This window comes from Candidatus Hydrogenedentota bacterium, from assembly GCA_035450225.1.
GTDB lineage: Bacteria > Hydrogenedentota > Hydrogenedentia > Hydrogenedentales > SLHB01 > DSVR01.
Map to the genome: position 1 here is coordinate 1,392 of DAOTMJ010000028.1, position 57,671 is coordinate 59,062.

The window sequence follows — 57,671 nt, forward strand, 5'->3', positions numbered from 1 at the left end:
TAGTTGGATCCCCATGGATCCCGTCCAATATCCATGTAACTGGTGCCCAATTTTCGCGCCACATCGCCGTCGAATACATAGCCCGCGGGAACGAGATCGGTCAATGTGGCGTCTTTTCCACGGCGCAGGAGTTCATAGAACATGTCCGTGTAGACATCGTAGATCGTGCGCCCCGCCGGCAACGTGTTCGCCATGGCCAGCATGGCGAGTCCGAAAGACACGGGGGCAGTTGTGTCCGCTCGTTTGAAGAAAGTGCCAAAATCCTTCCGGTCGGCGTCGGCAAGCATTTTGACGAGCGCGAGGTCGGCGTTTCGGATTTCGGAGGTAGCACGCGCCATGCGGCCCCGCGAGATCCAGTTGGACACCCGCGGCGCGACGGTGGCCGCGAGGATGGTGATGATGGCGATCACCACCAGTAGTTCAATCAGGGTGAAACCTCTTTTGTTCGACATATTCGCTCCTCCCCTCGTTCGTACCTCTCTACGATTGAGTGTTGTTGCAAGTCCAATGTGCATCATGTCATTGCCTTTCCAAGCGGCATCAGCCGCTGTTGCTGACCACGTCGCCGAGCGAGAAGATCGGCAGGTAAAGCGACACCACGATGAAGCCGATGATGCCGCCGAGAACGATGATGATGGCCGGTTCGAGCAGGGCCAGCATCGCCTCGACCGCCGCCTCGACTTCGGCGTCGTAGATATCGGCCACTTTCATGAGCATCGCGTCGAGGTTGCCGGTTTCCTCGCCGACGTCAATCATGTTCACCACCATCGCGGGGAAGACCTTGGATTCGTCGAGGGGCGCCGCGATAGTGTCGCCTTCCTTGATGCTGTCGTGGACCTTCTGGACGGCATTCTGGATGACCTCGTTGCCGATGGTTTCCTTGGTGATCTTGAGGGCCTGAAGGATGGGCACGCCGGAGGTGATGAGCGTGCCTAGGGTGCGGGCGAAACGCGCCACGGACACCTTCGTGATAAGGTCGCCCACCAAGGGAACCTTGAGCACCACCCGGTCGCGAATGCTGTTGACCTTCGCGCTTTTGCTCGAAATTTTGATCACGTCAACGATCGACGTGATAATCACCAGCAGTAGCCACCACCGGTACACCATGAAGTCGCCGGCGGACATGAGAAACCGCGTCGGCGCCGGCAACGTGCCGCCGAAGTCCGAAAACACATCCGCGAACACGGGCACGACCTTGACCAGCAGGAAACTCACGATGCCCGTGGCAATCACGATGACGGCGATCGGGTAAATGAGCGCGCCGCGCACCTTGCGTTTCAGCGCCTGGCGGCGTTCCATGAAGACCGCGAGGCGGTTCAAGACGGTTTCGAGCATACCGCCGACCTCGCCCGCGCGCACCATGTTCACATAGAGCCGGTCGAAACCCTTCGGGTGTTTGGCGAGGGCTTCGGCGAAGGTCGAACCGCTTTGGATGTCGCTGGCGATTTCGCGGAGCACGTCCTTGAGCTTGCAGGGTTTCTGCTGATGGATCAGCACGTTGAGACTGCGCAGCAGCGGAAGGCCGGCATCAATCAGCGTGGCCAGTTGGCGCGTCATGAGCATGATCTGCTTGCTCTTGAGCCCGCCGATGTAGAACTCGCTGATCCCGCCCTTTTCCTTGCGCGCGCGCTTTTCGTCGCTCTTCGTCGCGGGCCGGACCATGGTCGGGTAAAGGCCGAGCGTGCGCACGTCGTTGATGGCGAGCGCCTGTGTTTCGGCTTCCATCACGCCGAAGATTTCTTTGCCGTCCTTGTTCAGCGCCTTATAGGCATACTTGGCCATGTTCGGCTCCTTTCACGGCCGCCGGAGCATCCATCCGGCGCGGCGTCCTGTCATTCATCGTCATAGGCGTCCGTATGGGCGATGACTTCCTCGACACTGGTGATGCCCTGCACGCACTTGATGATTCCTTCCTCGCGCAGGGTGCGCATGCCTTGGTATTTCCGCGCATATTTGCGGATTTCGTAGGACATGGCGCGGTCCAGGATCATTTCGCAAATGCGCTCGTCCACGACGAGCATTTCAAAAAGGCCCGTCCGGCCCATGTAGCCCTTGAAATCGCAGCCGGGGCAGCCTTTGGGCCGGTAAAAACGCAATTTGGGGTTTTTCCGCCATGCTTCCGGCAAGCCGAGTCGATCCATTTCCTCCTGATCCGGCGCGTACTTTTCGCGGCAGTGACGGCAAAGGGTACGCAGGAGCCGCTGCGCGAGCACGGCTTCGAGCGACGCCGTTATCAGGAACGGCTCGACGTCCATGTCGAGCAGGCGCGTGATGGTTTCCGGCGCGCTGTTGGTGTGGAGCGTGCTCAGCACCAAATGGCCGGTGAGCGATGCCTCGACCGCGATCTCGGCGGTTTCAAGGTCGCGGATTTCGCCGACCATGATGATGTCCGGGTCCTGGCGCAGGATGGCGCGCAGGCAGGACGCGAACGTCAGCCCGATTTCCTCCTTGATTTGCACCTGGACCAGCCGTTCGATCTGAAGTTCGACCGGATCCTCGGTGGTGATGATCTTGACCTCGGGCGAATTGATCTCGTTGAGGCACGCGTAAAGCGTGGTGGTCTTGCCGGAACCCGTCGGACCGGTGACGAGGAAAATGCCGTTCGGTTTCGCGATGACGCGTTCGACGCTCTTTTTGACCTCCGGCGAAAAGCCGAGCACCTTGAGGTCTATCTTGACCGCGGTGCGATCGAGGATACGCATCACGAGGCATTCGCCGAACAGGGTCGGCAGGGTGGCCACGCGAATGTCAATCTCGCTGTCGCCGACCTTGAGTTCGATGCGCGCGTCCTGTGGCAGGCGGCGTTCGCCGATGTCCATGTTGCACATGACCTTCACGCGCGACACCAGCGCAAGGGACATGTTTTTCGGCGGACTGACAATTTCCTCGAGCGCCCCGTCAATCCGAAGGCGAATCCGGAAATAATCCTCGTAGATTTCGAAATGGATGTCAGACGCATGCTTCTGGACGGCTTCGAGCAGCACGAGGTTGACGATCTTGATAACTTCCGGTTCCTGCGCCAGTTCGACGAGGTTTTCCGTGTCGCCGATAATCTTCTGCTGGCCCAGTTCCTCTTCGGTCAGTTCGGAATCGCCGACCTTCGCGACGATTTCCTTCAGCGTTTCATGGATGGATTGCGATTCATACGTGTAGTTGGCCTTGATGCTGGCGGCGACGTCCGCGTGGTTGCTGATGGCGCCCTTGACGTCACAGCCGAGCAGTTGGCGGAGATCGTCCAACACCCGAAGGTTGAGCGGATCGGCCATGGCGACGACCAACGTGCCGTTGACTTCCCGTATCGGCACGATGTTGTAGAACCGGGCCACGTCCGGCGGAATGCGGCGCAGGACTTCGTCGCGGATTTTCAACTTGGGCAGGTCCACACGCTCCATGCCCATCTGAATGCCCAGCGCCTCGACAATGTCCTGTTCCTCGCACAGGCCCATCGAAACCAGCACACGGCCCATCATCTCGCCGGTGAGGCGTTGGCGCTGGGTGGCTTCGTCCAGTTCGAGCGGAGATATCACGCCCTGCTCGATCAGGATGTCGCCCAGTCTTTTTTCGCGAACCGCCATTGTCTAAACGCCCTGTGTCTGTTCCATCTTCGTTTCGTCCGCTACCGGCCGCCGGCGCCGGGTTTGGGCTTCGTGGGCTCCTCGCCGCCCACCGCGCCGCGGGCCTGCATCTCGAATTCCTCGGCCAACTGCGCCTTGGCCAACGCATCTTCGTATTTGATAATGCCGCGCCGGTACAGCGACAACAAATGCTCGTCAAGCAAACACATGCCGAATTTATGGCCGGTCTGGATGGCCGACGTGATTCGGTACGACTTGTTTTCGCGGATCAGGTTTTGAATGGCCGGCGTGGAAATCATGATCTCGAAGGCCGCCACGCGCCCGAAGCCGCTCTTTTTCGGAATGAGCGTCTGCGATATCACGGATTTCAGATTGCCGGCCAACTGCGTGCGGATCTGCTCCTGCTGGTTGGTCGGGAAGGCATCCACCAGACGGTCGATCGTGCGCACCGCGCCGGTCGTGTGCAGCGTTCCGAAGACCAAGTGGCCGGTTTCGGCGGCCGTTACCGCCGCCTCGATGGTTTCAAGGTCGCGCATTTCTCCAACGAGAATCACGTCGGGGTCCTGGCGCAGCACGCGGCGCAAGGCTTCGGCGAACGTCGGAACATCCACGCCGACCTCGCGCTGCATGATGATGCTCTTCTTGTGGGTGTGGTAATACTCGATCGGGTCTTCGATCGTCACGATATGATGGTCATAATTCGTGTTGATCCAGTCAATCATCGTGGCGAGGCTCGTGGTCTTTCCGGACCCCGTCGGCCCCGTCACCAGAATCAGCCCGCGCGGCTGGGTAATCACTTCCTTGAGCGTCGGCGGCAGGCCGATCTCCTCGAAGGTCAGGATCTGGCGGGGTATCAGGCGCAGCACAAGGCCCACGTAGCCCTTCTGCTTGAAAATCGAAACACGAAAACGGGCCACGTCCTCGAACGCGAAGCCGAAGTCCGATCCCCCCACTTCCTGGAGTTCCTGCTGATTGTCCACCGACGCGATGCTTTTCATGAGCCGCTCGGTGTCTTCCGCCGTCAGGGCATGCTCGCCGAAATACTGCAAATGGCCGTGGACCCGGCCCACCGGCGGGTTGTCCACCGTCAGGTGCAAGTCGGACCCTTCGCGGTCAATGAGCATTCGCAGCAGGTTCACCATGTCATACGCCATTGGTCATTCTCCTCACATGCCGGTGTCCGCCACGACCGGCTGGATCCGGTGCAGCGGTTCGTCAATCTTGGTCCGTTTGTTGACTTCTTCAATCGTCGTAATGCCCTGAAGCGCCTTGCGCCAGGCGTCCTCACGCATGGTGGCCATGCCCGCAAGACGCGCCGCGCGGCGCAACTCGATGGCCGAACAATGCGCCAGAATCATTTTGCGCAACTCGTCGGTATTTTCCAGCAGTTCGTAGCAGCCCAGCCGCCCCGCATACCCGGTGTGGTTGCAACTGTCGCACCCCGCGCCCTTGAACAATTCCACCTTGTTGGGATCCACGCCCGGAATCCCCAGACGATCCACCTCTTCCTGGGTCGGTTTGTACGGCTCCTTGCAATTCGAACAAATTGTCCGAACCAGCCGCTGGCCCAAAATGGCCCGGATGCCCGAGGCCACGAGGAAAGGCTTCAGGCCGATATCTATCATTCGGATGAACGCGCTGGCCGCGTCGTTGGTGTGAAGTGTTGAAAAGACCAAGTGGCCGGTCAGCGCCGCCTTGATGGCAATTTCGGCCGTTTCAAGGTCGCGGATTTCGCCCACCATTACGATGTCGGGGTCCTGGCGGAAGATCGCGCGCAAGGCCCGCGCGAAATTCCAGCCGATTTCGTGCTGAATCTGTACTTGGTTGATGCCGGACAACTGGTATTCGACCGGGTCCTCGACGGTGATCAACTTGACGTCGGGCTTGTTGAGCGTGTGCAGCGAGGCGTACAGCGTCGTCGTTTTGCCGGACCCCGTCGGCCCCGTCACCAGCACGACGCCCGTCGAATGGCTCAGCAGGCGTTCCCACGTGCGCTGATCCTCGGGCACGAATCCGAGTTGGCCAAGCCCCAGCATCAGGCCGCTTTTGTCGAGGATACGCATGACGATGCTTTCGCCGTAACACGATGGCAACGCGCTGACGCGCAGGTCCACCATTTTGCCGGCCAGATTGATCTTGATGCGTCCATCCTGCGGCACGCGCTTTTCGGAGATGTCCATGTTCGCGAGGATTTTCAGGCGCGAAATGATCGCGGCCTGCGCGCGTTTCGGAGGCAACGGCATCTCCTGCATCACGCCGTCAATCCGGTAACGCAGTTTCACATCCCGTTTGCCCGGTTCGAAATGGATATCGCTCGCCCGTAACCGGAACGCGTCCATGATGACATTGAACACGTAACGGACGACCGGACTGTCGTCGTCGTCTTCGTCCAATCCCGGGATGCCCGAAGACGCGCCCGCCTCGACGTCCATCTGGCCGATGCTCATGCTGTCCAGGCTGATGTCGTCCATGCTCAGGCTGCCCGCCGCGCTGCTCAGCGAACCGACCGCCGAACTCCCCCCCATGTTCGACATGGTGCTCAGCGTGCTCAGCGAACTTGAACTGCTCACGGACGACAGCATGGTCTCCACCGTCGCTTCCTGCAGTACGTAATATTTGGACAACGCATGACTGATTTCTTCGGGCGTGGCAAGTTCCGGGCGCACCGGCCGGTCCAGCAGGCGCTGCAAATCGTCGAGCCGGTTGATGTTCGTCGGATCCGCGGTGGCTATCACCAGCGTTTGCCCTTCCTCGCGCAAGGGAATCACGCGGTAGATCGTCGCAATATTCGAATCAATCATTCCACGGATGCGCTCGGGAATGTCCAGATTCGATATCTGCACGACTGGAATGTTAAGTTGATCCGCTAGCCCCTCGGTGATGTGACTCTTGGCGATGTACCCCAACCGCACCAGGATTTCTCCCAGTTTCCGGTTGCTCATCGTCGTCTGCTGGCGGTGAATCGCCTCGTTGAGTTGTTCTTGGGTAATAATCCCGCGCTCAACAAGACGTTGACCGAACAGTGAATACCCTTGTCCAGCCATCGCTTTCGCGTCCTCTGTTGCCTGTCTCTATCCTACCAGATCCAAGCCGATTTTGTCAATGTAAAAAGTGATATTCAATATTGATATTCCTGTACTTACAATCAATTTTGTCAACAATTTACTTGGCATATTTAGCAGTATAACAGGGCTTTTCATGCCCCTCGACACCAACCGGTAATGGCAACACTTTCCCATTCCGCCGGGGTCGTTTCAAAAAAACCACCGACCACCGGCGACCACATGTCTCTACAAACGCCATAGAACCCCTCCCCATCGAGTTGTTCCAGCGTCATTCTTCACGATACGCCGGCAAATGTCAAGAAAAAACGAGGGCGCGCACCGAGGAAATCGGGAGCGTTTTCCTTGGCGCTAGGCGTTGGATGCCGCCGGCGCCTTGGGCGTCATAAAGGTCAGGTCGCAATCGAGCCCTTTGTTGTCGCCCGCGGATCGCAGATGATCCATGCGATAGAGGACGATGAGTTTGTTGCTGGAGTAAATTTTGTGGAGGAGATCCGTCAGTTCGGCAAGCGAAACACCGGTCAGGCGCAACTGAACCATGGCGACGTCCGCCAGCGCTTCCCGTCGTTCCCCGCGCGGCTTGGCGTTTTCGAGATTGGCCCTGTTCTTGAGGTTGGTTTCGGTGAGCAAGGCATTCATAAAAGACCAGAGATCGAAATCCGGTTTTCGTTCGCGCAACAGGGCCATGACTTGCTCTTGCCCCCGCAGACGGGCCGATTCGCTTTTTTTGGCCTCGCTCAACTGGGTTACGCGCTGGCGGAGTTCATCGAGTTGGTCCTCGGCTTGCCGGTATTTTTTCCATGGCCCGGTATAGATGAACAAGGCCATGAACACCACAAAAATAACGGCTATCAGGCACGCCAGCGATTCCCATCGTGTCTGTTGTATCGTATTCTTTGTTTCTTTCGATGCCATGACATCCTTTTCCCGGCTGGGCGGCCCGCCGCCACGATTGTTTCATTCTTCTCTAGGAAGTCTTTCGTTTCGCCACAATCCTGAACGTGGATCGTCCCTCGCCAAGTTTCAATTCCGGTTCTTCGATGGAAAAGAGCGACGACTGCCGCAACGCCGCCACGGCCGCGCTAAACCCCGCATCGTCCCTGACCTCCCCCTTGATGTCAATCCACGGCAAATTGGGGGCATCGGGCCGTTCGATGCGGATTTCCGTGACGGCGGCCTTGTCGTTGGGCAATTTCGCGGCGATTTCCTGCAAGATATCAAGTAATATCGGGGCTTGGAAATATTCCGTCGGCACATTGACACCCTGTCCCTGCAAGGCGAGTACTTCGCTCTCCAAAGTCTGTATTTCGGCTTGCAGGCGACTGGCCTCTTCCACGCTTTTGAATCGCCCGTGGTAGAAATGCCACGCGATACCGGCGAGGACCAGCAGCACCATGCAACACAACGCCATCACATGCGGCGCCAGATCCTTCGTCCTGTTGGCATAGGCCAGCCCATTCTGCCGGAAATTGAGCGAACATCCGCCGCCGGCCGCTCCCTGAGCCACGCCGATCAATCCGGCCCACCGATGCATGCCCCCGCCCGACGTCTGTTGCGCCGCGCGAAACGTCTTCACCGAATCCATCCAATTCACGTGGGAAACGGGTATCGGAAACGAGTCGGCGAAGGCCTTTTGCAGTTCTTCCCCAACATGGCCCGTAATCGTCAACGAAGCCACCTCGCCGCCGCCGCGCCATCCGGCCAGAAACGCCCGGATCGAATTCTGCGTCTCCCGCGGCAGCCGGTCCGGCGTCGTCACCAGATGGCGAAAATAGGCCAAGGCGCGGTTGTTCAAAATGGACAGCACCGCTCCGTCTTCCCCCACGTGCAACAGGGCGTGCAGTCCCTTTTTGGGCGCATGCGCGGCTCTCCACAACCCCGCAAGCCCGATGGCATCCAAATCCACGCCTTCGGGATCGATACCCGCCGATTGCAACAGGGCCAGTTGTTCCTCGATGACCGCGCGCCGTACACCCACGGCCAACACGTCCGTCTGGTGATCCACTTCGATCACGGGCAAAAAGTCCACGCTCAACTCTTCGATCGGAAACGCCAGATACGGTTCCAATTCAAAGCGAACCGCCGCCGCCACTTTTCGGGCGCGGCGAAACGGAATCGTCAGCGTCCGGACAATCGCATGGAAACTCGACAAACACAACACCCATGCCGCCGGACGCCCCTTCACTTGCCGAACCGCTTCGGCAACCGCCCGTTGAAGCGCCTCCGGCCGTTCCTCGGGCGTGGTGTATTCGGCGCGGACCTCGTGCAGCGCAAGCACCTTGGGCAGCCGGCGCCCCGAACGGACCACAGCCACCCGCACCACGTCGCCGGCAATTTCGACCGCCGCTATTTTCGCTTTTAGGGCCATCTGTTGCTCCTATGTTCGACAATCCTACCGCATTGCGGTTTACCGAATCACGCGCCAATCCAGAATGTGAAAAGCCTCCAGCGCATTCGAGGACGTCGTCTGGCTCCCCGGATTGAACGCCTTCAATCCGGCCACTTTTCGGGCATTGAAACTTCGCCCCGCCGTCTGCGGGCTTGTCTGCATGCTTCGCGCTTCCATCGGCGTCCGGAAGACAAAGGCCTCGATGCGCGCCATCGCGCCGTTGCAGACGCCGTCGCCGCAAATCTTGAACATGGTGCTCGACACCGAGAGGGCATCGGCGCCCGTTTCCAGCGGCGCCTGTTGTTGCGATTGCCGCGATTGTTTTGGTTCTTTGCCGGAGGGGGAACCGGCGGTAACCGAAGCGCCGGTCGCAAGGGCAGCCTGCATGTCCGGAGTCATCAACGGAATCGGCGGACACCCTGTCTCCTGCTGCATCATCTGAAGCGATTCGAACGGTTCCGTCGTGCGGCGTCGAACGATTTCCTCGACGGGCGCCGCATTGCCGCCGTTTGCGGAAGTAATCAGGGCTTCCAGCACCTCGGGCCGCGCCGTGTTCACGTTCACAATGCCTTGCGGGTCGCCGTGTACTGTCAGGAGATCCGACAGCCCCGGATTCGTCTGATCGGGCCGCATGGGATCCATAATCGGCGCCGCGCCCGTTTCCGTCCGATTGCAGTTGAAATAGAGGTCCGGGGTAATCCCCTGGATCAGCAGCAATTCCTCAACGGAATTCATCGGGCCGTTCTTGCAGGAATACGGCGATTCCAGCGATTGATACTCGTCGGATTCCGCGCCGTTGCTTCGGGTGTCGTTGTCGGTGTCGAGCCAGTCCAGGATGGCGTCCGTTGGATCATCCTCGACACCCATGGCAAGAAACAGCGCCCGCAGCGCATTGACCATCACCGGGTTTTCCTGCTGATTCCCGTTCGCATCGGTTATCAACATCGCGTTCAGATTCAGTTTGCCCATTTCGTCGTCAATGGAACATTGCATGCGCGCCCTATTGATGGGCTGCATGGGAAGACCCTGTCCCCATGGATCGTGAATGCTGTCGGAGGGGGGCGTTTGCCCCGCAGCGGCCTGCGGTACATTTTGCCCCGCCTGGCGCTGCTGATACTGTCGCAATGCCTGTCGCATCGGATCGGAACCGCCGCCCGTGTTGGACGGCGGCAGGATCAGATCCGATTCAAGCAGGGCAAGCCCCTGCGCCACGGCGGATTTTGCCGCGACATACGCCTCGAATTCATCCCGCCGGTTGCCCGTCAGCGAAGCCTGCACCTGCGTTTCGTAGGAAAACTCCACCACGATGGCGCTGAGCAGCAGAATGAACATCAGAACAACAAGCAGGGCCACGCCGCCGTCGCTCCGGGCAAGATGATTTTTGTGGTTCGCCGGCGGCATGTCAGCGGTTCTCCCGGGCGTTGTTCGCGGTATTCGCGTTTTGGGAAGCCGTTGTGGACGGCAAAACGCCCGTGCCCGTGGCCGGCAACAGTCCCGGTCCCGCACCCCAAACACCGCCCGCGGATGTGCCTTGCAGGATCTGGAGCCACGTGGCGGCATCGGTATGCACGCCGCTGGCCATGGGAATGGGCACATACATCTGAAAATCGCCCTCGTCTTCAACGGTCAAGGCCCGTGGGCCGCCGTCCGCCTCTTCATCCGGCGACCGCGCAAAATTCACTTGGATTCGGATGCACCAAGGCAATCGCATCATGCCCATCGAATCCCATTCCTCCAGCCAGTCCTTGCCATCGAAATACAAAAAACTCACAGCCTCGACCGGAAGGGTCCATGTGGGCGTGACGCCGCCGGACGGTTCAATCAAATCGTCTGAACTCATAACGGAACGCAACTGCCGCTCCAGCGCACCGCTGGATGCAAACACCACCCTTTCGGACGGTTCGCGGATCAAACGTTCGCGGGCCTCGAACAACAGAGAGGATCGATCGTCGGTCTCTGCCGCGAACGCGCCCTGGCCTTCCGCGGGCTTGTCTTCCGCCTCGCCATAGGTAACCCGCTTCAGCAATCCCGGTTCCGAGGCGCCGCCCATCAATGGCGCCGAGGAGCAAAATTCAAGCGAATCAATGCCGCCGGTCCCTTTTTTCCCGACAAGCTGGCATTGGGGGTTCTGAAATCCCGGATCGACATATAAGGAGGAAAGGCTCGAACTAAAATTGCGAAGCAGGAAATCGCGGGCGCGCAGTTCGGTTTCCTGCAGGCGCGCGGTTTCCGTGGCGTTGGTAACGGCCTCGAGGCATTCGTAAACGATTCCCACCACAATGACCAACACGCTGATGGCAATGAGGATTTCGAGCAGCGTGAAGCCGGCGCGCGATCCGGAACATTGCGAACCGCGAACGGACAGGCGCGACAAAAAACCAAACCGCACGCCTCTCGGTTCTCCGACAAGAGGGAAACGGCCATGCGTATAGGATGCGAAACAAGACGTTTTAAGAAAAGTGGATCCGACTGATCCGTCTGAGCCGTCCGATCCGCCCAATCCTCTTGTCTGCCCAATCCGCATTGGCATGGTCATTGTCCCAAGTGGTAGATATACATCGTCATTTGGGTCTCGCCCGATGACGGGGTGTCCGTGCCGGAGGAAGGCCCTTTTACCGAAACGACCACCTCATACAACGGTAATCCTTGCTGGGTGCCGGCGGGCTGCGCGGCAAACGAATAGGAATAATCCGGATACCGGTTTCCAAAGTTGCCCGATCCGCTGAGCGAACCCGCCATGACCTGCAATTCGGCCTGTCCCATCGCTTCTTCGATAAATTGCTGTGTAAGGACTTGATCGCGCGTATCGGCGTGCAGGCGCAAGGCGTTGAAATGGGCATCCAATAAAACCAACGCCGACAGACCCAAAATGGCCAGAGCCACCATCACTTCGATCAACGTGAAACCGTCCGCCTTGAGAAGAACGGCGGACGGCGGACAGCGGAAGGAAGAGTTTCGAACATGAGCATCAACACGAGCAAGCCAAGCCCAACCGCCCGCCGCCCGACGACAACCACCAATACCCTGCTCGAATTGCGGATGGGTTCTCATTGCACGGCGCCCTCGCCGAGCACCTCTTCCATGCTTCGCTTGCCTTCCGTCACGCGGGTATTCCCCGTAATCGGATCGAGCACCACGGTCAACGAATCCCCGTCTTCCCCCGTAAGATGGATCAATACGGGGCGCAAGAGGCCCGTCGGTTCGATTTCGATATCGGCTTCGCCCTTGCTGTATTCATCCGCGCCGGCCTGTACCTTTTCGATATATACGCCCTCCGCGACATTCGTCCGTTCGAGCATCGGATCATAGATGGCCGTATCCTCCTCGCCGGAATCGTCCAGACGAAACGGTTTATCGAAAAGCGGACCGATTTCGTCGAGAATGCCTTCTCGCTTGATTTGTTTGGCGCGGCCCATCAGGCGCGCCCGGGCAAACCCGTCGAACCGTTGCCGGAATTCAAGCGCCTGCTGGATCATGTCCTCCCGTTTCAGACCCTCCCCGTCCTGAAGATTGTCGAACATTTCCGCCAGATTGCCGTCCACAGCCAATCCGCCCATGCTTGCGCCCCGCCCCCCGCTCATGCTGCCATGCAGGGGATCATCGGACGATGGCGTTGACGTTTTCTTGTCTTTTCGATCGGGATAATTCGCCTCGGATTCGGCCGCCGCCATTTCATCGTAAGAGGGTCCGTTCTTGAAGGCCCAATACGCCTGCTTGTCCAGGTCGAAACGGATGACGATGGGGGTCCGCGCCATGGCGGCATAGGCGACGGCATAGCGGGTAAACGCGGCAAGGTGGCGTGCCGCCCCGTCGAGACGGCTCACGGCGATCGCCGGCAACAACTGCGGAAGCGAAACCGCCGCGATAAAACCGATCAGCGCGATCACCACGCAAAGTTCGATCAATGTAAAGCCACGCGCCATTGCCTCTTTCCAAACATAAACCCGCTGCCGGCGTTCCGGCAACGGGTCGAAAAAACCTGCGATCGGCCGCCAAGTTCACGAACCGGGACGCCAGCCGTCATGAACGCTATTTGGCCTCTTCCCCGCTGCTGTCAATGTCGGCGTCGTATCCCGACCCCCCGGGGCGTCCGTCCGCCCCGTAGCTGATCACGCGAAATTCGCGCGCACTGTCGGAGGAGTATTGATACTCATTGCCCCAGGGATCCTTGGGGATCGAAGCGGCATCCAGGAATTTGATGCCTTTTTCATTGTCAATCAATGCGCCCAACCCCTCGGCCGTTGTCGGAAACCGGTTGAATTTCAACCGGTACGCCAGCAGGGCGGTCTTGAAACTCCGAATTTGCGACTTGGCCTGGGCCACCGAGGCGTCGTCCATCGCGCCGATAACATTGTAGCCCACGATCGTGGCCAGAATGGCGATGATCGAAATGACCACCATCAGTTCAATCAGCGTGAAGCCCGCCCGGTTTCGGCGGCGTCTGTTTTCACTCTCCGCATTCATCGCACCCGTTCCTTTCGGATTGCCTTCACCCATCCATACTTGAAAAACGAAACCCGCACCCCGTTTGGGGGACAGGATCGCGTCACTATTGTATCATGCCCTATAACTGCCGGCTCATGTTGAGAATCGGCAACAAAATCGAAAACACCAAAAATCCGACGAAAAGCCCCATAATCACGATAATGACGGGTTCCATCAGCGATACCATGGCGTCCATGGCCAGCCGCACATCCTCATCGTAGGTGTCCGCCACCTTGAGGAGCATGCCTTCCATTTCGCCGCTGCGCTGGCCGAGGTCCACCATGTGGATCAGCATCGGCGGGAACAGTCCGGACTCGCGCAGCGGTTGGGCCAAATCCTTGCCGCGCCGCACGCCCGCCTTCACTTCGGCCAGCGCCTCTTCGATGACCCGGTTGTCCACGACGGTCCGGACCACGTCCATGGCCTGCATCATCGGCAGCCCGCTTTCGAGCATCGTGCCGAGGGTTCGGGCAAAGCGCGCCGTAATCAGTTTGATTTGGAGCCCGCCGTAGACCGGCGCCTTGAGTTTGATCCGGTCCCACCGCATGCGCCCCGCTTGCGTGACCACCCAAATCCGCCACAGGAAGAAAAGCCCCGCCGCCGCAAGCAACAGGATCCACCAATAGTCGCCGATAAACCGGCTCACGCCTATCAGGACCTTGGTGACGCCGGGAAGTTCCTGTTTTTGTTTCTCGAAAATGAGTGTAATCCGGGGTACTATCACGAGCATCATGAAGATGATGACGCCGACGGCAAACAACGCCATGAACATCGGATACATGAGCGTCGAAATGATGCGCGACTTCAGTTTTGCCTGGTGTTCAAGAATGTCGGCCAGCCGGAAAAGCACCTGTTCGAGCGCGCCGCCGGCCTCGCCCGCGCCCACCATGTTGCTGTACAGGCTGGAGAAGACCTTGGGGTGGCGGGCCAGCGCGTCGGCCAGTGAACTGCCGCCCTTGACCTTGTCGCGGATGTCGTAGAGGGCCTTTTTGAGCCGGGGCTTGGAAGTCTGGGCAAGGGTGGCGCCCAAGGCTTCGACCAGCGGCATGCCGGCATGCAGCAGCACCGCAAATTGACGCGTCATCATCGCGATGTCGCGAACGGAAACGCGCCCAAAGGACAACTGGCGGCGGCGCGATTCGCCGGGGGAAGCCTCGACGGCCGCCACGGCGGAAACCTTGTCGCCCTTCGCCTCGACGATTTCCGTGGGGAAAAGTCCCTGCTCGCGAAGTTTGCGGCGGGCCGTGGCAGGGGAATCGGCGTCAATCACGCCGCGCGTGCTGCGCCCTGATTTCATGATGGCCTTGTATTCGTAGATTGCCATGATGTGTGACCGGTTTCCGCCGGATGCGCGGCTTTATTCCATGACCTCATCCATGAGGTCGTCGCGTGTGACGCGCAGGATCTCTTCGACCGTCGTCATGCCGAGCGCCACTTTCGCGGCGCCATCTTCACGAAGCGTCCGCATGCCGTGTTTCATCGCCTCGCGTTTGATGATGTTCGAGTCCACGCCCTTCAGGGTCAATTCCTGAACGCGCGGGGTCATCACAAGCAACTCGAAGATGCCCGTGCGACCGAAATACCCGCGTCCCTGACACCGTTCGCAGCCTTTGCCGCGATAAACCGTATGGCCCAGCATGTCCGCCGAAACGCCCAAATCGCGCAGGCTTTCCGGATCGGGCGTGTAGGCTTCCTTGCATTCGGGGCAGATGCGGCGGACCAAGCGCTGGGCCATGATGGCGATGGTGGAAGAGGTCACGAGGAATGGTTCGATGCCCATGTTGATCAGGCGCGTGATCGCCCCGGCGCTGTCGTTGGTGTGCAGCGTCGCAAAAACCAAATGGCCGGTCAGCGACGCCTGAATGGCCATTTCGGCCGTTTCGTGATCGCGGATTTCGCCGACCAGAATGACGTCCGGGTCCTGGCGGAGGATATGGCGAAGCCCCGCCGCGAACGTCAGTCCGATTTTCGGGCGGACCTGTATTTGACCGATGCCCGGCATCAGGTACTCGATGGGATCCTCGACCGTGATGATGTTTTTGTCCGGCGAGTTCACGCGCTGGAGCGCGGCATACAGGGTGGTGGATTTTCCAGAGCCGGTCGGGCCGGTTACCAGGATGATCCCGTGCGATTGCGTGATCAGTTTGTCCACCAGGCTGTAATCCAGTTTCGACATGCCGAGCTGCTCAAGGCTGAAAAGGAAATTGCCCTTTTCCAAGATGCGCATGACCACCCGTTCCCCGTGCGCCACGGGAATTACCGACACGCGAATGTCTATTTCCTTGCCGCTGAGCCGGATCTTGATGCGGCCGTCCTGCGGCAGGCGGTGTTCGGCAATGTTCAGGCTCGCCATGATCTTGATGCGCGACGTGACGGCCGCCTGCTGCGATTTCGGCACGACGAATTTCTCGTACAACACGCCGTCAATGCGGTACCGGACGCGGACGTCGCGCTCGAAAGGTTCGACGTGGATATCGGAGGCGCGTTCGCGGACGGCGCCGGAAATCAGCAGGTTGATAAGGCGGATGATCGGCGCCTCGTTGGCCAGATCCAGCAGATCGCGCTCCGATTCGAGGGCGTCGAGCGTCTGATAGGCCGTCTCGCCTTCCTCCTCGCTCATGGCGATCGTGCCGATCATGTCCGCGGCGCTCTCCCCCTGCTGCTCGAAGTAGTTGTCTATAATCGCCTGGATGTCTGCCTTGCGGCACAGGACCGGCTGGACGGGTCCGTTCAGGAGCAGGCGCAGGTCGTCGAGCGGCAAAAGATTGGCCGGATCGTGCAGCGCCACGTAGTAACCGGCGCCGTTGCGTTGGTACGGCACCATCTGGTATTCGCGGATAAAGTTGATGGGCACCTTCGTCGTCAGCGACGTGTCCACCTGTTTTTGGATGTTGGGCTCGAACGGCATGCCGTACTGCCGGCCAAGGGCCTCGAGAAGATGGTCTTCCTGCACGTACCCCAAATCCGACAGCAGGGCGTCGAGGCGCTTGGGGCGGATCTTTTGCAATTCGAGCGCCTCGTTGATCTGTTCCTGGTGGACATAGCCCAATTCGAGCAGGATGCCGGCCAGTTCCTGTTCTTGCGTGCTGGCCATCGTTTACCTTTCGATATCCCCGCGGCCGAATGTTTCCTTATTTTCCATCATTTTCTCGGTGCGCTCGACGCTGGGTCGGTGCGTGTTGCGCATGTGGCTGCCTTTTCTGACCTTTTTGATAATCCCCTTTTGGAACAGGATATCCACGTTCTCGTCGTGGAATTCTTTCATTTTGTACTGGGAAATCCGGTCGAGATCGGCCCCTTCCTTGATGATGTGAGGCGTCACCAACACGACCATGTTCTGCTTGTTCCGGCTGTTGTTCTTGCTCCCGAACGCCCATCCGATCAACGGCAGGCTGCCCAGGATCGGCGTCTGGTTTTTCGTGTGGCTGGTGGATTCGGTGATCAACCCGCCGATGACGCCCGTGCAGCCGTCCTTGACGACCACGTTGTTCGTCACCTTCGATTTGTTCAGGGTGGGCCCAAGGTTGTTGGCGTCTATCGAACTGTTGGTCGCCTGCGACGAGACCTCGATTTCCGTTTCGAGCGAGATGTAGTCGCCTTCGTTGATATGCGGCTTGACTTTCATCTTCACGCCGACGTCCTGCCGCGTCACGGAACTCGCCCCGTATCCGTAATAGGGATTGTAGTACTGGTTGGCTCCGCCGCCGATTGTGCTTGAGCCGGGGTTCGTGTAGGTGGGCCGCGACGTGACGATCGGCAATTCCTGGCCCACGACGATATTGGCTTCCTGGTTGTCCTGGGTGGTCAGGCTCGGCTGCGAGAGGATGTCCGTGTCGGTCAGCGTTTGAAGCGATTTGATCAAGAGCGGAACAAAGGGAAGGTGGATGCGCCGCTTGCCCAGTCCGGGGACATCTATGATCGCCGTGATATCCCGATAGACGCCGGCGGTGAACTGGCCGCCGGAAGCCAGCGTCAGCAGGGAAGCGGCCGTCGCGATCTGGCCGGTCGCCAATTGGTTGGCAAGGCCCGTGGCGGTCGTCGCCGAGGCCAGACCCGCCGCCGCGGTCGTAAGACCGGTCGCCTGAGTCGCCATCATGTCGGTTCCGGTGGTGACGAATCCGTCACTACCCGTCAGGCTCGCTGCGTTGACGTTGAGTTCAAACTTGTCGTTGAGCGTGACGTTCATGATGATGGATTCGACCAGCACCTGCCGTTGGGGAATGTCCAATTGCGCGATGATTTCCTTGATCAACTTGTAGTCCTGTGGCGACGCCAGGATGATCAGCGAATTGTTTTCCTCGTAGCGGGTTACAATGACTTTCTTTTCAAAGGGCTGGATCTCGCCCGATTGGGCGGGCGCTTTTTCGGTGCCCTGCCGGGGGCCGGTGCCGAGAATGGCGTTTAGGGCCTTCTCGACCTTCTCGGAATCGGCGTTGAGCAGCTTGTAGATGTTCATGTTGTTCGCTTCATAGGGCGTGGGAGTGTCGAGTTTGGCGACGAGGTCGCGCACGCGCTTCATCAACTCCGCACTGGCGACGACGATAAGCGAATTGAGACGATCATCGGGTACGATGCGAAGCGTTTCGTCGCGGCTGCCCGTAACAGTCGAGACACTCTGTCCGGGCACGGTCGGCCGCGTCGAGGGACGCACCACCGGCTGGGGCGGCCGGGCAACGGCCGGCTGACCGGGACGCGGCGCACCGCCCGCGCTGCCCAACAGGACTTCCTGAATCTGCTGCGCCAGGACCTCGGCCCGAGAATATTCAAGCGTGAAAATTTCCATCTCGCTGTCGAAACCGGGAACGTCCACCTCCTCGATAAAGGTAAAAATACGGCGGAGTCCGTCGGTTGTATCGGTGATAATCAGCGTGTTCGTCTTTTGGTAGGCATGCACCTGCACGACCTTGGATCCGAGATTCTGGCAGATCGGCATGATCTCCGCGCTGTCGGCGTGCTGAAGCTGGACGACATGCGTCTGAAGTTGATCGTACATGTCCGCGGGCAGATCGCCCACGCCCTTCTTGATGGGAATCTTTTCGAGGAGATCGTTTGCCGGGACAATCTTGACCAGCTTGCCGCCAAGGGTTTCAACCATCGAGAAATTGCGGGATTGCAGGATGGACTGGAGAACCTGGTAGGCCATTTCGGGCGGTATTTTGCTGTGGGTGATAATCGTGACCTTGGCGGCGGCAATCGAGGGATCCACATCGAAATTCTTGCCGGTCATGCGCGCGATGGCGGCGACTACCTCGCTCAAGTCCTGATTGTTGAAATCGAAGGAAATGGGTTCTGTGGGCGTGGCGCCATCCTTGGGCAAGGGATCTTCGGTGGCCGGCCCGTCGGAGGACGGTTCCGCCTTGGTCTGGCCCGAACCGCGGATGGCCGGGATCGCATTGCGCATCTCGCTCGGCCTCATCGCCGGTCGCACGGGCTTGGGCCGCACGGGTAACGCGCGCGGCGGCGGAGCGGGCGGCGGCGGAGCAGGCGGTTCCTGGGGCTGGACAATCTCGGTGTCCTCCTCGACGGGCGCTTCGACGGGCGGCACATGAACTTCCGGCGGCAGGGGCATGGTCTCTTCGACAGGCGCCGCATCGTGCAGAGGCGGCGCGGCATCCACATTCTCCGCCGGATCCTGCGCATGGGTCCAACCCATCCAAAGACATGCCGCAAACGCGACAGCCGCCCATCGTATGCAGCGGCGCATGGCCACGTTTGCCCCGTGATAATGCGAGGTCCTGTTCATAGCGTTCCCTCAGTCCAGCTTGTAAGTGATGACCATCGGTTTCCCATCGCGCAGAATGCCAATACGGAACGTGTTCGAGTTCCGGTATTTATTGATAATCTCCATGATTTTTTCCTGGCTGTCGATCGGTTCGTTGTTCACGGTCTGGAGAATGTCGCCGTTACGCACGTCCAGCGTCTTCGCCAGGGGAACCGATTCGATGTTGTTCGCGGTGATGCCGGCGATATTGCCCGACTCGTCGCGATACAACTCCGGCCGGACCTGGGTCACCAAGTCCGCGTAATTGGTCACCACCTCCTGGATCAATTCCGTCTTGTTCAGGTTGATGCGATTGCCCGGCCCCGGCGGAGGCGGAGGCGGCGCCGAAGGCTTCGGCGCGCGCGACGCCATCTGCGTTTGGCCGGTTTCCGCGGTTTCGGCGCGAAGCACTTCGCGGCGGTTCGCGTTTTTGTTGAACAGAATGACCTTTTTCGGATGGATCTCCTCGAGCGTCACGTTTTCAACAACCTGCTGGCCCACGAAGAACGCGCCGACCTTGCCGCTATCCTGGTTGAGAATGAGCGCCGTCGCGAACAAGTCCTTCGGCGACGTGGCCGCCGTGCCGCATAACTGCAAACGCAGTTCGGTGTCTTTCTCGTCCGGTTCCGGGGGCGGCGGAGGCGCCTCCTGAACCGCCGCCGCCGCGGGGCCGAACAGGCCGCTGGCCACGAGGCCATCGTATTCCGTGCGCGCCTTCGGCAACGCCAGCGAACCCGCGGCGCTGTCCGGCTCGACCGGTATGGCCGCGGCCACGGACGGCTTGCCGCGCGGCAGATAACGGAGAAGATCCCCGTACCACGCCGCCACGCCCAGAATGACGCCCAGCGCCAGCAGCCGTTCCCCGGCCACAAACGCCCGGCGTATCGCTAACCCTCGCAGCATCTATACCTCTGAACCAAAGACACACGACCACACCGCGGCCGCGGTGTGTCCAAGCGGATGCGCACTATCCCGTTTCTCCTGTAAAACGCCCGCCAGGCAAAACGCGTTGACGCCGCCGCGCAATAAACCCTTGCCAAAAGGCGACATGCCCTGTTGTATTCCCGCCAGCATAAACGAATTTGTTCCCCTACGCAAATTGGCCGTTGACGGGAAAACGGGGAAAAAACAGGCTTCCCCCCCGCAGCCCCATTGAAATTCGGCATCGGCCATCGAAAACGCATCAAAGGGAAAAGGATAGGATATATTATTTCCCGCTTTTCTGACTTTTAACGATATCCCCAAGGTAGTCGAGATATGCGTCGAGGGGAATGCGCGGATCGTTTTCACGGAAGAGTTTTTGATTATTCCCATCGGCCTGCTTGCGGAGGGTATCGGTCATGGCAGCCCGGGCTTCCGGGGTCGAGGCAGTCACGTATTTGTTGCCCGTTGCCGTCACAAGGACGTCGAATTTGCCGCGGCTGCCCGCGACAACGACATATCCCTCGCCGGGTTTTTCCTGAAGATACAGTACGACTTCCTGATCCTTGGCGAATTCGGGCAACTCGGACACCTTGGTGACGACCGAACCGACGCGTCCGCCCGCAAGGCGCAAATAGAGGTCGCCGTTTTTGTTCACGGGCCCCTTGACCACATTCTCAATCAAAATAATGACATCGGTCACGATGCCGTTTCCGATCCACTTGCTTTCGACCGAGGTAACCTTCCCGGTCACGATGGCATCGGACAGGCCGACCATTTCCTCGTCCGTCAAATAGGCTACCGTGGCATGGGCGGGCATGGCAAGGCATGCGGCCAAGAACAGGATCGCGGTGACGGCGGCCGCTTTCCGGCGACGGCGCCATCCCCAAGCCAAAAGAACCAGCGCGGTCAGACCGCCCGCGGCCCATGCGGCATGGCCCAACAACCATTCCACGCCCTGCAGGACGGCGCGCCATGCGCCCAGCGCCGCGGCATGGCCCAGAAGGTACCGGGCCATGGCCGGCGCAACCTGGTAGTAAACATCCACGAGCATGCTTCCCGCGGCGGTTTTCATCAAAAATCCATCACGCAATGCGCGTAATGTGGTATTCGTGGTCGTGGTGGCGGTCACGGTCGGAATCAGATTCAACGGACACACGTCGTTGCGGTCGCCGAACATCGGCTTTTGGCCCGGCAGCATCGTGGCGAGTATTTTTCCGGTATCGCTGCTGACCACCTGGTTGCGCACGCGGTCGAAATGGAGCGGCGTTCCGAGATCGTGCTTGGCGATGTCAAAAATGTTTTCGCCGTCGTGGAAGACCTCGGACTGGAACTGATCCCACGGGGCCGTCATGGGTATCTGAGCAATGGCGCCGATGATGGATGCGAACAGCGTGGAAGATCCGCCGGGAATTGATTGCCGTTCGAGAGTCCCCGCGTTGAGCGGCGACATGGTCAGCGTGTAAGTCGGCACGAAGGCCTTGCCTCCGATGGTTTCGAGGGTTTTGCTCATGCCGTAAAGGTCGAAGCGGCCGCCCAGCATCGGCTGGATTTCATAGAGCCCCGTCATGGTGCTGAACAGGGGGACGCGGCTGGTATTCGGATCGTTGTCCACGTCGCACCATGCGACGATATGGGCCCCACGCAGGGGCACCGAGGGATAATTGGCGCGGGTCTGGGTCCGCGCCTCATGCGAAATGGTAAAAAATGCGTCTTGATTGCCGCGCGGATACAGAAAGGAAACGCCCGCGATATCGTCCGGGGCAAGATCGCCGTTGCCGTTGATGTACTGGCCTTGCCCCAGTTCCACATAGAAAGGCAGCGGAAACATGGTCGGCGTCGCCCCCGCGAGGCGAAGGGTGTTGGTGGCGTCGCGCAGGGCCACGACGGGGCTTTCCAGCAAGACGGTCTGCCCCGCGAGGGAGGTGGCCTCGAGGTTGTTCAAGGGGGTGGCCATCAAACCGAGCATGACACCGACCTCGTGCGCCACACAGGCCTGCAAATCGAAGAGGGGTTTCACGCCGGGCGTGACAACGCGCACCTGGGTGCTGTCCACCACAATGTCGGCCTCGACGATTTCGCCGCTATACCAATACCCGTAGGTTCCCAGCGCCGGAGGGACCACGCCGTCGTCCACCACGTAGGTGATGGCCGTGGCGGAGGGCAGGCCGATGCCCGCGCCCACAAAAGGCAGGCCGGCCTGAATCGAAACGGTGTTCATGAAATTGACGGATCCCGCGCCCAGCGGAATGGGGTCGGCAATCGGGCCCTTGAACATGAAATGGACGTAGCTGGTGGGCACTTTCTGCCAGACATCGAAGGCTTGCCGGACGATGGCCTGCTCGTCGTCGGTAAAGCCGGTCGCGCCGCCCGCGATGAAAATTTCGAGGCCCTCGTTGTTGCCGATCAGATCGCCGTCGTTGTTGGCGTCGTTGAAGGCGGGCCAACTCCAGCGCGCCAGCCGGAGTTGGAGGTACGCATTGTATCCGCCCAAGGGGAAGAAGGCCTCCGCCGCCGGCGCCGCGGCGATCACCGCCGCCGCGCACAGCCCCACACATGCCAGTCGCCGCACTGTCGCTCTCACAAACCGAGCTCCTTTCCTATTGGGAGGCCGCCGCGCGCCTGCGCCGCGGCGGTCCGAACATCACAGGGTCCGCCTCCGGCGCCGGAGGACGCAACCGCCCGCGCCCACCGCCAAAAGCATCATGACCGGCCACGGATGGGCCATGGCCCACGCCAACGGCGTCAAGACACACCGAACAGCGCCGGCCAGCGCCGCGTGCCGCGCCACGACATCCGCCAGCGCCGGGCTTGCCGCATAATACCCCTCGACCAGCGCGCTGCCCGCGAAGGTTCCGAGCAAGGCCTCGTCGCGGAACGCGCGGAACACGTCCAGCCGCCGTTCGAGCGGCGTTCCATAGGCCGCCGTGGCAATGAAGCAGGGGCCGTGGGGATTGTCCACATAATAGAACGCGTTGGTCGCGACGGCTTCGAGACCCTTGAGCGAATTGGGTTCGAGGTTCCGCACGGTAACGTCCATCGGCCCGGTCGCGGGGAATCCACTGACGGGGAATCCCACCCGGATCATGGTCGAGGTGGCCGATTCAATCGGCATGCGGGTTTCGCCGAACAAGACTTCGAGATCGTTGATATTCGTGAAGTTTCTTCCGTAAATGGTCACGGGAAACACGGCCCGGCTTCCGCGGGCGGGAACGACGTTGGTGATGCGTGGGCCGGTCTGGGCCGCGGTTTCCTCGACATAGAAGAGATCGTCGCGGCTGCGTTCATCGCCGGTCACCGTGTTGCGCACGATAAGCACCGCGGGATTCACCGGCGTCAGCCCGGCCACATTTCGCAGGGAGACCGCTATCGAGGTGTTGTCCGCGCTCTTCACGGTCACCGCGTATCCGCCGATCGAAACCATCGGCGCGGATCCGAAACCCGTGCCCTTGATAACGAGATCGAAGGTGGCGGGCGGCGTGATAACCGACGGCAGCCGCGACTGCGTCACGCTGTCAATCACGAGTGAATACGGTCCTATCAACGGCTTCTGCGCCGTGACGAGACGGGTCTTGAATTTGCGGCTCGTGCTCGAACGGAGCCAGTTGAACCCGCTCGCGTCCGGTTCCTGGCGCGCCTTGCCGCCTTCCAGATAGTAATTGACGGGCGGATTCTGGAAGAAGGTGATGAATCCAAGCCCGCGGGACGCCCACGGGAACTCGCTGAACAGCGCCGCCTCGTCGGTGGGCCGCGCCGGCGCGCCCGTCACAAGGAACGAATCGGGATCCGGTTCGGTCGGCGTGTTCGGACCCCAAGACACGATCGCGGCGGCAAACGTTTCGTCCTCGGGGATGCGGCTGGAAGCGCGCACCACCACGAAGAAGTCGGGGCCTTCTTCCGCCGCGCCGCTCCGGATGCCGAAAGTATCCGGCACCCACTGGCGATTGCGCGGCTGGCTGGCCAGCGATTGCGGCCAATCGTCCGTGCCGGGCTGGCAGAACAGGAATTTGACCTGGGTTTCGGGCTGTCCGGAAAGACCCACGAGCGTGGGCGGCGCGTCGAGCGCGACCGGAATATCAATGTCCGCGTCGAAAATGCCGTTTCGGTTGCGCGGATCGAGATCGTTGTCGCGGTAGATCGCCACGCCGCTGACCGTCGGATCGATGCTCAACGGCAGCAGGTCGCGCGAAAGATTGAAGTCCGAAGGCCACACTTCACCTTCGCCTTCGCCCTCGCCTTCGCCGGCGGTCTGGTTCGATCCCGTGTAGAACTCGACGATGACCTGTTCGAGGAACGAGGGATCCTGCACGATGCGCCACGCGCCGTCGCGCGGGCGGCCGCTGCGCAGGGTCAGTTTGTTGTTCGTGTTTCCGAGAATCTCGTAGGCCTCGTAGCGGCTGTCAATCAGGAAACAACCCTTGTGGGCATTGGCCGCCCAGTTGCGTCCCGCGACGATAAACGCTTTGTCCGCGCCGGAACCGCCGGAGGTTCCGGAATCCACGGTCTTGCTCGCGCCGTTCGTTGAAACGTCAATGCCGATGAAGGGCATCGGCGGGCCGCCCTGCGTGATCTTGCTCGGACGGTTGGTCATGTCGGTCAGTTTTACCGCGACGTTGCCTTCGAGCATGTCGAACCCGTAATACTCCTGCACCGGACCTTCGTCGGGGTTGAATTTTTCGAAGGCGCCGGGACTGGTCGGGGATTTCGGCGAGAACTGGATGCCGGCCTCGCGCTGACCTTGCGGCCGTGCAGGCAAGGTGGCGGGAACCACGGCCCGGAATCCCTCGAAGCGGCCCAATTGATCCGACGTCCGAACGACCATGAAGAGGTCGTCGCCGAAGTTGTCCGTATTGACGGATGAGGCCGCCTTGGCCGGTCCGCCGAACATCTCCGCCGCGTCAACCAGTTGCGGCTCCGTGTCCTTGCGCGGGGCGGGCGCCGCTTTGGCGGCGCCGGCGTCCTTCTCGAAATCGGGGATGAGCACGCTGAACGACGACGTCTCGTCCTGTGTGGGCAATGGCCACTGTTGCTTGGGCTGCAACGTCAAAACCCACGCATAGTCGGCTTTGTCCACTTTTCCGTCGCCGTTCATGTCGTCCGCCACGCCGTCGCCGTCGAGGTCGATCGGTTCGGACGCCGCGGGCCAGCGCAATTCGCTCAACGGCAGCGCCTTCTGGTTGCCGGACACGAAATCCGCGCCCTCATCGAACGGGGTCGCGAGGAAAAGCCCGTCGTTGTCGGAGTCTTCCAGCAGCAGCACGCCGGATTCAGGCGACACACCGTCCACATCGAGGGCGAGCAATTTCGACGGATCGAAGTTGGGCCCCCAGAACGCAACCGTGATGCTCCGCAGATACATCTTGTTGATGGCGTTCGTGATGAGGTCGTCCGTGCCGACGAAGTTGAATCCAAGCATCGGCGTCGGGCCGCTGCAGATGTCCACATGTTGGTGCAGCAGCCGGGCCTTCCGGTAGGTCTGCGGCCAATCGCTCGCGCGTGGATACTGGCCCGGTTCAAGCCCGCCCGGCCACGTGCCGTACTCCGGCAGCAACGGCTGTTGGGCCGGATACGGATACGCGTTCGACCGGGGTCCGTGCGGCGGTTCGTCCACATACGGGTTGAAGAACGGCACGGTCTCATACGCGAACTGTCCCGCGCCGTTCTGGTCGTCGGCCGCCACGTGGACATTGTTGTAGGTCCAACTCCACGTAATCGGGTTCCACGGCGCGACCCCGATGCTGTGCAGGTTGTAATACTGCATCATGCGGGCCGCCATCGGATCCATCCAGCGGTCGAACCAGAATTGGTAGCCGCCCAGGAAGGTGTAATCGGTGGCGGTGCCGGACAGACGAACGCCGGTGCTGGGGATGGACACGCCGAAGTCGCCGTCGCCATGATAGAAATACGTCTGGTAGGCGTAGCGGTTGTTCGACTCGTAGGTCATGACGTAGTCGTGGACATCGAGGTTGAAGCGGACCGGTTTGGTGTTGTCCGCGACGAGCGTGCGCTGCGGCCACCACGGTTCGTCCGCCTCGCACCGCGCATCGTCCTGCCAGTTCTGCAGGGAGGTGATATCGGCCGGAATCTGGCTGTCCACATAGATGCCGCCGGTGTATCCGCCTTTCAACGGGTCGTACCGGCGCGGTTCGATGAAGCAACGGAAGTCCGCGCCCGGATTCATGCCGGTGCCGTCGGGCGGGGCCACGCTGATGTCTTCGTAGCCGCTGTCCGCCCGGCAAACGATGAAGTAATCGTTTTTGTACATGCTGGTAAACGTGCCGTCGGGCACCTGCGGCACCATGCCGCCGTACTTGTCGTCGCTGGTCCAGCGCCGTGCGCCGAACATCGTGCGCAGGCGGATCTTCCACCACGGATCGCCGCCGCCCGGCGGGAACGGCACCCATTCCCACATCACCGAATCGGCAAACGAATTCAACCCCATGTCTATGAGGCTGACGAACGATGCGGGCCACATGGGCTTGTCGGTGAGGGTTACGCCGCCGGCCGAATCCGGCGTGGGCGGATCGAACATGCCGTTGCCGTTGGTGTCCTGCCAAATCCACACGCCGTTGAAGGCGAAATCGTAGCCTACGGGATGGTCCACGATTACCATCTGGTCGGTATTGTTGCGCATCGGGTCGAAGCCTTCGGGGGCGTTCAGGCCGCCGTTGCCCGGCTCGCCGTACGGATCCGCGCCGATATCGGTGAAGACCACATTGACTTCCTGAAGCTGGGCAAACCAGTTGATCGTTTCGCCTTCGACGATTCCCCAGCGCTCGTGCTCGGTGGCGCCGGGAATATAGGGCGGCCAGACCGAATGTAGGTTGATGCCGATAAGCGGTATCCACTGTTCGAGCGGCATCAGCTTGCGGATGTCGAGGTATTCGCCGGAAACGAGGTTGAATAGCGTGCCGGGCACGTCCCACCGCGGGCGGGAGTGTTCGGCCATGGGCGTGTACATGCGGTACGGCCACGTCCACGCGTTGATGAACCGGTTGTTCCACGCGGGCCACGGGCCGCCCGTAACGTCCCACACGGCGAAACTGGACGAATAGCCGATCTTTTCGTCGAGCGTATTGCCCGTGGAGAAATCGGGCGAATACTTGTCGAGCACCGAGACTTTGCCCTGGTCGATCTTGATCGGATAGGGGCACATGCGGGCGTAATCCACGGTATAGCCGAGGCTCAGGCCCGACCGCCACGTCGCCGAGGTGCGGACCGCGATAATGTAGGAGGCGGGATCGTCGGGCGACGAACTCGTGACCGGAAATTCCGGATCCTCGAGGGTGCCCGATCCGATGAAGTCCAACTGATAGACGAGGTATCCCTGGTAATTGGCCACGAGACGGCCCACGGGCGATCCGCGGTTGTCCCAATAGATGCCGAGGGGCGCGTCCTTTTCGTCCAACACGCCGTTGCGGTCTTCCTTCTTGCCGAATTCCTTGAAAATGCCGAATTCGAGGAGATCGGACGCCGCCGGCCCGTCCACGTTGTCGTAGCCGAGATCCTCGCTCGAACGGGGATCCGCCCGAATGGTATAGGTCAGGGTCTGAAGATAGCGTGGCGCGGGCTTGTCCGCGCTGTCCCAATTCATCGTGAACGCGATCAGCGGAACCCAGTCGGTCAGGGGCAACAGGGCGCTTTTATCCTTGCTCTTGATGCCGTCGGTAAACGTCAGGCTGGCTGTCGGATAATCCTGCGGCGCAATGAAGGTGCAATTCACTTCGCCTTCGCCCTCGCCCTCGCCTTCACCTTCGCCTTCGCCCTCGCCTTCACCTTCGCCCTCGCCGCCGCCCGGACGCACCAGAATATAGTTCTCCGCCCGGATTGTGTCGGACGTGTTGTCGCGGAAGGTCGTGGTCAGGGTGACCGCAAAGATGCCCGACGTGGTATAGGTATGTTTGGGCGACCGGAGCGTGCTCACGGCCGTGCCGTCGCCGAAATCCCACACGTAGGAGGACGCGGGGTTGTCGGGCGTGCCGACGGAGAGGTCCGTGAACTGGACGGTGAGCGGCGCGGCGCCGATCCGCGGGGATCCCTCGAAATTGGCGAAGGGCGCCGCCAGTATCTGGATGTAGTCCGTCTTCGTCACCGAATCCGACGACCCTGTGTTGTCCACCACGGTCAGCGAGACGGTGTACTTGCCCGGCGACGCGTAACTGTGCGTGACCTGGCCGGAGGTGGTGGTGGCGGTCTGGCCGTCGCCGAAGTTCCAGATGTAGTTTACGATCGTGCCCGTGGACAGGCTCACGAACGTAATGGATTCGCCCGGCGCGCGCCGCGTGAAACTGGCCGTGAAGTCCACAACCGGAGGCGCCAGCGCGGTAACGGCATAGGTCCGCCCGAACTTGTTGGCCGTCGTACGAATCCAGTAGCGGTACTTGTGCACATCGCTGACGCCGGGATTGGGCGTGGCCGTGCTGTTGTAGTCCTTGCCGGGCAGCGGATCCTGGCTATGATCCACCTCGGCGTGCGCAACGACCTTTCTCTTTTCGTGATCGTACGTCCATGAGTAATAGGGTTGCGGATTCTTGAAGAAGGTGATGAATCCGAGCGCGCGCGAACTCCACGGGAATTCGCTGAAGATCTTCCACTCGTTCGGGTTCACTTGGCCGCCCGGCCATTGCAGCGGCGACGGGAATTGGTCCGGATCGGGTTCGGTCGGCGTGGCCGGACCCCACGAAACGATGCCCACCCGGAATTTGTCGCCGGCATCCATCTGCTTCGATGCGCGAATGACCACGAAGAAGTCGGGGCCGGTTTCGGGATCCGTCGGCGCGAGTCCGAAGGAATCGGGCGCCCACTGCCGCAGGCGCGGTTGATTGGCCAGCAGTTTCGGGCCGTCTACCGCCAGATCGTCCGTCCCGGGCGATGAAAACACGAACTTGATCATCTGCGGCTGGCCGGCAAGGCCGATATACACCGGCTCCTGATCCAGCGTCAACGGAATATCAATGTTTTCATCGAATTTGCCATTGCTGTTGTTCGGATCCCAGTCGTTGTCGCGGTAGATGGCAATGCCACTTTGCGTCTGATTCTTGTCGAGCGGCTTCAAATCGTTCTGAAGGTTGAACAGGCCCGATCCGGAATCGTCGTAAATTTCGACAATCACCTGTTCGAGGAACGTCGGGTCCCTGACAATCCGGAACTTGCCCGCCGCCGGCGAACCGGCGCGGAGCGTCAGCGTGCTGCCGTTGGCGCCCACGATCTCGTAACTTTCGAGGCGCTTGACGCCCTCTTCGGCGGACATGCCGATCAGCCAGTTGCCGATGACATCGGGGGTCCACGTCTTGCCGGGGGTGCTGTATTGCGTGGGCGACACGGAAACGCCGTTGTCCGCCTTGTAGATCGTGGCGTTCTTCGGATCGTTCGGGTTCGACACGTTGTCGCGGTTGGTCGAAATGTCGAGTCCCAGCGCGGCCAGCGAGGGGCCGCCGGGCTTGATCTTCTGTCCCGAGGCCGTCAGATTCACGATATCCACGGCGACGTTGGTTTCCATCATGTCGTGGCCGAAGAAATCCTGCACCGGCCCCTCGTCGGGACTGAGTTTGAGATTGGAATCGGGCTGGAAATACGGCGGGGGCGTGATGCGAACGCCCGCGATCCGCGCGTCGGGCGGATTGCGCGACGGCAACGAGGCCGGAATCATCGCCCGGAACTGCTTGAACCGCGCGATGCTATGCGACGCCCGCACCGTGACGAACAAATCGTCGCCCGAATTGCCGTTCACGGGCAGCGCCTTGGCCGCGCTTTTGGACGGATCCATCTTCGCGGCCCAATGGGATTCCTCGATGGTCTGGATGGTTTCGTCCGAATACGGATCCTTCCGTTCGGCCACCACGCCATTGCCGTCGTTGGACTTGAGCGCACTCGATCCCGACTTGTCCGTGTGTGGAATGGTCCATGTATTGGCCGGCGTCAGTTTCAACACCCACGCATAATCGGATGTATCCGCGACGCCGTCGCCGTTGAGGTCGTCCGCGGCGCCGTCGCCGTCCAAGTCAATGGGTTCAGGTGCGCTGCCCCACGCACAGTCTTTCAGCGGAACCGGATAATCGCCCACGTTCAGCACGCCATCGTGGCTCGCATCTTCGACCAGCAATACCCCGGACATCGGCAGGGTGCCGGACGAATCCAGCGGGAGGAAATCCGTCCGCGGATCCAGTTCCGGACCCCAGAACGCCACGGTCACGCTTTGCAGGGACATCTCGCTGTACAGATTGGTCACGGGATCGTCCGCGCCGCACAGGTTGATGCCCAGCATGCCGGTCACGCGCGAATTGGTAATGGCCGACGTGCTGGCCGCGTCGGTCGGGCTATAGGGATCGGTGCGCTGTATCAGCAGACGCGCCGCGCGGCCTCCGGCCGGCTGCACGCCGAGGAAATTCGGATCCTTCGGATCCAGTCCGGCGGACCAATCGGTGGCCCGGGGATAGGTCGCCGGCTGCAAGGCAAAACGCGCAATGGCCCACGGGCCGTCCGCGACGCCGGGCACATGCCGGGTTTCATACGTGGGAGGCGTGTTGCTGATCTTGTATTCGACGTCCGTTCCGGCGCGGAGCAGGAACAACTGGGTGGCCGAGTTGCCGGCAATGCGGAACTTGGCGTTGTATTGATCAATAAGCCAGTATCCGGCGTAGGCGTTGAACGGCCATGCGGCGTCCGGCACGTCGAACACATAAATATCGTCGCTGGGTGTCGCGGGGTCCGATCCCGTGCTGTAGAAGTGACAGGTTCCAAGCGTGCCCGTCGCCACCGTTTCGTTCGTTCCAAACGTCACCCCGCCCAAGTCCGGATTGCCCGGCCAATTTTCATAAATGGGCAACGTCGGCTGTGGATGAGGCGTCTTGTAGAATTGCGACAGCGGAAATTCGAGGCTGGCATTGAAGAAAGGCACGCTTTCGAACGCGTACTGGAATCCGCCATTGGCATCGCCCAAATAAGGCGCCACGATGCCGGCCGTGTAGGTAATGCCGTACGAGGGTTGGAAATAGGGGAATACGGACGTCAGGAAATGCAGCCGCATGACCGTAAACGGATCGATCCACATGTCCAGTATTCTGGAATATTCATCATTGTAATAATGTGAGCAGGTGTTCAAATAGGAATCTATGAAATCAATGTACGTCTGTTTGGCGTACAGGTTGTCCGAGTTGAAGGTCATGACGAGATCGTGGACTTCCAACCCGCCGCGAAGCGGCTTGACCACATACTGGTTGTTGGTCCGCTCGGGCCACCACGGCAAAACGCCGTTGGGATCGAAAGACTGAAGATCCGTCAAGTGCGGCGTGTACGGCATGTAGGGAAGGGTGTAATTTTGCACCGGGTATTCATACACGGGATCGTCCTGCCAGTAATCCATGCCGGCGCCCATGTACGATCCCGAAAATTGAATGCCGCCGTCCCAATGGCCGGCCCGGTCGTTCCAATGCCGGGGCTCGATGAACACCCGGAAATCCGCGCCCAAACGCATGCCCACGCCGTCTTCTCGCTGCGGGGAAGTGGACGAGTCCCGGTATCCGCTGTCCGCGCGGAACACGACAAAATAATCCACCCATTCCCGGGCTAGTATTGTGTCGGAAGTTTCCGGGGTCGGTTCGAGATAACCGGTGGGCGTCGCATCCATGGTGCTGCGCCGGCGTCCATGGTCGAACTTGAGTTTGATCTTCCACCACGGATCGCCGCCGCCCGGCGGGAACGGGAAATACTCCCATTCGGACAAGCCCCGCACGGCCTGGTTGATCGGTCCATATGCGCCGGGATACATCGGATAGTCGCCGTTGCAGGTCGCGCCGGTGGTTGAAGCCACCGGGGGATCGAACACGATGTTGTTGTTCGTGTCGTGCCATAACCAGACGCCGTTGAAGGCATAATCCAAACCAAAAAGAGGATTCGGATCCAGGGGCTGTGTGCTGTCGGATACATTCGTATCCAGCATCTGCCGCGGATTGAAACCGCCGTTGCCTTCCGGCCCATACGGATCCGCACCGATATCGGTAAAAACAAGATTGATTTCGGAGGGTAAAATGGTCCCCGGCCCGTGTGCGTTGATGCCAAGCACCGCCACCCATGTCTCCAGCGAAAACAGCCGCCGCAAATCCAGCCATTCGCCCAAGCCCATGTCAATGGTGTTGGTCAACGAATCCCATCGCGGCCGGGCATGTTCATTGACGGGGGAATACAATTTGCTCGGCCACGCCCATGCGTTCGCGTCTACCTCTGGATGATAACTGACGCCCAACGATCCGGTGATGTCCACAACGTTGAAACTGGAGCTATAGGCTTCATCCGGAACAAGACTGTCGCCCTTTTTGAAATCGGGACTGTACGAGTCCACCGGACCGTTTGACCCGAATGGCACACCCACCGGGATGCAACTGACCCGATCGAAAATATCTTGCATGGGCAGTTGCCCGCCGAACGGCCCCCAACTGGGCGGACGCGCCACAATCACGCTGAGTCCCGTCCCCGTCTGCCAAAGGGAACTAGTGCGGATCGCCACAAGGTAGCCGCGGCCTTTCTCCGGCCCGGCCGTGGGCATGGTGTCGCAGGTGCGAGGCGTTGCCCCGGCGTTGTACAGGTTGAGGTCGTACACCAGATCGGTATCGTCGCCGTCCACGTCGTATTGAACACCGTCCATCCCCCGGCCCCGGGCGTCCATGAGGTAAAGCGGTTCCCCATCATAGTAGGGTTGCGAAGGATCCAATTGCAGTTTGCCGTCCGGCTCCTCGTATCCGTCCACTATCGGCCCATGATCGCGGAAAATGGCAATCTGGTAAATTTCATCCTGAAGTGGGCCGCGGCAGACCGAGTAAGCGCGATCAGCGGCATGGGGATCTCCAATAATCGCAAAATACAATTCCACCAGGCATCGCGGCGCGGGCTTTTTCTTGGAGTAACTGAGATTGAACTGAAAAAGCAGTGCCCAGTCCTGCATCGGCACCAAACCCTGCGTATCCGGAATCAACGATTTGACTTCGAATTTGGCTGGAGACGGTTCTTCACCACTTTGCGGGTTTGAAACATTGAAAGAAAATGTCTGAGGCCCAACACGTCGCGGAATAAGAATGTTGTCAAATTCAATTTTCAACGAAACAGTAATTTTATATTCCAACGGTTTCAGAAGCGTTACCTTATTATCGTTTACTTGATAATAGGAAGGGCCAACCTCAACCCAATTAGTTATAAAACCCTCTTCACCCTCTTCACGAACAACCTCATAAACCACAAAGGTCCATTCTTTTGTGGAAAAAGGAACATCAGGGCACGTTAGAGGATCCGGATCAACAGTAAATGTCACGGTCAGAGGAGCAGGTCCGCTTTGAGGATCTACATTTATACGGTAAAGATCCGTTGCGCAATCGGCGGCTTTCGCGGTTTGCATGACGGCCATTTTACCCAAGGACGCAGTAGCGAGGGACGTCGCCGCGTTGGGCAGCGCGGCGGGCGCGGCGGATGCGACGGCGGCGGCGGCGGGGCCGGGCGTGGCCGCCGACACTTCGTGGCGCGCGCAATCCCAGAACGTCAACCCGCCCGCCACAAGGAAAACCGCCAGCCCGATTCCCAGGATAACGCCGTAATGTGTTCTCACGTTCCCTACCTCCGGCTATGCCATCGAACGGGCGCAAGCCGCGCCCAAACCGCCCGCCGCGGAATCGTTCCGCGCCGGCGCGATCCTCCGTGCACCCAAATGCTCCCGTGCAAACAACACGAGGTCCTCTACTGCCACCGTCAAACCGAAACAGCGTTCACGCGGCCTCACCGCGCAAAGACAATACGCCACAGCATCGAAACCGTTCCTTCGCCGGAACGGCGTCCATGTCCCGATGCGAGGCCTTTGCCCGATCGCGCGCGTGACTCCTCCTGTCTCTTCGGCCATGGGCCCGTTTCGGATACACCTCTTCCGTCGCGAACCCCGCACAATGCTCCAGCGTTCTTATAGCATACAAAACCCCGCGTGTCAACAAAGAAGTCCATGCAATCCGGTCTATTTCTTGAAGTTAGGCCATTCCGAGACAGCCGGAAAAGGTACAGAATTCGCTTATTTCGCATCCCCTTGACTTGGTTTCCTGAAATACGCTGATGGCGCCGATTTCATTTTTCGGATCCGATGGACAGGCTGGACCGCCTGTCCCGCGTATTCACAACGGTTTCAACGCGCCGGCAATCGAGGCCTCGTAGGGCGGGCGGAGGATGCCGCGCTCGGTGATGATGCCCGCGATCAGTCCGGCGGGCGTGACGTCGAACGCGGGATTGTAGACCTTGACGCCTTCCGGGGCGGTGCGCCTACCGAAGCCTTCGGTGATTTCTTCCGGCGCGCGTTGCTCGATGGGGATGTCGTCCCCGCGCGGGGTGGCGGGGTCAATGGTGCTGATCGGCGCGGCCACGTAAAACGGGATGCCGTGCGCGCGGCACAGCAGCGCGACGCCGTAGGTGCCGATTTTGTTCGCGGTGTCGCCGTTGGCCGCGATGCGGTCCGCGCCGACGACGGCCAGTTGCACGCGCCCCTCGCGCATGATCTGCGCCGCCATGTTGTCGCAGATGAGCGTCACGTCAATGCCTGCTTGCGCCAGTTCCCATACCGTCAACCGCGCGCCCTGCAGCAAAGGCCGCGTCTCGTCCGCATACACCTGAAACCGCGTGCCCGCCTCATGCGCGCGGTACACGACGGCCAGCGCCGTGCCGTAGCCGCCCGTGGCCAGCGCGCCCGCGTTGCAATGCGTCAGCACGCCGTCGCCGTCGTGGATCAGCGGCGCGCCGCATTCGCCGATGGCGCGCCCGATGGCAAGGTCCTCGTCCAGCATCCGCAACGCCGCCGCTTCCATGCGCGCCGCGAACGCCTCGACTGTTCGCTCGTTCGCGGCCGCGTCGGCCACGGCCTTCATCTCGTCCAGCGACTTGAACAGGTTGACCGCCGTCGGACGCGCCGTGGCCAAGAACGCGGCGGATTCATGCGCAGCCCGAACGGCCCCGGCAACCGTCCGTGGGGCCTTTTCGCGCACACCGACCAGCACGCCGAACGCCGCGCACAATCCGATGGCCGGCGCGCCGCGGACCCGCAGCGCGCGGATCGCCTCGCGCACCGACTCCAGCGTGCGCGGGTTGATCTCGACGCACGCTTCCGGCAGCCGCGTCTGATCCAGCAGAAACAACTCGCCTTCTTCCCAACGCAACGGACTAATGGGCATGGCCGGCGCCTTTCTTGTTTTGCCTTTCGGCCTTGAGCGCGTCGAGTTCGGGCTGCACGATTTTCGCGTAACATTCGGGGCAGACACCGTGCGAAAACGTCGTCGCCGAGTGAGCGGCGATATAACTCTCGATGTCCTGCCAGTAATTGCTGTCGTTGCGCACCCGTTTGCAGTAGGAACAAATCGGCAGCATGCCGCGCAGCGTTTCGATTTCCGCGATCGCCGTTTCGAGTTCGGCGACACGCCGCCGAAGGGCGAGTTCGAGGCCGAGTATCCGCCCCCCCGCGCGGATGCGCGCGCGGAGTTCGTCCTTATCGAACGGCTTTACGATGTATTCGTCCGCCCCGGCTTCGAGACCCTTGACGATGTCTTCGGTGCGATCTTTCGACGTAATCAGGATGATATAGCGGGTTTCGGGGCGCTGCCGGATCATGCGGCATAGCGTCTCGCCGTCCTTGCCGGGCATCATCCAATCCAGCAGCAACAGCGACGGCGCCCCCTCCGTCTGAAGGATATTCCACGCCTCGTCGCCATCGGCGGCGGAAACCGTCTCGTACCCCCACTTGCGCAACAGTTGCAGGAGGATCGTGCGCGAGGTGAGGTCGTCGTCGGCCACCAGCACGCGGCATGCCGGTGTTTCCGGCGGGCTGGTCCCATCGGCCATTTGGATGCCTCCTATTCCATGCCTAGGTATTCGACGCGGTTGCGCCCGGCGCTCTTGGCGCGGTACAGGGCGTCATCGGCCAGGCGAATCAGATTTTCGACGGTGAGGCCGCTGGTATCGCCCGCCGTGGCCACGCCGACACTGATGGTGACCTCTATCGCGTGCGTTTCCCACTGGATCGGCGTTTCAGACACACAGGTCCGCAGGCGCTCGCCGACGGATCGCGCCTCCGCCTCGCCGCATTCGGCCATGACCACCAGAAACTCCTCGCCGCCGAAGCGCCCGACCGCGTCGTAAGGCCGCAACGAGGCCGACAGGCGGCGGCTTACCTCGCGCAGCACTTCATCCCCTCCCAAGTGGCCGTAATGGTCGTTGATCCGCTTGAAGTGATCCAGGTCAACCATAGCGAGGCTGAGGCTCGACCGCTTGCGCTGGGCTCGGGTGAGTTCCTGCCCGACATGATCGAGAATGACGCGGCGGTTCCATGTGGCCGTCAGCGAATCCTGCGTCGCGAGGATGCGCAATTCCTCGCGCGCCGCGATGATGTCCTTTTGCAGCGTGATGATGCGCTCGCCAACCTTGAGCCGTGCAAGCAGTTCCTTTCGCTCGAACGGCTTCGTCACATAATCGTCCGCGCCGGAAGTGAGACCCTCCACGACTTCCTCCGTTTTTCCCTTGGCTGTCAAGAGAATCAGATACCGGGGCACGGTGGGCTCGTGGGCGCGCAATTGCCGGCAGATCTCGACGCCGTCCATTTCGGGCATCATCCAGTCGAGAATGGCGATGTCGGGCGCGCCGGGCATGCGCAGGCGGCTCAACGCCTCGGCGCCGTCGTGGGTCACCTCCACCTCATACCCCGATTTTTGCAACAAGACTTCAAGAACGCGCCGGGAGGTGGCGTCGTCTTCGGCTATCAGCACTTTCATGGGCCGATTATCCTTTCATCCACTCGCTGCGCCGGTATCGGACACGAATCCCAAACGGGACAACTCGGCCCGAAATTCCGCAAAGGCCGGTTCCATTTTTCCGGCTATCGCCAACGTTTCGTCGAACACGCCGGCGCGTACGCCATCCTCTGCCTGCAACGCCAACGCGCGCAGCCGTTCCGCGCCGACGCTGGCCGCCGCGCCCCGTATGGAATGCACTTGCCGGTGCGCCAGGGCTTGATCCTTGTCCTGCAATGCCTGAAGGAATCGGGCCATCTGGTCCGGAAAATCGTTCAGAAACACCTCGACAATCTCTTTTATCAGAGCCTGATCGCCTCCCATCCGGATATCAAGGCCGGCCACGTCGAAGATGGGCGGCCGTTCGTCGCCGGCCTGAACGGGCGCGGAAGCATTGGACGCAAGGGCGCCGGCGGAATGCGCGGCGGCCATTTGGCGATCGATTGCGGCGAACAACTCCTCCGGACGCACGGGTTTGGCCACGTAATCGTCCATGCCCGCGTCGAGACATTTCTCGCGCTGGCCGGTCAGCGCGTGCGCCGTCATGGCGATGATGGGCGTATGGCGGCCCGTGGCCTCTTCCCGTTTCCGGATGACCGCCGTGGCCTCGAACCCGTCCATTTCCGGCATTTCGACGTCCATCAGGATGATGTCGTAGGGGACCGAAGCATACGCGGCCACGGCCTCTTTGCCGTCGGCCACCGCATCGGCCCGGTATCCGCGCTTTTCAAGGATGCGCAACGCCACCTTCTGGTTGGTCACGTTGTCCTCGGCCAACAGAATCCGGATTCGGCGCCGCTCTTCCGACACGAGATGACGTGTAATGATTGGCGCGTCACCGGAAATCGCCGGTTCCGCCCCGCGGTTCAAGACCATGGCCAGACAGTCCCGCAGATGTTCGGTGCGGACGGGTTTCGTCAGAAAGCCGGCAAAGCCGATATTTTTCGAGGCCTTGGCGTCACCACGCTGGCCGCGGGACGTCACCATGATAAGCAGGGTGTTCGCAAGGGCCGGAATGGCCTTGATCGTGCGGCCCAATTCAATGCCGTCCATGTCCGGCATCAGCAAGTCCACCAGCACCGCCGCGTACGGCGCATGGCGCGCGGCGGCCTCCTCCAATTTGGCCAAGGCTTCCTTGCCGCCCGCGGCTTCATCCGGCACGCATCCGTAAGAACGCAGTTGTTCGCGAAACACCAGCCGGTTCGTGGCGTTGTCGTCCACAATCAGGATGCGCTGCCCCGCCAGCGCGCTGTTGTCGCGCACCGGCAGCCGTGTGCCCGCGGGTTGTTTTTCAAGCACGATCGTGAACCAGAAAGTGGATCCTTCCCCTTCCTTGCTTTCGACGCCGATCTTTCCGCCCATGAGTTCCACGAGTTTTTTCGAGATCGCCAGTCCAAGCCCGGTGCCGCCGTATTTGCGCGTGGTGGAGGCATCGAGTTGCGAGAATAACTGGAACAATTTATCCATGCGATCTTGGGGAATGCCGATGCCTGTGTCGGTGACTGCGACGCGCAGGGTAGCCTGCGATTCCGTTTCCGCGACAACCGTTACCCGCACCAAGACTTCGCCCTCCCGGGTAAACTTGATGGCGTTGTTGCAAAGGTTTATCAGGATCTGCCGGATTCGCCCCGGATCCCCCCGTAAAAGCGCCGGCACATCGTGATGGATCAGGCAGGCAAACTCCAAGCCCTTTTCATGGGCCTTGATCGCGAGCATATCCATTGTGTCCTCGATGGTCGCGCGAAGATCGAAATCGAGCGTTTCGAGATCGAGCCGGCCCGCCTCGACCTTTGAAAAGTCCAAGATGTCGTTGATCAGGGCCAGCAGCGAGTCGGCGGCGCTGCGCACGATTTCGAGGAATTCGCGCTGTTCCGCGTCGAGTTTCGTGTCAAGCAGCAAGCCCGTCATGCCGATGATGGCGTTCATCGGCGTGCGGATTTCGTGGCTCATGGTGGCCAGAAACTGGCTCTTGGCGCGGTTGGCCATGTCGGCATCGAACGCGAGCCGGTTCGCGCGTTCGATCGCGGCTTCCAGATCCTTGTTGGCCGCTTCCGCGTCGTTTTTGGCCTTGCGGAGTTCCTCTTCGGCCTGTTTCCGTTCGGTGATGTCTTCGGCAAAGACGAAAAAGGCCGCCTCGGCGATCGTGGAGTGCCGACGCGACACCACGACCAGATGGGCCGGAAACTGTATTCCATCCCTGCGCCGCATGACGGTTTCCCGGTCGTGTATGCCAAGGGCCGCGGCATCCTCCATGACTTGATTCGCCTCTTCGCGGGAGGACAACAAATCGCGCAGATTTAGGCGCCCCACGGCCTCTTCCGCCGTGTATCCAAACATGATTTCGGAATACCGGTTCCACAGCGTGAACCGGCCCTCCGAATCCATTACGGCAAGGTGCAGCGGCACATGATTGGCAAACGCGCGGTATCGTTCCTCGCTCTCGGTCAGTGTCCGCAGGATCTGCAAGCGCTCTTCCTCGATGCCGATGGCCGATGCGACAATTCCGAGGGTACTGATTTCCATTTCGCCGGGTTCGAAATCCCGCCGGTACAGCGCGCACAGCGAGCCCACCGCCCGGCCGCCGCACTTCACCGCCTTGCCGACGTAGGTTTGCAGGCCGTAGCGCCGGATGCTGGTTTCGTGCTCCGCATAGGGGGTTTCCGGCAGATTGCGCAACACGACGACCTCTTCCCTGTTGTCCCGGATCACATCGCTGCAGATATGCCCGTCGGAATCGTTGAATTGGAAATCCTCCGGAAGATTCCATTGGCACATGGAACACAGACGACCGTCTTCCAAGTGGTTATACATGGCGCACGAGGCGTCCATCAGTTCCCCGCACAGCGCCGTGAGACGGGCGATATTTTCCTGCGCATCGCTTCCCAAGTCTAAAAAACACGCGTTGATTTTCGCCAGCCGTTCCTCGGTCCGGCGCCGCTCCGTGATGTCGCGCACATCGGCCAGCAGGACACGACGACCACCAATGTGGATCGCCTTGAGCGACACTTCGACATCCAGCAGCGATCCATCCTTGCGGCAATGCCGCCAGTAGAAGACCTGCGGTTCGCCGTTTCGGGCCGCATCCACCCGTTCACGCGCCAAACCGGCGGAAAGACGCCCGTCCGGCTGGGTGGGCGGGGAAAATTCAAGCAGCGAATGACCCACGATGTCGTCCCGCGAACAGGCCAGCATCCGGCAAAACTGCTCGTTGCATTCCAGAATGGCGTCGTTCATCAACAGCACCCCGTCCGCGGAACTTGCGAAAAGGGTATGGTATTTTTCCTCGCTGGCGCGCAGGGCCGCCTCGGCTTCATGGCGCTGGGTCGCGTCGTTCGCGATGCAGACTATGCGGCGGACGTGGGCATCGTGATCCACGACCGGATTGAGCGAAATTTCCCACACCACCCGTGCGCCGTTGTCCGCGCGTTCGCATTCGGCATCGAAGAAGGCCGGGCGTCCGGTCTGCGCCCGTTCCAGGGCCGCATGCGCCTGCTCGCGGATGGAATCGGGCCAAAGCGACAGAAAATACCGCCCGGTGAAATCCTCGTCGCGCCAGCCCATTTTCGACATCATTGCGTCGTTGATGCGGGCGATTCGGCTGTCCTGATCCAGCAGCAGGATACCGTTGGGAGAACCGTCCACCAGCGTCCGGTGAACCCGTTCTGAAGCGGCGGTCCGCAAGGTGACATCGCGCGAATATTGCGCGGCCAGAATGTAACTTACCGTCAACAATAAGAACAAAAGTGTAATGATGATGCCGTTTGCACGCTGCCGGACGACCTCGCGTTCCCACGCCGCGCTGGAAATGTCCATGCCGAACACGGCGGCGACACGTCCGGTATCCGGGGTCCGCATCGGCACGATGGCGGAAACCCACGAACCCCAGCGATCGGCAACGGGACCCTCCACGAAACCGGTCCCTCCGTCGAAAAGCGCCTCGAGTTCGGGCGTGGCCTCGTCGTACACGTCGCCGGGTCGGCTCGCGCTTTCCGGGTCGAAGGATCGCTGCGGCTGTGCATCCATGAGAAAGACAATCTGCCCGCCGCGCCGCGCCATGACGTAGGCAAACCGCACATCCGGTTGCTGATCGCACACGCTCGAAAGCAATTGTTTCTTTTTACGATATGTCCCCTCGTTTTCTTCTTCCGGCACGCCTTCAAGGGCGGCTACCCATTCGGGATCCAGCATGGCCGCGATGGCCTCCGCGCGGGCCAGAAATTCGCGCCGGTTGTTCGCGTCCGCCCGATGGCCCGCCAGATTCGTCAACGCCCATCCGCACACCATGATGACCATGACAATCGCAGCCAAGATCAACGGTTGAAATCCACGCACCGCCGCAAGTCCGGTTCCGGCCGTCGCTTCCTCGTGCCGGCGCTCCGAATACATCCACATCGCCGCCGCGATACCCACCGCGCACAAGGCGCGCAGTAATTGCACCGGAAAACCCAGCCCGTCGAGGAATGTCGTCTGGTTGATAGCGGATGCGGGGAAAAACGGGGCCTCCGCAACTATCAGGCCCGCGAAGATCGCATAGGCCGCCATGAAAACGCCCGCGGTCCACAGATGCCGCGAATGGTCGCGTGTTTGCCGTCCCTGGTACAGGAAATATGCCGCGGCCCAGATCCCGCCCACGAATCCCAACACGTACCGGCATGAGGCGTTGAGGCCCGCAAACCCCGCCGCGCCGCCCGCCAAGGCGCCGCAAATCAGGAGAAGATAAATCCAGCGTCCGGGAACGCGGCGTCCCAGGGAGGCCATCCCGGTCCGTCCGAATTCGATCAGGGCCGCAAACGATAAGGCCATCCAAGCCAGGCGGTAGGCGCCAAAGACCGGGTTGTCCCCGAACTCGACCGCCAGCAAGTCGCCCCATTCATTGAGGCCGTGAATCAGACCGAAGACTCCCAGCCATCCCCAGGGCTGGCGGCGCCCCTCGCGCCAAATGAGGACAAAACACACGGCGGCCAGCAGGACAAACGCCATTCCGTACAGAAAGAACACATAGTCCATTTCCGTTTTCCAGGAAAGCGCAAGCGTCATCGTTCGTATTCTCCCAACCGACTGCCGCAACGACGAAAATCAATCGCCACGCCTCGCCGTTACATCCCAAATCATAAGTAACGCCGTCCGGAAAATCCATCGGCGCAAAACGGGCTCGCAACGGCTCCGCCGCTTTCGCGCCTTTCACGAAGCGGACTCGACCAACTTCATCAAATTGTTCCGAACGCGTAACACCGAATTCCGATTCGGCACAAGCATTGCCAACCCGGCCGAATTGGAATTCGGCGTTATGTATACGATTTCAAACGCGGGCCTTGATCCGGTGGCGGTAATAATCGAATACCACGGCCGCCACGATGACGCCGCCCGTCACAATCCGTTTCGTGGATTCCTGGGCGCCGAGCGTAAACAGGCCGGCCCCCAGCACGGCGATAATCAGCACGCCGAAAAACGACTTGACGACGGAGCCGCGGCCTCCCATGAGGCTCGTGCCGCCGATGACAGCGGCCGCAATGGCCTGGAGTTCGAATCCACTGCCGGCGTTGGGATCGGCGGCGCCGAGCCGGGCGCACTGAATCGCGCCCGCGGCCGCCGCCAGCATACCGCTCAACGCAAAAACGGTTATTGTAATGGCCGGCACGCGGATGCCCGACAAGCGGGCGGCCTCGGCATTGGCGCCCACCGCCAGGGCATGACGTCCGAACAGGGTATGGCTCAACGCCGCCTGGCCGGCAAGGACAACCGCAACGGCCGCGAAAAAGGGCAGGGACAACCCAAACACGTGCGCCTCGGCCAGCCGTTCGACGGGGCGTCCGATATATTGGGTTTGCGAACGCGTGAGCAGATAGGCGGCGCCGCGCGCGATTTCGAGCATGCCAAGCGTCACGATAAAGGACGGCAGCCGCCATGCGACGCTCACGATCCCGTTGGCGGCCCCGCAAACAAGACCCGTCGCAAGGCATGCCACGAAAGCCAGCGGCAGCGGCCAATGGAATTGCACCAGGCAAATTCCAAGCACCGCGCCACTCGCCGCAAGCACGGAACCGACCGACAGATCGATCCCGCCGATGATCAGCACAAAGGTCATGCCCACCGCCACGATCATCATCTCGGGGATCTGATTGGCGATGTTGCGAAACGTGCCGGCCGACATGAAATGATTCGTCGAAAGGCCGAAAAAACCTATCAACACAGCCAGCGCCAGCCCAAGTCCCACATAGTCGGCCAGCCAGCGGTAGCGCGTCATGGATGAAGCGTCTCGGCGGTTATCAGGTCCACGGGCGTTTCGCGATCCGCGGGCGCACCCTTCCGGGCGAGCATTTCAAGAGCGTATTCAATCCCGAAGACGGCCAATTGATCCGCGTGTTGATCGGCGGTGGCGACGACTTTGCCCTGCCTGACCAGATCATGAACGGCCGAAATATTGTCGAAACCCGCCACGATTACCGAATCCGCCTTGTTCGCGGCTTTTAGCGCGGCCACGGCGCCCAGCGCCATGCTGTCGTTCGCGCAAAGGATCGCCTTCAGTTCCGGATGTTCCATGATCATCGCCGACACGGCCCGGTTGGCCGTTTCCATCTCCCAGCCCGCGCTCTGGCTCGCCACAATCTTCATGCCGGCCGCCGCCATGGCCTCCTCGAAACCGAGTTTGCGCTGAATCGCGTTGAAGGCCGTCGGCACACCCTCGACGATCGCGACCGAATCGCCCGGCTGCAACCGCTTGGCCGTATATTCGCCGACCATCCGCGCGCCCTTGCGATTATCCGGTCCCACAAACGGTATCTTGATGCCCTTGTCGGCAAGGACTCCGTCGTCGAACTTGTTGTCTATGTTCACGACGACAATGCCGGCATCCAGCGCCTTCTTGCACGCCGCGATAAGCGCCTTCGAATCCGCGGGGGCGATGACGATCGCATCCACGCGCTGGGCAATCATCTGCTCGACCAACTGCGTTTGCCGGCCCACGTCCAGTTCATCCTTGATCCCGTTCGCGAGCAGTTCATACCGATCCGCATGCGCGGCCTGGTGCATGCGTGCGCCTTTTTCCATGGTCAGAAAAAATTCATTGGCCAAGGACTTCATGATCAGCGCAATGCGGGGCTTTGCCGTCTGCGACGGCGGCTGCGCCGAGGGGCCGCACCCGCACAACGCGAACGCGGTCGAGGCCGCCATAACGAACAACATCCTCATGCTTTCCATCCCTCCGTGATTTCAGCGTAAGCATGCACCAGCCGCGCTTCGCTGTCAACTCCGCACGGGAAATCGTCCCGCCGGTTTCCGGCATATCCCGCGGGCTGGATGGTATTGTCAGAGGCATGGTTTATTGTGTCCGGGCTCAGTACCCGTCCGTGCCAAACGAGGAGGTCATCGCTATCCGGCCGGTTTTGGTGTAGGATAACGCGAGGCGGATTGGAGGATATGCAATGAGTCGCCTGATGGCCATGCGATGTGTTGGGTTCGCGGTATGTATGGGATTTGCCGCGGCATTCTGCGGATGCGATCCGCGGCCGGCGCCCAAGGCGGCGTTGCGGGTGGCGATCGCACCCGCCGGCGCGATCGCGGACGGGGCCGAATGGCAAATCGAGTACGGCGAATGGCGGGCGGGCGGCGCGACGGTAACGGAACTCGCCCCGGGCGCTTGCACGATTCGTTTCCGCGATGTCGCGCATTGGACGGCCCCGCCGGCCCGAACGCTGACCTTGCAGGGCGGAAAAACAACGGAATACACCGCCGTCTACGAACCGTATGCCGGCACGGGAGGGCTTACCCAGGAAGAATTGGACGATCTGCACGCACAGGCGGTCGCGAACGGCTGGACGTTCACGATGGGATTCAATTCGGCCACGGATCGCCCGCTGGACGCCATCACCGGAGACCTCGACGGCGAGTTTCCGGCGAGCGCGCGAAAAGACATGGCCGCCGAAAAAGAAGAACCCGACACCACCCCAATCCCGGAGGCGTTCGACTGGCGCGAGCGGGGCGGCGTCACGCCGGTGAAAAATACGCGGGACTGCGCGGCCAGTTGGGCTTTTGCGACAAACGCGGTCATGGAATCCATCATCAAGGTTCTTGACCGGGAAACGGCGGATCTGTCCGAACAATATCTCATCAGCGCAAACACGGAAGGGTGGACCTGTCCGACGGGCGGCAACCGGGCCTTCGGTTTCTATGTCGGCCAAGACACGCAATGCGACAAAATAGGCGCGATTCTCGAGGAAGATTTTCCGTATCAATCCGCCGACGTGGAACCGGATTGCCCATACAACCCCCGGTACCGCCTGCGGTCGTGGGGATACGTGGACGGCGAATTTCCCTCGGCAACCCGCATCAAGCAGGCCATTATGACCTACGGCCCCGTCTATGTCTCGGTCACGGCCGATCGCGCGTTTCAGGCGTATACCGGCGGCATCTACAACAACCACGTGGACGGCGTGACGAATCTCGCTGCGGTCCTGGTGGGATGGGACGACCGCCAAGGGGCGGCGGGCGTGTGGATTTTACGCAACGCATGGGGCAACGGATGGGGCGAAGACGACGGGTACATGCGGATCGAATACGGCTGCTCGAACGTGGGACGCTGGGCCGCCTACGCCCACTACACCCGCCAGCGCGCGCCGGTGTTGACGGGCTTCACCATCGCCGGCGGACAGGTCGTGACGGAAAGCCGCACGGTCGCACTCAACCCCTACTGGAAGGGTTCGCGACCCAAGTCATATCTAGCCAGCGAATTGCCGAATTTTTCGGACGCCTCCTGGAAAACCTTCAGCAACGCGATCACGTTCACGCTTTCATCCGGCAACGTAACCAAAATGGTTTATCTGAAACTGCGCAACGACATCGGCGACTCGAACGTGATGCGGGACTCGATCATCCTCGACGAACCCGCGGGCGAAGGCGAGGGCGAGGGCGAAGGCGAGGGCGAAAATCCCAACGAGGCCGAATTCGCGGGCATCCGTTTCATCTGGTGCCCCTCGGGATCGTTCTACATGGGCAGCCGGACCGAAACCGACACGGAATCGCCCAGGCACCGCGTAACGCTCTCGCAGGGATTCTGGTTGTCGAAATACGAAATCACCCAAAGCCAATACACCGCCATCGTCTCCCCGAACCCGTCGGCGTTCCCCGGCGGCAGCCTGCCCGTGGATTCGGTGTCGTGGCAGGATGTAAACGCTTATCTCGACGCGCTCAACACGCGGTATCCCGGCTATAATTTCCGTCTGCCGACCGAGGCGGAATGGGAATACGCCTGCCGGGCCGGCAGCACCACGGCGTATTCCTTCGGGGACTCAAGTTCATCCCTGTCCGGCTACGCATGGTTCGGCGACAACAGCGGGGCCCAAACGCACTTCGTCGGAAAGAAAAAACCGAATCCGTGGGGATTCTACGACATGCATGGAAACGTCGAGGAATGGGTGCAAGACTGGTATGCCGCCTATGCATCGGCAAACCAGACCGATCCCCTGGGCCCGCTGGCGGCATCTTTACGGGTACGGCGCGGCGGATCGTGGCAGGCGACAGCGGACGAATGCACATCGGCTCGCCGCCGCATCGGCGATCCCGGCGCGCGAACCAATACCGCCGGATTCCGCATCGCGCGCGACTGACGCCATGCCGGCCGCGCGGCCTTTACCGCTTGCGGACGAGGATGTTGCGATACCAGACCTCGCCCCCGTGATCCTGAAGCGCCAGCACGCCCTCGAGCGGAAGGTCGTTGTAGGCAATCGAAAACTTGCCAAGCGGGGTGGTCATCTTCGCGAAATCCGCCTGGACGACCTTCCATCCGTTCATGACGACAGTGACTTCTTTGTCGTAGACGGTGATATCGAACGAGTTCCACTCGCCCGCGGGCCGCGACATGTTGAACATCGGCGTCACGACATCGTAAATCGCGCCGCATCCGTTCTTGCCGGGCGGCTTGCCGAAATCGTCCAGCACCTGCACCTCGAACCCGCGCGAAACCGGATCGTTCGGGCGCGATCGCAAGAACACGCCGCTGTTGGCGCCCCGCGCGACTTTGAACTCGACGTGCAGATCGAAATTCCGGAACGGCTCCGGTGTGTAGCCAACATAACGCAGGGGATACAGCGTACGCCCAAAAATATGAAGCGTCCCGTCCTTCAATTCAAAGATGTCCTTGCCGTCGGTGATGTTCTTCCAGCCGCTCGCATGATCCGCGTCGAGCAGATCGATCCAGCCCTCGCCCTGCGGTCGCGGCGTCGGCTCGCCCACGGGCACGGGGCCCTTCGTCCGCCATGGCCGCCACACCGCCACGCCGGCCGCGCCGAATACCACAGCCGCCAGCAATAAAACGATAATCTTTTTGGTCATCCCACGTTCCTCCCGCTTTACATCGTACCACAGCGGTGAACGATACGAAAAACATGGACCATTTTCATAGTATACGGTTCATGCGCCGGAAAGAATCTTTTGACGCCTTGAAAAATTCGATTCTGATTCCGGCTTGTCGGGCCCGCGCGCAAGATGCGGCCGGGCGCGTTTTATACCGAGCCGGCCGCGGTTCAGTAGAAACGGCATGATCGCCACGCGCTTGATGTTTGGGAGGGCGTGCCGCCTCGCGCGCCGCTTCGTGCTGACCTGTCACATAAGGGTTCTTTGCATGAATGCCGGTCAGTGAGGACGTCGCCCCCGTTACGCGCCGATCATGGGTCAGGCATGCCCTTTTGACGCCGGAAACCGCGATGCCGTATACTTCCCGATGAGAGCAGTGCGACTCGCGCACGGACGGTCCGCAATTCACAGCAAGTTCTTCGCATTCGACGCGGTGAAAGACCGTCCCCGCAAGGTCCAGCCGCTTCCCACGCGACTTCATGGGCGGGTAGCTCAGGTGGTAGAGCATCGGACTTTTAATCCGGTGGCCGCGGGTTCGAGTCCCGCCCCGCCTACCATTAACCGCAATGGTTCACCGTAGATGAAAACTCAGGCTGCTTCATGTGGTCTAATTAGTTGAATAGGCAAACATTAGACGATCACAAAAGAGCAGTTTGATGAAAACAGAGTGTACACCGGAACAGTTGGAATTCCAAACCCGGGGGGGCGGAAAGTACAGGGGGCGTTGACGGGGGCCCCATCCGTTCGGATGGCGGGGTGCTGCTTTTGCGGGAGGCGGATCTGCGACTGGGCGTCACCGAACGATTGGCCGGTTGTTTCACGGATTACCATCGTAAGGAATTCATTGAACACGACGTCTTGGCGTTGTTGCGGCAGAAAATTTATGCCGTGGCGCTTGGGTACGCGGGCCGGAACAATCACGACGAAAACTCGCCTTGAATCCGCTGTTGGCGCTGGCCGGCCACGCGCGTCATCGTGCGGGGCGATTCGGGATTCGCGCGCGACCATCTGATGACGCGGCGCGAAGGCCACAACGTATATTTCCTGTCATGATTCACTTCGCGAGCGCCTGCCCTTGCCAGGACGCTTTCGGGTAGGCGCTCCGGAATCTCGGCGCGTACCCGTTGCGCTGTTGACCGGCAGCCCGGCATCCCCGACGGGCGTCATTCACGCAAACGACGCCACGGGGAAAGGAGGAGGTGTGTTTACCCGTCAGACGCATCGCCCATCTGACACCCAACACCCCCCAAAAACGCCCCACAATCGGCTCATCCGCCCCACGAAATCCTCACTCGTTCCGGCCAGTCAAGACCGGTGAACAATCCGGGGGGAATAGTATTCAAGGATTCAATTACGATGACGAGCACGAAGAGAAACTTTTGTGGGTGCTACACCGTTCAGTATTCTTAATCTGGACGAGAGGCGTGGGCGCGGCAGTCTTGCAGGGCTTTGACGTGGGCCACAACGGACGCACCCAAGGCTTCGAGGTGATATCCTCCTTCGAGAATGGAAACTATTCTCCCATCCGCCAGTTCCGCGATGCGCCGTGTCATGTGCGCGAAGGTTTCCGCTTCGAGGTTCTGTCCACCCAGCGGATCGAGGTGGTGGGTGTCGAATCCCGCGGAAACGAGCAGGAACTCCGGTTCGAATCGCGCAAGGGCGGGAACGGCCTTCTCGTCAAGCGCGGCAAGCCACTCCTCCGTTCCGCAGCCGCGCGGCATTTGAATATTGAGGGTTGTGTTTTCCGCGCCGCGTTCAAATGGCCATCCGGTGCCGGGATAATGCGGATGCTGATGCAGGCTGACGAACAGGACGGCGGGATCGTCGAAGAAGGCCTGTTGTGTGCCGTTTCCGTGATGGACGTCCCAGTCCAAAATGGCGATGCGCCTCAAGCCGATTTTGGCCTGAAGCCAACGCGCGGCTATGGCGATATTGTTGAATAGACAAAATCCCATGGCGCGGTCGCGTTCGGCATGATGGCCCGGCGGCCGCACGGCGCAAAACACGTTGTCGAAGGCGCCGTCAATCACCGCCCGGCAAGCCGAAATCGCCCCGCCCGCCGCTAGCAAGGCCGCCCGCCACGAAAGAGGTCCCATCGGCGTGTCCGGGTTTGGATAGTCGAGGCCCCGAAGGCACGTTTCGCGGATCTCTTCAAGATGGTCCCACGAATGGACACGGAGAATGTCCTCTTCCGAGGCCGGTTCAATGGGCACGCGCGGCAACACAAGGCCCGCCTCCTCGAAGGCTTGGATGATGGCCTTGAGCCGCGCCGGTCGCTCCGGATGATTCGGCCCCGTGTCGTGTAAAATCATTTCCTCGTCGAAAACCAATCCTGTTCGCGCCATGTGTCCTCCAACAGCCCGCGGCCAATCCCGCGGCTTCGCGAATATCTACTCCCGTCAGTATGTGTTGTTTTCACCGGGCCGCGCATAAGGTCCATGTCCCGTATTGCAGCCGTTCATCACCGCCTTCCAGCACAAGCATCGCGCTGGTGTCGGCATGAAGCCTGCAATAGGCGGCCACTTCTTCGGGTTTCATCACAAAGAACGCCGTTGACAGCGCATCGGCCGTCGTCGCCGACGGATGCAACGCCCAGACCGCGCGCTTGCCCGGCGCGGGGCGCCCCGTGCGGGGATCCATGATATGGCGTCCGCGCACCTGCACGCCGGAACCGCTCAACGATTGGCCACGCAGCAGCAGGCGGTACGGGGCGGCGGTTTCCTCGCCCACGCCGCCAACGCCGACGGGCCATCCGTCCTGTCCCGGCTGGCGGCCGTATCCGTACACGCTACTGTCGCCGGCATTAATCAGTCCGGATCCGATGTCCCATTCTTTTAAAATTTCGGCGGCCCGATCAATGGCGTATCCCTTTCCAATCCCGCCAAGATCCACTTGAATCCCGGCCGCATGTACGCGCACACGCCGTTCCTGCATGTCCACTTCAATCAGGCGCATGCCCGTCCGAGCGCGCGCCGCGGCCCATTCCGCATCCGAAGGTGTTCGCGGAGACCGATCCGGATTGCGCCAGCAGGCCAACAGGGGACCTATTGTCACATCGAATGCGCCGCCGGTGTCCGCATGGGCTCTCTCGGCCGCCTTGAGGCATTCGATGGCATGTTCGCCGACGCGTGCCCATACCCCCGGCGCAAGATTGTTGATCTGGGCAACGTCGCTCGTCGCCACGAACCGGCTGATCTCGCGTTCGATGCGGTCCACTTCTTCAAACGCGGCCTGCGCCGCTTGACCGGCGTAAATGGCGTCGTCGTAGGCCACAAGGATTTCCCAAGGTGACGCCATGGCCTGATGCGAAAAACGATGCACGGTATCACTCACGCATTTCGACTCCCCGGGCGCCTACGGGCCCGATAGTTGTTCCTTCATGAACGCGTCCCACAGATCCTGGCGGATGTATGCGGCGATCAGGACTTCCGGACGCAATCCGTACAGTTCCGTCAGATATTTGCCTTTCAGCCGGCCTTCCACGATTTCCTGATTTTCGGCGGACGTGATGACAATGGCGGCATCGGGATCGTCAACCGGCCCGGGCCAGTACCCGACCCGATCAAATGCGCGAAGGTACCACGGCAGCGGCCACGAATCCAGCGTCAAAACCTTGATCAGGAGATGCCGTCCTTCCGGGGCGACACGCGCGATATCCTCGCACCGTTCGACAAGGCGGAGGAGGTTCCGCGACGTGTGGCCGTAAACGTACGGATTGCGCGGATCGGCGTCGAACGTGAAACAGGCCCGCTGCGCCTGCGCGCCCAATTGGCACGCGGCCAGCGCCAGCGCCGCCGCCACCGCACCCCTCAACGCGACATGCGGCATGGCGCGCACGAGTCCCGCCGCCCCGATTCCCGCCAGCGCGATCATCCCGTGCAGAAATCCCAGCAGGCACCACGGCGTCTTGTAGGGAATCGCCGAGTAGACCGCCGCCAACAGCACCGTGTACGCCGCAATGAATCGCCGGAGCCGCGCATCCGGAGAGGAATCGTTCGGCCGCCGCCACGCCATGACGCCGCCGACCGCCGCCAATCCGAGGATCAGTCCTTCGCTCCACCAGGGGCCGGGACCGTATTTCGTATAAGCCAGCATTTTCAGGTAATAGTGCCACGGCTGATCGTGAAGCCGGACTTCCGCGGTGCGGTTCATGTAATGGAAATGCGTCACCAGCAAATCCAGCGCCCCCCGCGGATTTGTCCAGAATCCCGAAATGACGGTTTCGGCCACCACGAACGCGGCCAGCGCGGCCCATGCGACATGCCGCCACGACAAATCCGCCAGCCACGCCCGCGCCAGCGCCGCCTTTGGCCGCTCAAGCAGGGCCACGACGGCCAGCCCGCCGCCCATGGCCGCCCATGCCAGGATGCACGTTTCCTTCGTCGCCGCCATCAGGCCGGCGCACACGCCCGCGCACAGCGCCCAAGCCGGACGGCGCGACAGCGCGTACCGCCAACCCGACACGATCAATCCCGCCCCAAAGAACACGAAGGGCACTTCTTGAATATAATAACGGCTGTAAAAAACCATGGCCGGCGAAAGGGCCGTCAAAGCGGCGGCCGCCAGCGCCGCCCCACGCCCGATGCCGTTCGCCAGGCCCGCAAACAGCAGAATCAATCCCACGCCGAAGATCACGGGAACGACACGGAACATCCATTCGCTTGCCCCCGCCAAAGTTCGCGCGCCGCCTGCCCAAAGGAAGGGCAATGCCGCATAGTAGATGGTGGGTCCGTGATATTCGTGGGGATCGTAAACGTACCGGCCCGTTTCGAGCAGTTCGCCGGCTTTCGCCGTATGCACTGCCTCGTCCGTGTGCATCGGACGCTGATCCAGCCGGTACAGACGAAACGCCAGCGCGCCCGCGGCAATCAGGGCCAGCACACAGGTAAACCACACCGAATTTTTTGCGATGAACATGCTTTATGATACGTTACCAGGCCGTCCGAGACAAGGCATTTACTGCAAACTATGGCTGCAAGGCCTTGATCTGTCGAAGGATTTCGGCATCGTCGGGACGCAGGCGAAGGGCCTCATGAAAATGCGCCAAGGCCTCCGGAGCGCGTCCAAGGCGTACCAGCGCAAGACCGAGGGCGTAATGGGCGCCGGCATCGTCCGGATTGATAGCCAGCACGGCGGCAAATTCGCCGGCCGCCGCTTGAAAGTCACCCTTGCGCAACAACACGTTCGCCAAGTTGAAATGCGCATCGGCGGAATGGGGCCGTAGCGCCAGCGCCGCGCGCAATTCCCCGTCGGCTTCGTCGAACCGCCCCTGTTCCGCGAGCGCAATGCCGCGATTGACGCGCAGTTTCGCCAGACGGTCCATCTCTTGATTGGCGCGCGGGTCTTCCGGGTTGATTTCAAGCGATCGGCGAAACCAGCGCTCGGCATCGTCGAATTGTTCCTTTCGCACGGCGACGATTCCAAGATTCGTAATCGCGTCGAGGTCCGTTTCATCCAACGCCAGCGCCCGTGCGTAGCAGGCCGCCGCCTTGTCCCATTCGCCGCGCGCGAGCCACGCGTTGCCGAGGTTGTATTCCGCGCGCCCGTTCGATCCGGCGGCGCGAATCGCCTGTTCCCACAGGGAAACGCTGTCGCGCCATGTCCGCGCCTGGGCCAATCCCAACACGGCGCAGACAAACACCACGGCCGCTCCGGTTCCCAGCGCAACCGCGCGCCTCGGCGCATGAGCCAGCGGCCAGGCCGTCATCATCAGAATGCCGATCAGTGGAAGGTACATATACCGGTCCGCCATGCAATGTCCGCCGATCTGAATCGCCCCGCTGGCCGGCGCCAACGCGGTTGCAAACCAAAGCCAGCCGACCAGCATGTACGGATGCCGGGAACGCAGCGCAAAGGCCAGCCCGGTGACGGCCGCCAATCCCCCCATGCACAAGAACAACCAGTACGGCGATATCGGCGACGAGGGAAACGGGTAGTAAACGGCGAGGTCCACCGGCCAAAAAGTCTTGTGAAGATACCGGACGTACGCGATCGGCACATACAGGAGACGGTTCCATGCCGATTCCGTTTGTTCTGTTTTGAGCGACATGGCCACCGCACTGAAACACAACGACAGGATCAGGAGCGGGAGTTTTTCCAGCACCGGCAGCCATCCCTTTTTCCGTCCCAGCGGCCAGTAATCCATGAACAGCAACAGCAACGGCAGGGTCACCAGCATGGATTTCGACATCAGGCTCAACAACATGCACGCCGCGACGCCCGCATAAGCGCCGGGGGAAGGCCGTCGGACATAGGCCAAATACACGCGCACGGCCAACAGACCAAAGAAACCGCCCAGCAGATCCTTGCGTTCCGAAATCCACGCCACCGACTCGACATGCAGGGGATGCACCGCAAAAAGCGCCGCCAGCAGCCACGCCGCGGCCGTTGTGCGGGCCTTTCCGGCGGCGGCTGTCCGAAAAAGGCCAAACACCAGAAACGAGTTCAGCACGTGCAGCGCCAGATTGACCAGGTGGGGGCCGCGTGGATTCAGTCCGAAAAAGTGATGATCGACCGCGTGGGAAAGCCACGTCAGCGGATGCCAGTTGTTGAAATAAACGGTCGTAAAGGCCCAGCGCACGGTTTGAAACGACAGCGGGGCGCGCACTTGGGTGTTGGCCGTGTAGTAGAAATCGTCGTCGTAATTGACAAAATCCGCCTGAAACACCGGTGAAAACACCGCAACCGTCAACACCGCAAGCAGTGGATATATCCATTTTTCCGTGTTGATCAAAAAACGTCTTTTCATGACCTTTTCGCGCCGGGCTCGGGCATTGCGCCGTTTCCGTCATGACCAGTGTAGCAAATCCAAAGACGATCCAGCCGCATCGTTGGTCAAGGGCATGATTTCCTCGTTCGCAACGTCCACGCGCAGCGCATGGATCTTGTGAATGAAGAAATCCAATCAGACAACGCGAGAAACGATGCCAGCGGGCGAAAAGGGAAACGGGTTTGCTTTGCGCTGTTGTGTGGAAGGATGCCGCGTGCTACAATCGGACCGTCGCGCTTCCCCGCAATTCACTGAAAAAGGGAGCCGGACAAACACCAAGGACAAACGCACATGGTATTAAGCAAGTACATCGCGAAGAACTGCATAGTGACTGAAATCGCCGCCGCAAACAAATCGGATGCCATCAAGGAATTGACGCATCTGCTGTTCGAGAAGAAAAAGATGAAAGGCATGGGGGAAGCGCTCGACCAAGTGGTCGCACGGGAGGTGACGGAGAGCACGGGCATTGGGCGCGGGATTGCGGTGCCGCATGCCCGGGTGACGGGCATCAAGCAACTCGTGTGCGCGGTGGGGCGCGTGCCGGCCGGCCTCGAATTCATGTCCGTGGACCGCAAGCCGGTTCAACTTATCTTTCTCATCTTCTATCCCCCGGCGCAGCAGACGACCTATCTGAATTTTGTGGCCACCGTCATCAAAGTCTTGAGAGATCCGAAAAATATGGCCGCCATGATGGCGGCGAAAACAGCGGACGACATGTGCGACATTCTCGAAACGGCCTCGAAGTCGCTAAACGACAATCCCGAATCGGCCTCGGCCAAACTGGACGCGGATCCGGCCATTGCGCACACGCCCGACGCGCACGCCGATCTTGTTTTGCTGGCGCGAATGCAGTTGTACGGGGAAATGCTGGCCACGGCGAAAACGGGCAAGAGTGAATTGAAACAACGGATTGACAAGATCCGATCGCTGGTGGATCCGCGCCTCCTGCGCCATTACGATCGACTGATGAAAAGCCAGCCGCCCGCCCTAGTGCCCGTCGAGGGCGACACATGCCAAGGGTGTTTCATGCGGCTTCCGTCGAAGTTCGCGCAACAGGTGCGCCAGGATTCCGCGCACATCCATACCTGCGCGAATTGCAGCCGCTTTATCTACGTGCTCTGATCGTCGGTTTGGCCGTTGGCGCACAGGCGGCCCGCATGCGAAACGAAGGTTGTTCATGCTGAAAGATGCCCCGGAGATGGGAGGAAATCCGCGTGATTCGGGACAACGTCGAATGTGAAACGCTGGCGGAACGAATCGGCCTGTTCGAGGGATTGAGCGCCGAGGATGTGGCTGGGATTCTGGCCCGCGGGATGACCATCCGGGTCGGCAAGGGCGAAACTGTGTTCCACAAGGGATCCTATGGCAGTCAGCTGTATGTGATCCTGTCGGGCCGTTTTGCGGTTCGCGACGGAGACAAGACGATTGCGATGCTGCGGACGGGCGACACGTTCGGGGAAATGTCCGTTATCAACCGGGAACCGCGCAGCGCCAGCGTCGAGGCGATCGACGACAGCCGCCTGTTTGTCCTAACCGAAACGACGTTCAAGCACCTGCTGACGAAACGCATATCCGTCCAGATACTCTTGAACATTGTGCGTATTTTGAGCCGGCGACTCCGCGAAGCAAACAAACGTATTGCGCCCGAAAACATGCCGGACGGCGGCGCCGAACACGCCCCGGGAAAAAAACTGAAAAAGACCCCTTCGTCATGAAGGGCCGTTGGGGGCCCGGTTTATTCCATCACGAGGCGGAAACCGATCACGCTGTCGCGCTTATCCATTCCGTCACGCTGGCGGGCGGCGGCACGGCATTGCGGTGCATCGTGGTACCAACTTCCCCCGCGATACACGCGGTTGGAACCCGTTTCCGGTCCCATCGGATCCGTAACGGTTCCGCCTTCATAGGGGTATTCGCCGTAGCGGTCGCTCACCCACTCGGCGACATTGCCGTGCATGTCGTACAGGCCCCAAGCATTGGGGTTCTTGCGCCCGACGACATGGGTTTTGCCCTCCGCGTTTTCCTTGAACCACGCAAAGTCCGGCAATTGCGCGGCGTTGTCGCCGAAACCGTACTCGCGCTCGCTGCCCGCGCGGCACGCGTATTCCCATTCGGCTTCCGTCGGCAGGCGGAATATCTTGTCCGGATACCGGCGGTTCAACTCGCCGATAAACGACACGACTTCTTTCCACGAGACGTTTTCGACCGGCAGCCGCGGATCGCCCGTGAAACGCGACGGATTCTTGCCCATGATCCCCTGCCATAAATCCTGTGTGATCTCGTATCGCGACAACCAGAAACCTTTCGATATCTTTACGCGGTGGACGGGCAACTCGTCATCCCGGCCTTCGATACTGCCCATGTAGAATGTCCCGGCCGGACACCAAACGAAAGAAATGCCGGCATACGAGCGCTCGTACCCCGCAGGACATCCCGTCAACACGAAAGCCGCCGCGGCCATCATCAACACCCATAGCGTCGCTCGCAAATATCCCCTGGCCATGAACGATCTCCTTTCCGTTTTCATCCGCCAACACCATACCCGAAATGGGTCGCGCATTGCCAACAAAAAATCGGATCGGTGTTGCCCGTCCACCGCACCCAACCCGGAATGTTCAACACTAGAAATGCAAGATTCCCATGGACGCCTCGCAACGGCCTGGAAGCTTCCGCGTTGCGCATGGTATCGGAATGAACGATACGACGGAAACCGGCAAGATGCCGTTTCTACCGTAGACGGCTTGTGTCAAGAAGTTTCTGTAAAAGTGTCTCTCGGTGAATGTGAACTACCTCTTCTTGGTGGCGCTACAGTTCCCCTCCCCCGCGGGGGAGGGGAACTGTACTAGTACTAAAATGTTTATGCCGCCGTACGTCTCGGCTTCTGGTGGGGTATCGGTTTCCCCACATGCTCGAAGGTAATGTACCGCGCTCGCTCGCATTGCCAGGATTCGTGGATTTCTACGAGTTGCGCACCCACCAAACGGTCGCAGGATGGAGCGTTGGGAAATATGCCAACGACCCGGATCCGCCGCTTGATTTCGCGCATCAGGCGTTCCAGCATATTAGTCGTGTAGACTCGCCGACGTTGCGCGCGGGGCAGGCCATGGACGGCTAAGGTTTCTTCAAACTGCGCGCGGATCTGCGCGGCCACCCTGGGGTAGCGTTTGTCCCAGCGCTGGGCGACCCGCTCGGCTTCCGCCAAACAGGTTTTCCTATCCTCGAATTGCCGCGCCGCGCCTCTTCAAGAAGAGCGATGGGCAAACCTGTTCTGATAAGATACCCGCCGTTTCCAAGATAGACGGAGAGGCGCATCGTGGTCCGGCGTACCCAAATTATTTTGTTCTTCGGTGGCGTGGCCTGCATGGCCATGGCGACCGGCGTCCATGACAGCATTTTCAACAATTTCCTGTCGGACACATTTGCCATGTCGGCGGAGGCGCGGGGCTGGCTCGAATTGCCGCGCGAGACCCCGGGTTTCCTGGTTTTTCTGACAGCGGGTCTGCTGGCGGCCCTGCCGGTTACACGGGTCGGCGTGGTCGGCGCCGCCACATTCGGGGCGGGCATGT

35 protein-coding genes, 1 tRNA gene and 2 pseudogenes (1 of these 38 only partly in view) are annotated in these 57,671 nt (G+C 60.7%); 7 read left to right on the top strand and 31 right to left on the bottom strand.

Annotation, left to right across the window (positions count from 1 at the left end; genetic code table 11):
* The 18 genes from P5540_14080 to P5540_14165 form a co-directional block, all read right to left on the bottom strand.
* Positions 1 to 452: prepilin-type N-terminal cleavage/methylation domain-containing protein (locus tag P5540_14080; GenBank protein ID HRT65945.1), on the bottom strand; the 452-nt coding region annotated here is incomplete at its 3' end.
* A gap of 88 nt (positions 453 to 540) precedes the next feature.
* Positions 541 to 1,782 carry a type II secretion system inner membrane protein GspF gene (gene gspF / locus P5540_14085; protein HRT65946.1) on the bottom strand — a complete coding sequence of 414 codons (1,242 nt, stop codon included), beginning with the start codon at positions 1,780 to 1,782 and terminating at the stop codon, positions 541 to 543.
* A 50-nt stretch (positions 1,783 to 1,832) separates the two neighbouring features.
* Entirely contained in the window at positions 1,833 to 3,575 is a 1,743-nt protein-coding gene (locus P5540_14090) for an ATPase, T2SS/T4P/T4SS family (GenBank protein HRT65947.1), read from the bottom strand.
* A 41-nt stretch (positions 3,576 to 3,616) separates the two neighbouring features.
* On the bottom strand, positions 3,617 to 4,729 hold the full coding sequence (locus P5540_14095) for a type IV pilus twitching motility protein PilT (GenBank protein HRT65948.1): 1,113 nt from the start codon (positions 4,727 to 4,729) through the stop codon (positions 3,617 to 3,619).
* 12 nt (positions 4,730 to 4,741) lie between these two features.
* Positions 4,742 to 6,619 (bottom strand): ATPase, T2SS/T4P/T4SS family, encoded by a 1,878-nt coding sequence (locus P5540_14100; protein HRT65949.1) that lies wholly within the window; start codon positions 6,617 to 6,619, stop codon positions 4,742 to 4,744.
* A gap of 369 nt (positions 6,620 to 6,988) precedes the next feature.
* A complete protein-coding gene (locus P5540_14105) occupies positions 6,989 to 7,552 on the bottom strand; it encodes a hypothetical protein (protein ID HRT65950.1) in 564 nt (187 codons plus the stop codon).
* A gap of 52 nt (positions 7,553 to 7,604) precedes the next feature.
* Complete coding sequence (pilM, locus tag P5540_14110; protein ID HRT65951.1) at positions 7,605 to 9,005, bottom strand: pilus assembly protein PilM; 1,401 nt, start codon at positions 9,003 to 9,005, stop codon at positions 7,605 to 7,607.
* Between the two features lie 39 nt (positions 9,006 to 9,044).
* Positions 9,045 to 10,427, bottom strand: coding sequence for a general secretion pathway protein GspK (locus tag P5540_14115; GenBank protein ID HRT65952.1), 1,383 nt, complete (start codon positions 10,425 to 10,427; stop codon positions 9,045 to 9,047).
* Between the two features lies 1 nt (position 10,428).
* Positions 10,429 to 11,415: a prepilin-type N-terminal cleavage/methylation domain-containing protein gene (locus tag P5540_14120; GenBank protein ID HRT65953.1), complete on the bottom strand. Its 987-nt coding sequence runs from the start codon at positions 11,413 to 11,415 to the stop codon at positions 10,429 to 10,431.
* Between the two features lie 143 nt (positions 11,416 to 11,558).
* Complete coding sequence (locus P5540_14125; GenBank protein ID HRT65954.1) at positions 11,559 to 12,077, bottom strand: prepilin-type N-terminal cleavage/methylation domain-containing protein; 519 nt, start codon at positions 12,075 to 12,077, stop codon at positions 11,559 to 11,561.
* Positions 12,074 to 12,949, bottom strand: a complete 876-nt coding sequence (locus P5540_14130) for a prepilin-type N-terminal cleavage/methylation domain-containing protein (protein HRT65955.1) — start codon at positions 12,947 to 12,949, stop codon at positions 12,074 to 12,076. Before P5540_14130 ends, P5540_14125 begins: the two co-directional genes overlap by 4 nt.
* A gap of 106 nt (positions 12,950 to 13,055) precedes the next feature.
* The gene (gene gspG / locus P5540_14135; GenBank protein HRT65956.1) at positions 13,056 to 13,490 is read right to left on the bottom strand and encodes a type II secretion system major pseudopilin GspG; all 435 of its coding nucleotides are present in this window, start codon (positions 13,488 to 13,490) and stop codon (positions 13,056 to 13,058) included.
* Positions 13,491 to 13,590: 100 nt separating this feature from the next.
* Positions 13,591 to 14,835, bottom strand: a complete 1,245-nt coding sequence (gspF, locus tag P5540_14140) for a type II secretion system inner membrane protein GspF (GenBank protein HRT65957.1) — start codon at positions 14,833 to 14,835, stop codon at positions 13,591 to 13,593.
* Positions 14,836 to 14,868: 33 nt separating this feature from the next.
* Positions 14,869 to 16,605: a type II secretion system ATPase GspE gene (gene gspE, locus P5540_14145; protein HRT65958.1), complete on the bottom strand. Its 1,737-nt coding sequence runs from the start codon at positions 16,603 to 16,605 to the stop codon at positions 14,869 to 14,871.
* 3 nt (positions 16,606 to 16,608) lie between these two features.
* A complete protein-coding gene (gspD, locus tag P5540_14150) occupies positions 16,609 to 19,254 on the bottom strand; it encodes a type II secretion system secretin GspD (protein ID HRT65959.1) in 2,646 nt (881 codons plus the stop codon).
* Between the two features lie 9 nt (positions 19,255 to 19,263).
* Positions 19,264 to 20,175: a type II secretion system protein N gene (locus tag P5540_14155; protein HRT65960.1), complete on the bottom strand. Its 912-nt coding sequence runs from the start codon at positions 20,173 to 20,175 to the stop codon at positions 19,264 to 19,266.
* 304 nt (positions 20,176 to 20,479) lie between these two features.
* Complete coding sequence (locus P5540_14160) at positions 20,480 to 22,777, bottom strand: hypothetical protein (protein HRT65961.1); 2,298 nt, start codon at positions 22,775 to 22,777, stop codon at positions 20,480 to 20,482.
* A gap of 60 nt (positions 22,778 to 22,837) precedes the next feature.
* The gene (locus P5540_14165) at positions 22,838 to 33,130 is read right to left on the bottom strand and encodes a PKD domain-containing protein (GenBank protein HRT65962.1); all 10,293 of its coding nucleotides are present in this window, start codon (positions 33,128 to 33,130) and stop codon (positions 22,838 to 22,840) included.
* Positions 33,131 to 33,575: 445 nt separating this feature from the next.
* Here P5540_14165 and P5540_14170 point away from each other — a divergent pair, with 445 nt between their 5' ends.
* A complete protein-coding gene (locus tag P5540_14170; GenBank protein ID HRT65963.1) occupies positions 33,576 to 33,773 on the top strand; it encodes a hypothetical protein in 198 nt (65 codons plus the stop codon).
* 561 nt (positions 33,774 to 34,334) lie between these two features.
* Here P5540_14170 and mtnA read toward each other — a convergent pair.
* The 6 genes from mtnA to P5540_14200 form a co-directional block, all read right to left on the bottom strand.
* The gene (gene mtnA / locus P5540_14175) at positions 34,335 to 35,381 is read right to left on the bottom strand and encodes an S-methyl-5-thioribose-1-phosphate isomerase (GenBank protein HRT65964.1); all 1,047 of its coding nucleotides are present in this window, start codon (positions 35,379 to 35,381) and stop codon (positions 34,335 to 34,337) included.
* Positions 35,371 to 36,045 carry a response regulator gene (locus P5540_14180; GenBank protein HRT65965.1) on the bottom strand — a complete coding sequence of 225 codons (675 nt, stop codon included), beginning with the start codon at positions 36,043 to 36,045 and terminating at the stop codon, positions 35,371 to 35,373. The genes mtnA and P5540_14180 overlap by 11 nt, the downstream gene beginning before the upstream one ends.
* A gap of 11 nt (positions 36,046 to 36,056) precedes the next feature.
* A complete protein-coding gene (locus P5540_14185) occupies positions 36,057 to 36,971 on the bottom strand; it encodes a diguanylate cyclase (GenBank protein ID HRT65966.1) in 915 nt (304 codons plus the stop codon).
* Between the two features lie 15 nt (positions 36,972 to 36,986).
* Positions 36,987 to 42,026 (bottom strand): PAS domain S-box protein, encoded by a 5,040-nt coding sequence (locus tag P5540_14190; GenBank protein HRT65967.1) that lies wholly within the window; start codon positions 42,024 to 42,026, stop codon positions 36,987 to 36,989.
* A 262-nt stretch (positions 42,027 to 42,288) separates the two neighbouring features.
* Entirely contained in the window at positions 42,289 to 43,233 is a 945-nt protein-coding gene (locus P5540_14195) for an ABC transporter permease (protein HRT65968.1), read from the bottom strand.
* Positions 43,230 to 44,186 carry a sugar ABC transporter substrate-binding protein gene (locus tag P5540_14200; protein HRT65969.1) on the bottom strand — a complete coding sequence of 319 codons (957 nt, stop codon included), beginning with the start codon at positions 44,184 to 44,186 and terminating at the stop codon, positions 43,230 to 43,232. Before P5540_14200 ends, P5540_14195 begins: the two co-directional genes overlap by 4 nt.
* A gap of 224 nt (positions 44,187 to 44,410) precedes the next feature.
* Between P5540_14200 and P5540_14205 the strand changes: the two genes are divergently transcribed.
* On the top strand, positions 44,411 to 46,591 hold the full coding sequence (locus P5540_14205; protein ID HRT65970.1) for an SUMF1/EgtB/PvdO family nonheme iron enzyme: 2,181 nt from the start codon (positions 44,411 to 44,413) through the stop codon (positions 46,589 to 46,591).
* A 22-nt stretch (positions 46,592 to 46,613) separates the two neighbouring features.
* Here P5540_14205 and P5540_14210 read toward each other — a convergent pair whose 3' ends face one another.
* Positions 46,614 to 47,315, bottom strand: coding sequence for a DUF1080 domain-containing protein (locus tag P5540_14210; protein ID HRT65971.1), 702 nt, complete (start codon positions 47,313 to 47,315; stop codon positions 46,614 to 46,616).
* Positions 47,316 to 47,817: 502 nt separating this feature from the next.
* On the opposite strand from P5540_14210, the gene P5540_14215 reads away from it, so the two are divergent.
* Positions 47,818 to 47,893 (top strand) — tRNA-Lys (locus P5540_14215).
* A gap of 178 nt (positions 47,894 to 48,071) precedes the next feature.
* Positions 48,072 to 48,275 (top strand): annotated as a pseudogene (locus P5540_14220) (transposase).
* A 467-nt stretch (positions 48,276 to 48,742) separates the two neighbouring features.
* On the opposite strand, the gene P5540_14225 reads toward P5540_14220, so the two are convergent.
* From P5540_14225 to P5540_14240, 4 genes are all read right to left on the bottom strand, one after another.
* A complete protein-coding gene (locus P5540_14225; protein ID HRT65972.1) occupies positions 48,743 to 49,681 on the bottom strand; it encodes a histone deacetylase in 939 nt (312 codons plus the stop codon).
* 70 nt (positions 49,682 to 49,751) lie between these two features.
* Positions 49,752 to 50,669 carry an FAD:protein FMN transferase gene (locus P5540_14230; protein ID HRT65973.1) on the bottom strand — a complete coding sequence of 306 codons (918 nt, stop codon included), beginning with the start codon at positions 50,667 to 50,669 and terminating at the stop codon, positions 49,752 to 49,754.
* 21 nt (positions 50,670 to 50,690) lie between these two features.
* Positions 50,691 to 52,253, bottom strand: coding sequence for a TIGR03663 family protein (locus P5540_14235; GenBank protein HRT65974.1), 1,563 nt, complete (start codon positions 52,251 to 52,253; stop codon positions 50,691 to 50,693).
* A gap of 49 nt (positions 52,254 to 52,302) precedes the next feature.
* Positions 52,303 to 54,084 carry a tetratricopeptide repeat protein gene (locus tag P5540_14240; GenBank protein ID HRT65975.1) on the bottom strand — a complete coding sequence of 594 codons (1,782 nt, stop codon included), beginning with the start codon at positions 54,082 to 54,084 and terminating at the stop codon, positions 52,303 to 52,305.
* A 312-nt stretch (positions 54,085 to 54,396) separates the two neighbouring features.
* Here P5540_14240 and P5540_14245 point away from each other — a divergent pair, with 312 nt between their 5' ends.
* Together P5540_14245 and P5540_14250 are read left to right on the top strand one after the other, a co-directional pair.
* Complete coding sequence (locus P5540_14245) at positions 54,397 to 55,227, top strand: PTS sugar transporter subunit IIA (protein ID HRT65976.1); 831 nt, start codon at positions 54,397 to 54,399, stop codon at positions 55,225 to 55,227.
* A 92-nt stretch (positions 55,228 to 55,319) separates the two neighbouring features.
* Positions 55,320 to 55,820 carry a cyclic nucleotide-binding domain-containing protein gene (locus P5540_14250; GenBank protein ID HRT65977.1) on the top strand — a complete coding sequence of 167 codons (501 nt, stop codon included), beginning with the start codon at positions 55,320 to 55,322 and terminating at the stop codon, positions 55,818 to 55,820.
* Positions 55,821 to 55,840: 20 nt separating this feature from the next.
* Here the strand turns inward: P5540_14250 and P5540_14255 are convergent, their stop codons facing one another.
* Both P5540_14255 and P5540_14260 read right to left on the bottom strand, forming a co-directional pair.
* Positions 55,841 to 56,608, bottom strand: coding sequence for a formylglycine-generating enzyme family protein (locus tag P5540_14255; GenBank protein HRT65978.1), 768 nt, complete (start codon positions 56,606 to 56,608; stop codon positions 55,841 to 55,843).
* 354 nt (positions 56,609 to 56,962) lie between these two features.
* Positions 56,963 to 57,313: pseudogene (locus P5540_14260) on the bottom strand (transposase).
* Positions 57,314 to 57,418: 105 nt separating this feature from the next.
* Between P5540_14260 and P5540_14265 the strand changes: the two are divergent.
* A protein-coding gene (locus P5540_14265) for an MFS transporter (protein ID HRT65979.1) crosses the window boundary here: on the top strand, positions 57,419 to 57,671 show its 5' portion. Its footprint extends 923 nt past the window's final position; the window shows 253 of its 1,176 coding nt (coding positions 1-253); its start codon is at positions 57,419 to 57,421; the stop codon falls past the right edge of the window.

What these genes read in the sequence shown, in the direction of transcription:
- gspF (HRT65946.1), bottom strand. Translation starts at nt 1,782, where the DNA reads ATGGCCAAGTATGCCTATAAGGCGCTGAACAAGGACGGCAAAGAAATC.
- P5540_14090 (HRT65947.1), bottom strand. Translation starts at nt 3,575, where the DNA reads ATGGCGGTTCGCGAAAAAAGACTGGGCGACATCCTGATCGAGCAGGGC.
- P5540_14095 (HRT65948.1), bottom strand. Translation starts at nt 4,729, where the DNA reads ATGGCGTATGACATGGTGAACCTGCTGCGAATGCTCATTGACCGCGAA.
- P5540_14100 (HRT65949.1), bottom strand. Translation starts at nt 6,619, where the DNA reads ATGGCTGGACAAGGGTATTCACTGTTCGGTCAACGTCTTGTTGAGCGC.
- P5540_14105 (HRT65950.1), bottom strand. Translation starts at nt 7,552, where the DNA reads ATGGCATCGAAAGAAACAAAGAATACGATACAACAGACACGATGGGAA.
- pilM (HRT65951.1), bottom strand. Translation starts at nt 9,005, where the DNA reads ATGGCCCTAAAAGCGAAAATAGCGGCGGTCGAAATTGCCGGCGACGTG.
- P5540_14115 (HRT65952.1), bottom strand. Translation starts at nt 10,427, where the DNA reads ATGCCGCCGGCGAACCACAAAAATCATCTTGCCCGGAGCGACGGCGGC.
- P5540_14125 (HRT65954.1), bottom strand. Translation starts at nt 12,077, where the DNA reads ATGAGAACCCATCCGCAATTCGAGCAGGGTATTGGTGGTTGTCGTCGG.
- P5540_14130 (HRT65955.1), bottom strand. Translation starts at nt 12,949, where the DNA reads ATGGCGCGTGGCTTTACATTGATCGAACTTTGCGTGGTGATCGCGCTG.
- gspG (HRT65956.1), bottom strand. Translation starts at nt 13,490, where the DNA reads ATGAATGCGGAGAGTGAAAACAGACGCCGCCGAAACCGGGCGGGCTTC.
- gspF (HRT65957.1), bottom strand. Translation starts at nt 14,835, where the DNA reads ATGGCAATCTACGAATACAAGGCCATCATGAAATCAGGGCGCAGCACG.
- gspE (HRT65958.1), bottom strand. Translation starts at nt 16,605, where the DNA reads ATGGCCAGCACGCAAGAACAGGAACTGGCCGGCATCCTGCTCGAATTG.
- gspD (HRT65959.1), bottom strand. Translation starts at nt 19,254, where the DNA reads ATGAACAGGACCTCGCATTATCACGGGGCAAACGTGGCCATGCGCCGC.
- P5540_14155 (HRT65960.1), bottom strand. Translation starts at nt 20,175, where the DNA reads ATGCTGCGAGGGTTAGCGATACGCCGGGCGTTTGTGGCCGGGGAACGG.
- P5540_14165 (HRT65962.1), bottom strand. Translation starts at nt 33,130, where the DNA reads ATGCAGGACTGGGCACTGCTTTTTCAGTTCAATCTCAGTTACTCCAAG.
- P5540_14170 (HRT65963.1), top strand. Translation starts at nt 33,576, where the DNA reads ATGACGGCCATTTTACCCAAGGACGCAGTAGCGAGGGACGTCGCCGCG.
- mtnA (HRT65964.1), bottom strand. Translation starts at nt 35,381, where the DNA reads ATGCCCATTAGTCCGTTGCGTTGGGAAGAAGGCGAGTTGTTTCTGCTG.
- P5540_14180 (HRT65965.1), bottom strand. Translation starts at nt 36,045, where the DNA reads ATGGCCGATGGGACCAGCCCGCCGGAAACACCGGCATGCCGCGTGCTG.
- P5540_14185 (HRT65966.1), bottom strand. Translation starts at nt 36,971, where the DNA reads ATGAAAGTGCTGATAGCCGAAGACGACGCCACCTCCCGGCGCGTTCTT.
- P5540_14190 (HRT65967.1), bottom strand. Translation starts at nt 42,026, where the DNA reads ATGACGCTTGCGCTTTCCTGGAAAACGGAAATGGACTATGTGTTCTTT.
- P5540_14195 (HRT65968.1), bottom strand. Translation starts at nt 43,233, where the DNA reads ATGACGCGCTACCGCTGGCTGGCCGACTATGTGGGACTTGGGCTGGCG.
- P5540_14200 (HRT65969.1), bottom strand. Translation starts at nt 44,186, where the DNA reads ATGGAAAGCATGAGGATGTTGTTCGTTATGGCGGCCTCGACCGCGTTC.
- P5540_14205 (HRT65970.1), top strand. Translation starts at nt 44,411, where the DNA reads ATGAGTCGCCTGATGGCCATGCGATGTGTTGGGTTCGCGGTATGTATG.
- P5540_14210 (HRT65971.1), bottom strand. Translation starts at nt 47,315, where the DNA reads ATGACCAAAAAGATTATCGTTTTATTGCTGGCGGCTGTGGTATTCGGC.
- P5540_14225 (HRT65972.1), bottom strand. Translation starts at nt 49,681, where the DNA reads ATGGCGCGAACAGGATTGGTTTTCGACGAGGAAATGATTTTACACGAC.
- P5540_14235 (HRT65974.1), bottom strand. Translation starts at nt 52,253, where the DNA reads ATGTTCATCGCAAAAAATTCGGTGTGGTTTACCTGTGTGCTGGCCCTG.
- P5540_14240 (HRT65975.1), bottom strand. Translation starts at nt 54,084, where the DNA reads ATGAAAAGACGTTTTTTGATCAACACGGAAAAATGGATATATCCACTG.
- P5540_14245 (HRT65976.1), top strand. Translation starts at nt 54,397, where the DNA reads ATGGTATTAAGCAAGTACATCGCGAAGAACTGCATAGTGACTGAAATC.
- P5540_14255 (HRT65978.1), bottom strand. Translation starts at nt 56,608, where the DNA reads ATGGCCAGGGGATATTTGCGAGCGACGCTATGGGTGTTGATGATGGCC.